This window comes from Flavobacterium soyangense, from assembly GCF_015277675.1.
GTDB lineage: Bacteria > Bacteroidota > Bacteroidia > Flavobacteriales > Flavobacteriaceae > Flavobacterium > Flavobacterium soyangense.
The window spans coordinates 1-57,671 of record NZ_JADHEC010000018.1 but is presented as its reverse complement, the minus strand read 5'-3'; the positions used below and the strand labels follow the sequence as shown (position 1 = coordinate 57,671).

The following is a 57,671-nucleotide window of genomic DNA, read 5'->3' as shown; positions in this document are numbered from 1 at the left end:
GGTGCGAAGTGTTTTCAAAAAGGTTTCATTGGGAATTTCGACCATATTTATTTCAAAAGGAGATTTTTTAATAAATAAAATGGTTTCATTTTTAACAGATATAATTCTGGAATCAAGTGAAACTAAGTAATGATCGTCTCTGCCAGAAACTTTTAGTCTAATTTCTGTTTCGTCTGTAACCACAAGTGGTCGTGCGTTCAGATTGTGTGGTGCAATTGGAGTGATAACGACACTTCTCGCATTTGGAGTTAATATTGGACCTCCGCAGCTCATAGAGTATCCGGTTGAACCTGTAGGAGTTGCAATAATTAAACCATCAGCCCAATAGGAATTCAAATATTCGTTGTTCAAATAAGTCTCAATCGTTATCATCGAAGTGGTATCCTTACGGCTAACCGAAATTTCATTTAGCGCAAAATTAATATCCTGAATCGCTTCATTATCAGGAGAACACGTTAAGCTTAGCAAAGTTCTTTTAGAAATAGAGTATTTTTTATCGATAATAAATTGCATAAATTCTGGAATATTCTCTTTTTGAACCGTGGCTAAAAAGCCCAAACGTCCTGCATTTATTCCTAAAATAGGCACTCCCGAATCCCGAACTAAAGTTGTAGCTCTCAATATTGTGCCGTCCCCACCAATGCTAATTAGCATATCAAAACTGCTGTTTAACTCCTTGTAAGACTCAAAAGTGGGGTATTTTGTATCTATTATTTTTTTTTCGAACAATATTTTCAAAAAATTAGACTCAATAATTATCTCAACATTATTCTTGATAAGAAAAATGAAAATGTCTTTTATAATGGGCTCGGTACTGTTTTGATAGTATTGACCGTAAATGGCTACTTTCATTTCTGTTTTAGATATTAAGATATTTGTCCAAATAATCTGAGCGATCCTTTAAGGTGTTGATATAATTATCTTCAAAATGTTCAGATATAATTTCATAATTATATCTTCTGAAGGACTGAATTATTTCGTTTATGGCTCCTAGACTTATTTTAATGGTTACTTGTATGTTTTCAGTATCTATTTCTGATACAAATAAACCTAATATTTTCCCATTATTACTTTCTACGATTTGAGTAATTTCACTCATTGAATAATCTAATACTCTTTTTTTGATTACGATAATCCTTCCTGTATCATGTAAAAAGGGTGTTTCGTTAAAAAATTTCATAATGTCAGCGATTTCATAATAGCCAACATATTTATTTTTTTCGTCCAAAACTGGAATTAAATTAGTGTTGTTTTTTGCAAAAACCTCCAAAACGTCAAGCCAAACCATAGTTGTCCTGGCAAAAAATCTTTCAAGAGAATATCTATAATCGATTACTTTTTTTGAGCCATCAAAAGTTTCAATGTCATCAGAAGCTATACTGCCAATATAAATTTCTTCTTCAACCACCGGAAAATGCGAAAAAGTCAACTCATCAAAAAATTCCTGAACCACCGCAATACTTTCTTGGCTGTCAATCGCTTTAAAATCATTAGTAATATAGTTTGTAATTTCTGTCATAAATAAATTTAAAATATTTGATGCAAAATAATCAAAATTATGCAATAATGGCTAGTTTTACTTTGTATTTTTGCACTTCAAATCCTGAAAATTATTCTCAAAAATTATTCCAATGACAAAGTTAAGTGTAAATATTAACAAAATAGCAACTTTGCGTAATGCTCGTGGAGGAAATGTCCCTGATTTATTAAAAGTTGCCACTGATATTCAGAAATTTGGTGGTCAAGGAATTACAATTCATCCGCGTCCAGACGAACGTCACATTCGATATCAAGATGCTCGTGACCTAAAATCAATAGTTTGCACTGAATATAATATTGAAGGAAATCCCGAAAAAACTTTTATCGATTTAGTATTAGAAATAAAACCAACACAAGTCACATTAGTTCCGGATGCTATCGATGCCATAACTTCTAATGCAGGTTGGGACACTATAAAACACAAGGATTTTCTAACCGAAATTGTTCAGGAATTTCAGCGAAACGGCATAAGAACTTCGATTTTTGTAGATCCGGCTCTCGAAATGATTGAAGGTGCAAAAATCATTGGAACCGAAAGAATCGAATTGTACACCGAAGCTTTTGCTCACGAATATAGCTTGGGAAACAAAAACGGAATTGACCCTTATGTAAAATCGGCCATATTGGCAAATGAACTTGGTTTGGGAATTAATGCCGGACACGATTTGAGTCTTGACAATATTCAGTTTTTCAGCCAAAATATTCCCGGATTGCTAGAAGTTTCCATTGGGCACGCACTCATTTCAGAAGCTATTTATCTCGGATTGGATAATGTGGTTAATATGTATTTACAGAAACTAAAATAAAATAATTTGGGCGTGACCACAAGGGTCAGGCTGTTCGTTGCAATCCACGCCCAAAAGCGTGGGATTTCCACTTCCATCCTTCACGCAAAAAATAACAATCATTTATGCTTCATTCAAAAACAGAAGGCGAGGGTAAACCGCTCCTAATTCTTCACGGATTTCTGGGAATGTCTGACAATTGGAAAACTATGGGGACGCAATTTGCTGCCGATGGATTTCAGGTTCATTTATTGGATCTGCGCAACCACGGCAAGAGTTTTCATTCCGAAGAGTTCAGTTACGAAATAATGGCTCAGGATGTTTATGACTATTGCAAAGCCAATAATCTGGAAAAAGTCAACATTCTAGGGCATTCAATGGGCGGAAAAACGGCTATGCTTTTTGCTTCAATCCATCCAGATATGGTCGAAAAATTGATAGTTGCTGATATTGGCCCAAAATTTTATCCGCAACATCATCAAAGTATTCTTGAAGGATTGAATGCAGTCGATTTTTCAAAAAAACCAAGCCGAAAAGAGGTCGAAGAAATCTTGGAGAAATATATAAATGATTTTGGAACCAGACAATTCTTGTTGAAAAACCTTTATTGGATAGAACCGGGACAATTAGCTTTTCGATTTAATTTGGCTGTTTTTAATAAAGAAATGGAAGAAATTGGGAGGCCTCTTCCCGAGAATTCTATTTTCACGAAACCAACACTTTTCATTCGTGGTGGAAACTCCCATTATATTCTGGATGAAGATTTTCAAAACATACAGCAGCATTTTCCCAATTCAAGAATCGAAACCATTCCTAATGTAGGGCATTGGCTCCACGCCGAAAATCCAAAGCTATTTTATGAGATTACGAGTTCATTTTTAAAATAAAAAGATAAAAAAGTCCTTTCCAATAAATTTGAAAAGGACTTTGATTTTATTTAATCAGAATTTAGTTTTTCATAACCTTCATACTCTCTGTTTTTCCAGAATCATAAGTTACTTTCAATACATAATTTCCAGTTTGAAGCGATTTTAAATCTAAATCAGCTTTATTTAAATTTGAAAATTTAGAAGAATATACTTGTCTTCCTAATAAGTCAAAAACTGTCGCTCCTTTAATCAAAGATATTTCAGAATCAAGATGTAAAATCCCATTTGTTGGATTTGGGTATGCAGAAATTTGGTTTTTTAAATCAAAGCTAGGGGTTTTTAATGGGATTCCAGTAAATTTGAAAATACCTCCTGTTGTTGCATCAGTATTCTTTCCGGCTGAAAATCCAAAAGAATCATTCAAAAATGCTAGTTCTCCATGTGAAACTCCATCAATGGTAATCCATGTAAATCCATTGTCTAGGCTATATGATGAGCCTAAAGGATTTGCTGATGCTGCTGAAAAAACTGTTGATGTGCCTGGGATATAAGAAATATTTGTATTAAAAAGATTGCCTGTTTTTGTCACTGGACTCCAAGTTGCTCCGCCATCAGTTGTATTGAAAAGTTCAACAGGATCATAAGTCATCAAAAGGCCTTTGTTTGCATCAGAAAAAGTGAACCTGTCGAGTGCGAAATCTATACTGGGTGTAGGGACAGTGTTAACAGTCCAAGTCAATCCTTTATCATCAGATTTAAAAAGCCTGCCTGTATCAGTTCCAAACCAAATTGTGTTTCCTGAAACTGTATAAATATTTTCATAACCATATTCGCCTCCAGCATCTGGGTCTGGAATATTGGCACCATCAACTCTAGTCCAATTTGTACCGCCATCAGTTGTTGTGTAAATTTCAAATTCACCACCTTCTGGATCACCACCTGCAATTCCATTATTAGCATCCCAAAAATGAACGAAGTTAGCATAGGAATCTATTAAGTTGCTAAATTGAGTAGTTGTTTGTTTTGTCCATGTTGCTCCGCTGTCTGTAGTTTTCCAAATACCTCCTTCAGAAGTATCAGCTATAATAGGATATACGGATATCCATGCAGTTGTTGCTGAAACTGCTGTAATTGAAGAAATGCCTAAATCATCAGGTTTAAGAACATTCAAATCTATTGGGCCAGCTGTCCAGGTTTTACCTCCATCAGTGCTGAGCGTAAATCCTTTTATTGTAGAATCGAAATTAATATTATCAAACTCCTGCGCCCAAATCACATTTGCGTCTACTATAGATATACTGTATAAAGTTCTGTTGGGATTTGTAAAACCAGTGGCTTTTTCAGTCCATAACTGGGCATTTACAACAAATGAACTTACTAATAAAATTGAGAGTAAAATTTTTTTCATAACTTGCAGGTTTAAGATTTATCTCACGAAGGTAAAGAAAAAATGCAAGTAATTAGAATAATTATTTTACTTTTGAAATAAAAACGTATGAAACTATTAATCAGAATTCTAATTACATCAGGTTTGGTTTTGCTTATTGCGCACTTTATGACAAGTGTCGATGTTGCTGATTTTACGACTGCTTTAATTGTTGCAGTTGTTTTAGGGTTGCTTAATTTATTCGTTAAGCCAATTTTAGTTATATTGACATTGCCTGCAACTATTTTAACTTTAGGGTTATTTTTATTTGTTATCAATGCAGTGATTATTTTATTATGTTCAAGACTTGTTGATGGATTTAGGATAAATTCGTTTTGGACGGCCTTGATTTTTAGCATAATTCTTTCTGTTTGCCAGTCAATTGCATATAAAATTATTGGAGACGATAAATAAGAAAGCATTGAGGTTAGAGTCAAATAATTGACTAAAATACAATAACTTAAAAACTTGTTTGGGTTGCAAAAATTTTATAATTTTGCAACCCAATTTTATTATGTAAATTAAAGAAGAAGATGGATATCAAAAGAGTAGCATTAGACGCAGTAAACGAAACAATTGTAATGACAGTTGTTCCTATGGATTACAAAGGTCAAGTAGCAAAAAGAATAAACGAAAAAATGCCTTTGGCAACCGTTAAGGGTTTTAGAAAAGGCGCAGTGCCAAAAGACCTTGTTGAAAAACAATACGGGCGCGCCATAAAACAAGAAGAAGTTAAAAAAGTTGTTGATTTGGCATTAGAGCGTTTTGTACAATCCGAAAGATTAAATCTTCTTGGGACTCCACTTGCTAAAGTAAACGAAAACTTTTCTTGGGACAACGAAGAATTGGTTTTTGAATATGAAATAGGTTTAGTTCCAAGTTTCGAATTAGATTTAGATGCAAAAAATAACATTATAAAATATGTGGTTACTGCTGATGATAAAATGATTGAAGATCAAATTGCCAGAATCCAGAAACAATTTGGAACTGCAATTCCTCAAGAAACTGTTGAAGCTGGATTTGATGTTTCCGGAACATTTTTTAATATTGAAAAAGGAATTAGCAATCCAACAACTTTCTCTTTAGATATTTTCAAAGACAAAACCACTTCTGATAAATTCATTGGAAAAAAAGTAGGAGACGTTGTAACGGTTAATACAAAAGGATTGTTTGACGACGATCACAAATTGATGGACACGATGAAAGTGGCTCACGATGATGTTCATGGACTTGAAGTTGATGTTGATTTTACTATCGAGAGTATCAATTCAACAGAATTAGCCGAGTTAAACCAAGAATTATTTGACAAGCTTTTTGGTCCTGGAAAAGTATCTTCTCTTGAAGATTTGAAAGCCAATATCAAAGAAGGTGCTGAAAGCCAATTTGCTCATCAAGCAGACGAAAAATTATTAAATGATGTAACTGAATTTTTAATCGAAAACACAAAATTCGATTTACCAGCTGAATTTCTAAAAAAATGGCTGCAAACTGTTGGCGAAAAACAACTTACTCCGGCAGAAGCTGAAGTAGAATATAATAGATCAGAAAAAGGATTGCGTTTTCAATTAATTGAAGGAAAAGCAATGGCACAAAATGATATCAAAATCACTTTCGAAGATTTGAAATCATTTACCACAAAATCAATCCGTCAGCAAATGGCGCAATTCGGACAAACAAATCCTACTGACGAAGAAGTTCAGGGAATTGTGGCAAGAGTTTTGGCAAACCAAGAAGAAGTAAAAAGACTTTCTGACCAAGTTGTAGCAGAGAAATTATTGGAATTGTTTAAAGAAAAAGCGAATCCTACAACTAAAGAAGTAAACTATGACGAATTTATTGCCGCATTTTACGGAGAATAAATTTTAGAAAAAATCAGTATCTTTGAGCGTCAAAAAAAATATTTTTTTGACGCTCTTTTTTCAAAGTTCTTATGATTTAAAATTAAGACATATTGGCATCATTTGTAAAGAGGTATGACCTTTGATAAAATAAATATTCAGTATATTACGTAAAACTTAGAACAAATAAATATGAACTACGGTAAAGAATTTAAAAAATTTGCTACAAAACACCAAGGTGTAAATGCAATGTACTACGACAAAATCGTAGCGGCAATGAATCCAACAAATATGACTCCTTATATTATTGAAGAACGCCAGTTGAATATTTCTCAATTAGACGTTTTTTCGAGATTAATGATGGACAGGATTATTTTCTTGGGAACGGGAATCGATGATCAAATTGCCAATATTGTTCAAGCTCAATTGCTTTTTCTTGAAAGCGCAGATGCTTCAAAAGACATTCAAATTTACTTGAATTCTCCAGGCGGAAGCGTTTACGCAGGATTGGGAATTTATGACACAATGCAATATATCAAGCCAGATGTGGCAACAATTTGCACCGGAATGGCCGCTTCAATGGGAGCTGTTTTGTTATGTGCCGGAGCAGCAGGAAAACGTTCGGCATTGCCACATTCAAGAGTGATGATTCACCAACCATCAGGCGGAGCACAAGGTGTTGCAACCGATATGGAAATCAACTTACGTGAAATGTTGAAATTAAAAGACGAATTATATCAAATCATTTCTCAGCATACAGGACAAACATTCGATAAGGTTCATAAAGACAGTGAACGTGATTATTGGATGATTGCTGATGAAGCGAAAGAATACGGAATGATTGATGAAGTGTTGAGAAGAGGATAAATAGTTATTGGTTGATAGTTGATAGTTGTTGGGTCAAACCGTCAACTATCAACTATCAACTACCAACCAAGAAAAGATGGCAAAACCAAAATTAGAATGTTCATTCTGTGGAAGGAAAAAACCGGAGACCAATTTATTGATAGCCGGAATTGATGCACACATTTGTGATAAATGTATCGAACAAGCCCACGGAATTGTATTAGAAGAAATAAAATCAAGTGGTAAGACAAGCTTGCCGGCAGACTTGATTTTAAAGAAACCAAAAGAAATCAGGGCTTTTCTAGATCAATATGTTATTGGTCAAGACCAAACCAAAAAAGTGATGTCCGTTGCGGTTTACAATCATTATAAACGTTTAATGCAACAAGAATTGCATGATGATGTTGAGATTGAAAAAAGCAATATCATTATGGTTGGACAAACAGGAACGGGAAAAACTTTGGTTGCAAAAACCATCGCCAGAATGTTGGATGTTCCTTTGGCAATTGTTGATGCGACAGTTTTGACAGAAGCAGGTTATGTGGGTGAAGATGTCGAAAGTATTTTGACACGTTTATTGCAAGCTGCGGATTATGATGTTGCCAAAGCCGAGAGAGGCATCGTTTTTATTGACGAGATTGATAAAATTGCACGCAAAAGCGATAATCCATCCATCACTCGTGATGTTTCTGGTGAAGGAGTTCAACAAGCTTTGTTGAAATTATTGGAAGGAACTGTGGTAAATGTTCCACCAAAAGGGGGAAGAAAACACCCAGACCAGAAATTTGTTGAGGTAAACACTCAAAATATTTTGTTTATTGCAGGAGGCGCTTTCGATGGAGTTGAAAAAATTATTTCAAAAAGATTGAATCGTCAAGCAGTTGGTTATAGCACATCAAAAAATGTGGATAATATAGACAAGGACAATTTGTTGCAATACATTATCCCAAAAGACATCAAGGATTTTGGATTAATCCCGGAAATTATCGGGCGTCTGCCGGTGTTGACGCATATGGATCCTTTGGACAAAGAAACTTTGAGAGCGATTTTGACCGAGCCTAAAAATGCCTTAATCAAGCAATATCAAAAGTTATTTTTGATGGATGAAGTTGAATTCAGCATCACTGACGAGGCTTTGGATTTTATTGTCGAAAAAGCATTGGAGTACAAACTCGGAGCTCGTGGATTACGTTCTTTATGCGAAGCTATCCTAACCGATGCAATGTATGAATTGCCAAGTTCTGATGATAAAATATTAGAAATCGACGTGGATTATGCAAAAGAAACACTTAATAGAAACTTATTGAAGCGCTTGGAAATCGCATCATAAGACAAGCAAATGAAAAAATTATAAAAATTCCGTAAGATTTTGAATCTTACGGAATTTTTTTTTATTTTAATAGACTCATTAAAAGCACCTTTTTTCCTTGGTTCTTTTTATAAAACTAAAGTGTGCTTTTTATTACTTTGATAGTTTTCGAACCATTGTCTGATTTCACTTCGACAAAATAAATTCCATCTTTAAAATTTGACATATCAATATTGAACGAAGAAGCATCTATGTTTTTAAAATACACTTCTTGTCCAATTGTGTTGAATATTTTTATGCTTGTCAATTTAAAGCCATATGATAAATTCAAATTATCATGAACTGGATTAGGATAGTAATGGAAAGTGCTGGAATCAAAATTATCAATACCTAATGTAGTAGTTATTGTTATAGCTAAGCTAGTCGCACTAGAACAACCTGCTAAAGTTTGAGTCGCATAATATATTGTTGAGTTTACTACTTGAGTTGTTGTTGCTAATGGGTTTATGCCTAATCCAGCATCAGCGGCCGAAGCATACCAAATAACATTTGTTCCAGTAACTACAATATCGGCAACAGTTTTACCAATTTCAAGTGTTTGCGCCGCTAAACCAGATGGTGCAGGAGTTACATTGATTACCGCTTTTACAGGTAAACGTGATGTGCCTTCACAGGAATTTAAAGATTGGCTCGCATAATATGTTGTATTGTTTACCAAATCAGTATCGGTGGCTAGAGCAATTCCTAAAGTTGCAGTGGCATACCATTTTATGGCAGATCCGGTTGCAACAAGATTAGAAACTTTTGCAAAATTACAAAATGTCTGCGTAGCTGCACCTGTAGGAGCTGGCGAAAATGTAGGTATAACATTATTGTCCCAACTTCCATAAACATTGTCTCCTGAATCGGTACAAATGCTCGTTAGTGGAGTATTATAGGAAGCATAAAGGGCTACAGAATTGGTTAGACTATTCCTCAAATCTATACTAACAATAGAATTGTAATTACAATTGATATAATTAAGTTTAGAATTAGTTGTAAAATCTAATTGTGATAATTTATTATCGGTACAACTCAAACTAGTTAATAAAGTCAAACCCGTAACATTTAATGCTGTTAACCGATTGAAATTACAGGACAATGTGGCTAATTTCGTTAAAGCAGTTGCGTCAAAAGTGGCAAGTTGATTATTTGAAAAATCCAAAGAGGTCAAATTAGTTAAACCTGTCGTTTTTAATGTAGCTGTGGTTAACGCATTATTGGTACAGTTTAAACTGGATAATTTTGCCAATCCAGATACGTCCAAGGATGTGAGAAGCGGATTATAAGTACAACTTAACGAAGTTAATTGGGTACAGCCGCTTATGTCAAACGTGGTCAATAGGTCATTGTTGTTTAAAGTTACCGAGGTTAGCCCTATACAATTAGACAAATTTAAGGAAGTTAGCGTGTTTTTTATAACGTTACTGTCATAATTAGTCAATGCTTTACAGTTAGATAAATTTAGATTTTTTATCGGATCACTGTTGTTGTAGTTATAATAGTCATAGTAATAAAGTGTTGTCAACACAAGACAACCAGATGCGTTGATGTCAATCAGGCTGTCGTTATTATAACAATATAAATAAACTAATTTAGTTAAGCCCGAAACATCAAGAGAAGTCAACAGGTTATTGTTACAACTCAAACTGGTTAACAAGGTCAAACTTGCTACATTTAAAGTGGTCAATTTATTGAAATTACAAGAGAATATAGTTAGTTTTGTTAACGCAGTCGGATCAAAAGCGGCCATTTGATTATTTGAGAAATCTAACGTTGATAATAAGGTTAATCCAATCGTTTTTAATGTTGTGAGTGCATTGTTGTTGCAGACTAAATTGGTTAACTTCGCCAATCCCGATAAATCCAAAGAGGTAAGAAGCGGATTATTGGTTGCGCTTAATGAAGTTAACTGGGTACAACCGCTGATGTCCAATGTTGTCAATAAATCATTGTTATTTAAGGTCACGTAAGTTAGTCCTGTACAATTTGACAAATTCAAAGACGCAAGTGTTGTTTTCATACCACTGCTATCAAAACTAGTTAGTGCTTTACAGCCCGATAAATTTAAATTTTTTATAGGGTCGCTACTAGTGTAGTTATAGTAAAGAGTTGTTAGCGCAAGACAGCCGGAAGCGTTTATGTCAGTTAAACTAAAGTTGTTGTAACAATACAGATAAACTAATTTACTTAAGCCTGAAACATCAAGAGAAGTCAGCAGGTTATCATAACAATTCAAGGTGGTTAATAAAATTAATCCAGTTACATTTAAAGAGGTCAATTGATTGGCATTACAAGACAACGTGGTTAGTTTTGTTAAAGCTGTTGCATCAAAAGAGATCAGTTGATTATTTGAAAAATCCAAAGTGGCTAAACTTGTTAAACCAGTAGTTTTTAATGTAGCTGTGGTTAGCGCATTATTGCTACAGACCAAACTGGTTAATTTTGCCAATCCCGAGACATCTAGGGAAGTAAGAAGCAGATTATTGGACACGCCTAACGAAGTTAATTGGGTACAACCGCTTATGTCTAATGTGGTTAATAGATCATTGTTGTTTAAAGCTACAGATGTTAACCCTGTACAATTAGACAAATTCATTGAAGTAAGTGTAGTTTTTATACTATTGCTGTCAAAATAAGTTAGGGCTTTGCAGCCTGATAAATTTAAATTCTTTATAGGGTCGTTACTACTGTAGCTGTAGTTTATATTAGTTAATGCAATACAACCGATAGCGTTTATATCGGTTAAACTTAAGTTGCTGTAACAATACAGATTAACTAATTTGGTTAAACCGGAAACATCAAGAGTAGTTAGGAGGTTATCATAGCAATTTAAGGTGCTTAACAAAGTTAATCCTGTAACATTTAAAGAGGTCAATTGATTGGCATTACAGGACAATGTGGTTAGTTTTGTTAGAGCAGTCGCGTCAAAAGTGACCAGTAGATTATTTGAGAAATCCAAAGTGGCTAAACTTGTTAAGCCAGTAGTTTTTAATGTAGCTGTGGTTAGTGCATTATTGCTACAGGTTAAATTGGTTAATTTTGCCAATCCCGATGCATCCAAGGAGTTAAAAAGCGGATTATTGGTTACGCTTAATGAAGTTAATTGCGTGCAACCGCTGATGTCTAATGTGGTCAATAAATCATTGTTATTTAAAGCTACCGATGTTAATCCTGTACAATTTGATAAATTCAAAGTAGTAAGTGTAGTTTTTATACCGCTACTGTCATAATAAGTCAAGGCTTTACAATCTGATAAATTTAAAACTTTTATGGGAGCACCCCCACCATAACTGTAGTTTATATTTGATAATATAAGGCAACCAGAAGCGTCAATATTTGTCAAACTAAAATTGTTATAACAATACAAATTAACTAATTTGGTCAACCCCGAAACATCAAGAGAAGTCAATAGATTATCATAACAGTTTAATGTGCTTAATAAAGTTAATCCCGTTGTGTCTAAAGATATGAGTTTATTTAAATTGCAGGATAATGAGGTTAATTTAGTTAATGCTGTTGCATCAAAAGAGGCCATTTCATTTTTAGAAAAATCCAGGGTGGATAAATTCACTAACCCGGTTAATGTCAATGTGGTTAGAGTGTTATTCGTGCAGCCTAGAGTAGTTAGTTTTGTTAATCCTGAAACATCAAGTGTTGTTAATTGATTTGAATCAACATATAATGTTGTAAGGTTGGTAAAACTTTTAATTCCTGTTAAATCCGCTATCGATTTAGATTGTAAATTAAAATAGGTAGGAACTAATGCCTCGCTAACCTGTATTTGACCATCACTATTAGTGTCTACTCCTAGAGTAATTAATGCTGCTTTAAAATTAACGTCCGGAATGGTCACTACTTGCGCTTTTATAAAACTAGAAAATAAAATAAATAAAGCACTATAAAATAATAATTTAAAGTTCTTCATGATTTCTGATATTTAAATCTCCTACTCGTAAGGCTTTTCGGTCCCGCCCCGTTTATTAAAGTGGGTTCTGGTTTCCACTTCTTGAATACTTAAAATATTTTTAAAATAGATGTATTTTCTTCTTTTCATTAACTTATAGGTGATTTTTAAACTGTTCTTATTGTTGTTAAAACAGTTAAAATTAAGTAAAAAAACAATAATAAATGTACTTAAAATATATGTAAAAAGCTAATAATGAGCATGTTAATATAATGTTAAAATAAATATTTAATATTAGGTTAAATAGTAAGTAAACTCGTGGATTGCATTCTTTATGTGAAGTCATCCTAACTGAGGCAATGAATGAATTGCCAAGTTCTGATGATAAAATATTAAAAATCGATGTTGATTATGCAAAAGAAACAATGAATAGAAACTTATTGAAGCGCTTGAAAATCGCATCGTAAATTGATTTTTACATAAATTAAAGAATCCCGTTTGCTATAGGCAAAACGGGATTCTTTTATACTTAGAATATAATGTTAATGAACTCTTTTTTTGAATAATTTCCATAAAACCGGAAGTGTTGTCACAAGAACAATTCCTATTACAATATACTCTATATGACTTTTTAAATCAATGCCAAATTGAGTTTTAAATAAATCCGACAAATAGTGTCCTGCAAAAATCATACTGAAAGACCAAAGTACGGAACCAAGTATATTATTAAACATAAACTTCTTTTTATCCATTCCGGCAATCCCGGCAACTATGGGTGCAAAAGTTCTGAAAATGGGTAAAAATCGCGCAAAAACAATTGCCTTCCCTCCATATTTTTCGAAAAAATCTCTGGATTGCAAAAGGTATTTTTCCTTAAACCAAAAAGTATCTTCCTTATTATAAAGATAAGTGCCGCCTTTAACGCCAAACCAATATCCAACCATATTCCCAAAAACACCTGATAAAGAAACCAATGAGGACAACAAAACTACATTTACAAAATCGTTGCCTACAGATATTTGTCGAGTCAATAACTCACTGTAAATTCCGGCTAAAAATAAGAGGCTGTCTCCAGGTAAAAAAAATCCTGCAAACAATCCAGTTTCAGCAAAAATTATAAAAAGAATAACGAGCAACCCCATTTTTATTCCGCCAAATTCCATTAAAATATAAAATTCAGGATTAATTAGCTTTGTCCAATCGAAATTACTCATAAAAATATTTTAAAAATTTTTGGTTGTGAAAGTAATTATAATTTAGCAAAACAGCACTATCAAGGCGCTGGATTTCCGTTTTTTTAATAAAAATTTAATACAACCTTGCTTTTTTCAGAGGCTTTTATTTAGTTGTCTTTTCCCTGTCGTATTTGCAACAAGAAGGAAGACTGCTATAAATCCCATCAGTAGTTTTTACCTCATCAGTATCGTGACCGACTTTGGCTATAGCTTTTTTTACATCATCAATTGATGTCTTTTCAGTGTTAATAATCAAATCTAATTTATGGGTTTCTATGCTCCAATTTGCCGTTTTTACCCCATCAACCGAAAAGGCCGCTTTTTGAATTCGCCTTTGGCATTGTTCACAATTTCCATTAACCGTAATGGAATATTTTGCATTTTTGTTTTTCTTTTCTTGTGCTTGAACCGAAAATCCAACGAAAGTTACCAGTAATATTAAAATTATATTTTTCATTTTTTTTATTTTTATTTGTGATTTGCTTAGTGCAAATCTGATTGTTATTTTTTTATTTAATTTTAAATCGAAGTCCAGCATAATACATTTGTCCAAAAACTGGAGCATACACAATGGAGGCGTCAAAAGTAGAGCCAAAAGGATTTTCGCTACCAAGTATTGCTTTTTTTTGCGTGTAATTTCCAATGTTTTCACCACCTAAATAGATTTCAAAAGTATCGGAAAAAATTCGAGTAATTTGTGTGTTCATTAAAGAATAAGAAGGCGAATAATTGGGGAGTCTGTCCCGCTCAGGATTTGAGGATGTGTTGGGTAATTTTTGTTTACCCGACCAATTATATGTGAAATCAAATTTCCATTGCTTTCCTTTTTCGTCTTTATGGGTCTCATAAGATAAATTTCCAAAAAAACGATTTTTGGACTGCATGGGTCTTTCACTTTTTCCGCTTAAATAATCCGTTTGAATGTCGTAATACTTGTAAGCCGTGCGCAAATCGAGATGTTTTGCCAATTCAATATTGAAGTCCAGTTGCGCGCTATTGGCGTACGATTTCCCCTTCAGGTTATAAAACAAAACCTGCTGATTTCCAGGAACAATTGGAGTTGTATACAAATCGACTACTACCTGACTCTTGAAATCAGTTTTGTAAAAATCAAACCCAATGTCGGATTTTTTACCTAAAAACAAAAAACCTTGCGAGAAACTTAATCCGTAATTCCATGCAATCTCAGGATTTAAGCCATATATTTTTCCGTTAGCACCTAAAATATCGAATGTCCTTGAACTTGCAAAAAGAGGCTGGTTCTCGGCAAAAATATTTGCGCTTCGTTTTCCTCTTCCCGCCGAAGCGCGTAAAACACCTTTATCCCAAAGATTGTAACGAATATGGAGTCTTGGCGTAAAAAAGGTTCCCAACCTGTTATGGTTATCAACTCTACCCCCCGCAATAAAACTAAAATTATTTGCATTATCGAACGTATATTCAAAAAAAGCACCCACAGAATTATCAATTCTACTATAATCATTCACATTAACAAATTCCTGATATTTGTCATACGTAAAATTCAAACCTGTCGCAAATTTATGCATCGTGTTGTCAATAATCGAATTGAAAATCAAATTTGAATAATAGCTGCTTTGTTTGATGTCATAACGGCTTAATCCAAAATAGGAATTCTGATTATGACTATTATAAGCGTTTTGAAAACCAAAACTTTGATAAGGCATATCCGGAAAAACATACCCTAATTTCGTAGAAACATTGAACCGTTCCGTATTGATTTCGGAACCCCAAAAATTAGTGGTTCCTCGGTCTTTATTTGGGTTAAAGTTAGTTTCTCCCGTCTGTTTTTTATCATTTAAATATTGTAAATTGATAAAACTTACCCAGCCTTTTTTGGCATCTGTATATTGCCAACGATTTAAAACATTGACTTGTTTTGTCAATGGATTATCAAGGAACCCATCATTATTCGTGTCCTCTTTTGAAACTCTTGTATTGCCGTGGATGAATAAACTGGTCAGCCATTTGTCTGAAATTCTTTTGTTGAAATGGGTATTCAATTCAAAACGGCTGTCACTTGAGCCATACACATTCAAGAAAAAAGGAATGTTTTTAACCGGCTTAATTAATTCGGTGTTAATTTGTCCCGAAATACTTTCGTATCCATTGACAACGCTTCCGGCTCCTTTGGTAATTTGGATGCTTTCTATCCAAGTTCCTGGGGTAAATGATAGCCCATAGGCTTGGGATGCGCCGCGGACAGAAGGAATATTCTCTTCGGTAATCAGCAAATACGGGCTGGTCAAACCCAATATTTTAATTTGTTTTGTCCCCGTTAACGCATCCGAAAAATTGACGTCGATAGTGGGATTTGTCTCAAAGCTTTCGGCAAGATTACAACAAGCTGCCTTGAGCAATTCCTTACTGGTCAATAGTGTTGTGTTTGCCGTAACCTTATAGGATTTTTGTAGTCCTTTACTTTTTGAAGTGATTTTTACCACGCGCAAAGTGTCCTGAGAATAGGAATTAAATACGCCCAGCAAGATCAATAGGGATATTGAAATTTTTTTTTTCATAAGATGAATTTTAATGTTTTTAAAAAATTATCAAACCAAAATGGTTGAATTTAATACTAACATTAAAATCAGGCGTAGAAAATATATTGATGGTATAATTTGAAAAGCGGCGGTGCATTTGCATCACAATAATAGGAAGTGATGCGGTTAAATTCTATATTTGAAATTTCAGAATAAACGATAGGACTCCACTCTTCAAACAGGAAATTGAAATCAGGCTGAAAGAAGGATGAATTTAGAGTTACATTTTCTGATTTTTTCTGAAAATGAACCATTTTATCCTTGCAACAGCTATCTTTTTTTTCAACAAGTACAGCTGCATTCGATCCGCAGCAATTATCTTTAACTGCTTCTGGTGATTCAATATTTTTCCAATAAACGGGTCTGACGGAAGCAACTTTCCCTCTACAGTAATGCACATCTAAAGCAAATCCCACATTGGAAACCAAAAGGAAAAATGCAAGAGAAAGACTGATATGCTTTTTAAATCTCATACTGCAAAATTATGTTTTTATACAACTCATTCAACTAAACTTATGTTAAAAGTAAAAAAAAATCAAGCCGTTACAAGTCAAATTCCTGCCCCATCAAAGGAACCGAGCAGTCAAAGTGGTATCTTTCAGTAATTTTTATGCGAAGTTCATCCAATGCCTCATTTTCTCCATGAACCAAGAATACTTTTTTGGGTTTATTTTCCAATGCGGAAAGCCAATTAAGCAAATCTTTTTGGTCACCATGAGCGGATAATGCTTCTATTTCGAGGATATTTGCCAATACCTGATAATATTTTCCGTATATTTTTATTTCTTTGGCACCTTCCAATAATTTTCTGCCACGTGTTCCTTCGGCTTGATAACCAATGATGATTACTGTCGTTTCCGGTAACCCGATATAACGTTCTAAATAACTCAAAACCCTTCCGCCAGTAATCATTCCACTCGCAGCAATAACTACTTTGGGATGTTTGTCATAAATGGTGTCGATGGTTTCCTGATAATCAGAAATCATCGAAAACATTTTACACATCCCTAAATAATGATGTTCGGGTAGTTTATGCCATTTTCTGTTGTTGACAAAAATATCCAAGGTGTTAATTCCCATTGGCGTATCAATTATATATGGAATATTGGGAATTCTTCCCTCTTCTTTGAGTTGCCACAACAAATACATTACAGTTTGTGCGCGTTCTACAGCAAAACTCGGAATGATGATTGTTCCTCCTTTTTGAACCGTATTGTTGATATACATTTCCAGTTCTGCCTTTGCATTAGTGTTGGGATGAAGGCGATTTCCGTAGGTGCTTTCCAAGAAAATGTAATCAGCTTTCTTAGGTTTCGTTGGAGGATACATTAATATATCATTGTCACGACCTATATCGCCTGAAAAAACTAAGGTTTTGTTTTCCAAAGTCAATTCAATGCTGCAAGCGCCAATAATATGTCCGGCGTTTGAAAAAACAGCGGCAATTTCGGCATCCAAAAGAATTTCCTCTTTTGGTTTAACCACTCTAAAAAACGGAAAAACGGCTTCGGCTTGTTTTACAGTATAAAGCGGTTCCGCAATTTCGTGTTTGGAATAATGTTCCTGATTGGCCTTAATTGCTTCTTCTTCCTGAATTTTGGCACTGTCCAGAAGTATCAATTTTGCAACGTCCTTCGTTGGGCTCGTGCAATAAATTTTTCCTTCAAAACCCTGGTTTACCAATCTTGGTAACCAACCGCAATGATCTAAATGGCCGTGTGTAAGCAATACAAAGTCTATTGCCGAAGGCAAAATAGGTAAGGGTTGCCAGTTGAGTTCTCTCAAAGGTTTGAGGCCTTGAAATTGTCCGCAATCTATCAAAATCTTTAAGCCATTGCTCTCAATTAATGTTTTTGAACCTGTTACGGTTCCTGCTCCACCAATGAATTTGATTTTCATAATCTTCTTATTTTAAATTAAAAAAAATCGTAGTTCTATATATATTCACACAATTCTGAAGCTTCTTTCAATACGTTTTTTATGCGATTTGAACTCAATCCAATTCTTTCCAGGCAATCTGAATTGTTTATAATTTCTTTTACCAAAATCACGTCTAATATTAACAATCTGTCTTTTTCGGCGAGAGATAAAGAGGTCATACAGGTTACCGGATAAAGAAAATTATCGTCGTTTTTGGTTTTTAAATTGTTGTTCTCAGGATAATTCCAACTTAGTAAACTCAATCCAGAACATTTTGCAAAGGCAATTGCTTCTGACGTAAACCGATTATTTGTAACAATCCAGCATTTTGATATAGAATCTTTTTCAGAGAAAATGACATGTCGTCTGTCTTTAATATCATTAAATCGTGAGAGAATGTACATTGGCACTTTTACGTCAGAATTGGCATCTTTGCCAAGGTGAAATTTGCATTCAATCATCGAAATAATGTTTTCTTTTTTTATCACTACATCAATTTCATGAGACACGCACTTGCCTTGTAAAATCAAATTCGTTTGGGTTTTATAATTCTCTGCGGCAAAAAGACGAGCAATGTATTTTTCGAAGAAGAAGCCAGCCGGACCCAATAATCGTATGGCTTCTTTTAAATTATATCTGGCGGCATGCGAATGAGACGCTTTTTTTAACAGACTAAAAGCCATCTTGTAGATTTGCTTGGTTGAAATTCCTTCGTAGATTTCCTTTTTAATAGTTTTTAAAATAGTTTCAACAACTAATTGACTTGCTCCTGATTTCAAGAGCGATTGTTTGAGTTTTAGTGGATTAAAATCAACAATATCGCCAGAATGTTTTACAATCTTCATCTGTTAGGAATTTAACAATTGATAAAACGATTTAGACTACTAAAGGTACGAAAAAAAAGGAAAAAACAATTTTGTTTTAGATACAAAAATGCAAAAGAATCTAAATTCAATTATTGAATTATTTAAAACAAACTGGGATAATTTCTCCTTTGGCTAAACAATATTTTTCAACTAATTCCGGACTGATTTTATTGGTGTAATCTTCTTCGACTACTGTAAAACCAATGCTTCTTAATTTATCAAAATAATCGCGACCGTAAATGCGAACATGATCGTATTGGCCAAAGATTTCGGCACGTTCTTTTTGATCAGTGATAGAATCGTCGGCGAAAGTTGTTTCTCTGGCTAATTCTTGTGGTATTTGCAGAATTGCCATTCCGCCTTTTTTCAAAACTCGGAATAATTCCTGCATCGCTTTGGTATCGTCAGGAATGTGTTCTAATACGTGATTGCAAAAAATAATATCATAAGAATTGTCCTCAAAAGGCAAATTACAAATATCAGCTTTTACATCGGCAAGAGGCGAAAATAAATCGGTTGTACTGTAATCAATATTTTTTTGGTTGCGGAACAATTTATAAAACGCTTGCTCCGGCGCAAAATGAAGGACTTTTTTTCTTTTATTAGAAGTGAAAAAATCAGTTTCATTTTTTAAATACAACCACAACAAACGATGTCTTTCGAGCGAAAGCGTACTTGGCGAAAGTGCATTGTTTCTCTGTTTTCCGTACCCATAAGGCAAAAACATTCTGAAACTTTTGCCATCGATTGGGTCAGTGAATTGAGTTCCTTTCAAAGCTAAAGCAAGAACAGGACGTGCAGCATAACTCAGTCTAATTAAAATTGGACGAGGAATGGTATTGAGTATTAATTTAAAAAGTTTTTTCATTAAGAGTAAATATTCTTTCAAATTTTTCGCTTTCTATTATGTGATATTCTGAAAGGAGGTGTTTGTACTGTATTCTGAGTTTTCTTTCAATATTTGCAAAAAAAGGTAATGCAGTTGCAGAAATATTAGCTTTATTATAGACAAAATAAATTTGGAACAATGTATTCGGAAAACACAAGCTTTCTTGGAAGTTTTGAGTAAAAATATAATTGTAAAAAGTTATTATAGACTCTGTTGCTTTTAATCTAAACTGTGTTTCAGGAATTTTATGTCCTCTTTTGAACTCAACAAAAATAATTTTATCATCTTTAAAATAAATGGTATCCGATGTTTTTATTTTATCCTTATAAATTACTGGTTTATCTAAGGTGTCGAAATCGAAACTTTTTTTTTCTGAGTTCAATAGCGAAATACCATTACTGCTATCTAACGAAAGTTCGGTCAAAGATTTCTTAACAACATTGTCTTTAAAAAACTGCTCGATTTCATTAATTCTCATCATTTAGGTCTTGAATTGTATAAAAAGCTTCAGAAATAGTACTTAAAATTGGAGTGATGTCTTTTGTTACATCTATAATTTTAGAGGACAATCCATCTTCATTTTTCTCGGCAAAATAAAAATTTGTTAAATCTTGATATTGGTATTTTTTGGAATATGCTTCTAAAGCCTCAATAAAATAAGGACTATGTGAAGTTAGAACTATTGGAATTGCAAATTCTTTTGAAAGTCTAACTAAAATTTCAGCATATTTAACTTGCCAAGTTGGGTGTAAATGTACTTCGGGTTCATCAATGATTAATAAAGAATTGGAGTTTAAAATGCCTTTTTGTAAGAGCAATTGCAAAATGCCAAAACTTTTTATTCCAGTTGCCACATTATTTAAGTCAAATTCAACTTTATTTTTTTTAAAAACTAATTCGCTTTTTGAATTAAAATCAAACTCACCGCCTATTACTTCTGTAATTATTGAGTTTAATTTTTCTATAATTTCACTATTGTCCGAAAATATGTCCTGTTCTTTTTTTGGTTGAAAAATCTTACTATTCAGATGTTGATTTTTGTCTCGGAGTATTTTATCAAAAGAAAAGAAATCTCTATCATGTAATTTTATTGGTGATTCAACAAAAAAGACATCATCATAATAAAAATTTGAAACAGAATCAAAACCATCAAAGATGATTTGGCTGTCAAACGATATTGTTTTTTCTTTTACTCCTTCAATTTTAATAAACGAACTCCCTTCCTTGAACTTATTTTTTATTTGACTTCCAAATTCATTTTCAAAAAAAGATTCTAATTCATATTGTAATACCTCTTTCGAGTCAATTGTTATAGAAAGACGATTTTCAATGTCAGTCAAAAATGTTTTAAGTTGATTTTTGACCGATTCGATTGAAAAATCAGCATATAATTTATTTAATTCATCGAGTTCAGATATTTGGATGTCTGTTTTTTTTGAATTTTCGAAATTCAATTTTATATTACGCATTCCAAAAAAAGAATCTCGATTTTCTAAAAATAAAGAAATAAATTTCTCCTGAATCTTTTCGTCTTCGCCGTTAGAAAGTTTAGTTCGTAATAAAAGATTTCTAATATCACGAATTCTGTTTCTCACAAATTCAATTTTCGAAGCATTAAATCTATCTTCATCTATGTTTACACCTCTAATTAAAGCATACAAAACCTTCCCAACAGTACTTTTCCCAGAGTCATTTTGACCAGCAATAAGTGTAATTCCATCAACATTAATATAGGCTTCTTCAATAATTCCAATATTTTGAAGTTTTAGTCTCATTGTGGTATTTTTTTATAAAAGTAGTTATTTTTTTAGACTTAGTGACAAGTTTATTCTTTGTGAAATTCGTATCTAAATCACTAATGGCAATTTTCTAAACTCGTCTTCCTCATTACTTACAATTCCCAATGCCTGATAAACATAATCGAAAGTCGAAAGCAATTCTGGTTTTCCGTCAATGAGTGCCACGTCGTGTTCAAAATGAGCACTTGGTTTTCCATCAGCTGTCAGGATTGTCCAACCGTCTTTAAGTTGTTTTATGTTTTTAGTCCCCAAATTAATCATCGGTTCAATGGCAACTACCATTCCTTCTACAAAAAGTTTTCCACGACCGCGTTTTCCGTAGTTGGGCATTTCTGGGTCTTCGTGCATTTTTTGACCAACTCCGTGACCCACTAATTCCCGAACTACGCCATATCCGTGGCTTTCTGTATATTTTTGAATAGCATTTCCAACATCTTCCACACGATTTCCGGCTTTAAATTCCCGGATTCCAACGTATAAAGATTCTTTGGTTACCTGCAATAATTTTTTGGTTTCCGGTGCAACTTCGCCAATTTCGAAAGAATAGGCGTGATCGCCGTGATATCCGTTTTTATAGGCGCCACAATCTACCGAAATTACATCACCACTTTTTAAAGGGATGTTGTTAGGGATTCCGTGCACAACCTGAGCATTTGGGCTCATACAAAGCGAGTTTGGAAAACCATATAATCCAAGGAAACTTGGAACAGCTCCATGATCCCGAATGAATTCTTCAGCTAATTTGTCTAAATATAAAGTGGTGACTCCTTCTTTTATTTCGGAAGCAATCATCCCTAATGTTTTCGAAACGATTAAGGCACTTTCGCGCATCAATTCAATTTCTTCACGGGTTTTTTGGATAATCATAAAACTTTTTTCTGACTGCAAAAATACAATTAAAAACTGATTATTTAAAAATTTGATTATGTATGAGTTTTATCATATTTTTTTTAAACAATTGCATGTAATTTTATAGAAAATTATTGGTTATGAGTATATATATAACTGCTGAAGAAGCCGTAAAAGCGGTAAAATCTGGTGATAGGGTGTATCTTCAGGCTGCAGCTGCTGCCCCTACAATACTAGTAAATGCATTAACGGAAAGAGCTTCTGAATTAAGAAACGTAGAAATGTGTCACTTGCACATTGAAGGAGAAGCGCGTTATGCGAATCCGGAATTAGCTGAAAGCTTTCACGTGAATTCTTTTTTTATTGGTCCAAACATTAGGCATACTTTGGCAGCGGGAAATGGTTCTTATACGCCTGTTTTTTTGAGTGAATTGCCCTATTTGTTTAGAAAAAAAGTACTGCCTTTAAATGTGGCATTTATTCATGTTTCACCACCGGATAGTCACGGATATTGTTCGCTTGGAGTTTCAGTAGAAGCAACATTGGCAGCAATTGAAAGTGCAAAAACAGTAATCGCACAGGTTAATCCGCAAATGCCAAGAACTTTTGGAGATGGATTTCTTCACATTTCCGAAATTGATTATTTAGTCGAAGTTGATGTGCCAATATACACTCATGAAATGGGGAATTCTTCACCATTGGAAGATAAAATAGGGAATTACATTGCGTCATTAATAGAAGATGAAAGCACTTTACAAATGGGAATTGGCTCTATTCCAAATGCTGCTTTATCAAAATTGTCCAACCATAAAAATCTGGGTTTACACACCGAAATGTTTTCGGATGGTGTGATTGATTTAATTGAAAGTAATGTTATTAATGGTAATTTTAAAGGGGTTTCAAGAGGTAGAGCATTGGCTACTTTTTTAATTGGTTCCCAACGATTATATGATTTTGTAAATGACAATCCGTTTGTTGAAATGAGAGAATCATCATATGTAAATGATACCGCCAGAATTCGGAAAAATCCAAAAATGGTTGCCATTAATTCAGCAATAGAAGTTGATGTGACAGGTCAGGTTTGTGCGGATTCAATTGGGGCAAGAATGTATTCAGGTGTTGGAGGTCAAATGGATTTTATCCGTGGTGCCTCATTAAGTGATGGAGGAAAAGCTATTATTGCGCTACCTTCGGTGACTAAAAATGGCGAGAGCAGAATTGTTCCTTATTTGAAACAAGGAGCAGGGGTTGTCACCACGCGTTCTCATATTCAATACATTATTACTGAAAACGGAATAGCCGATTTGTACGGAAAAACATTGCGACAACGGGCAACAGAATTGGTTAAAATTGCACATCCAAATCATCAGGAATGGATTGAAAGAGAATATTATAATTTGATAAACCCCAGATAAAAAGAGAGTCCAGCAAATTTGCAGGACTCTCTTTATATAAACTCAGTTTTAACTATTACAAAAGTGAATGTCTGGTCATAACTTTGGGTTTTTCAATTCCCATTAACTCTAAAATGGTTGGAGCTAAATCTCCCAAAACGCCATCATGAATTTCTTTTAATTCTCCATCAACTAAAATGATTGGAACTGGATTTGTGGTATGCGCTGTGTTTGGACTTCCATCAGGATTAATCATCGTTTCGCAGTTTCCGTGATCGGCAATAATTAATGTTGTATAATCATTGGACAAAGCCGCAGTAATCACTTTTTCGACACATTTATCAACGGCTTCACAAGCTTTTATTGCTGCACTCATAACGCCGGTATGTCCTACCATATCACCATTTGCAAAATTTAGACATACAAAATCAACCTCACCTTTTTCAAGTTCAGGAACCAATGCGTCCGCCAGTTCATATGCACTCATCTCCGGTTTTAAATCGTAGGTGGCTACTTTTGGAGAGTTTTTCAGGATGCGGCTTTCGCCAATAAAAGGTGTTTCTCTTCCACCCGAAAAGAAGAATGTCACGTGAGGATATTTCTCTGTTTCGGCAATTCTAATTTGTTTTTTGTTGTGTTTTTCTAAAACTTCGCCAAGGGTTTCCGTAACGTTGTCTTTGTTGTAAACAACTTTAACGTTCTTATAAGTTTCGTCATAATTGGTAAGCGTAACATAATACAAATTCAATTTGTGCATGTTTTGCTCGTGGAAATCTTGTTGTGATAAGACTTCTGTAAGTTCGCGACCTCTATCCGTTCTGAAATTAAAGAAAATAACGACATCATTTTCTTTAATTGTAGCCAATGGTTTGTCGTTTTCATCAACCATTATAATTGGGTTTATAAATTCGTCGGTCACGTTATTTTCGTAACTTTCTTCAATGCTTTTCGCTGCATTTTTAGAATGTGTTCCTGTTCCGTTTACCAATAAATCATAAGCTATTTTCACTCTTTCCCAGCGTTTATCACGATCCATTGCATAATATCTGCCAACAACTGAAGCAATTTTAACCGAAGTTTTTGCGATATAATTTTCTAAGTTTTGGATGTAAGTAGCTCCTGATTTTGGATCCACATCACGTCCGTCCGTGAAAGCATGTACGAAGACTTTTTGCAATCCAAAATCCTGGGTTGCGTCTATCAAACCGCGCAAATGCGAAGTGTGAGAATGCACACCGCCATCGGAAACCAATCCTAAGAAATGAATATTTACGTTTTTATCTCTGGCATATTGGAACGCTTCAACTAGAACGGGTTCCGTATTTAATGTTTTGTTTTCTACGGCAAGATTTATTTTGGCCAAATCTTGGTAAATAATTCTTCCGGCACCAAGATTCATATGTCCTACTTCTGAATTTCCCATTTGGCCTTCAGGTAAGCCCACATTTAGACCATCGGTTCGTAGTTGAGCAACGGGATATTTTGTATATAAACTTTTGATAAAAGGAATATTGGCATTGTCAATTGCGGAGACTTTAGGGTCGGGTGAATTTCCCCAACCGTCTAGGATCATAAGGATTACTTTTTTGTTCATTGTGATTTTTTTTGCAAAGATAAAGTTTTCCAAAAAGATATAAGTACGTCAAAACTACTATTATATATAAAAAAGAGAAGTACAACAAATACCTTAAAATGTGTTGTAAAATGTGTTTTTTTGTACAATAAATGCAATAAAAAATCCCCTAAAACCATTTATAAAACCATGGTTTTTGAGGAATATTTTGTAAAGTATAAGAGATTTAAATGATTAGAAGCTTATTTTGGATTTTCTACTTTTTTAAAATACATTTTTGACTTGATTGTAGTCTATGAAATATTTTATACTGATGGATATTACGTGATTCAAATCTTTGTTATTAAGTAGGCTGATGTAATTATTTGCAAAATCCTTGTTGATTAAATTGTCATATTTAGCGGCATTGCTCCGATACAATAGGGTCAATTGACTTCCGGGTGCAAACCACCAATTGTATGACACATCTAAATTCCAAGTAATCAGGTTTTGGTTTTGGTTTTCGGTATAATCATTATAAGGAATAAGCCTTCCATTATCTCCTAGTTTAAGAAAGTTTTTGTTTTCGGTATATGACCAATAATAACGTGCAGAAATGTCAAAATTCATTTTACTATTCAAGGAATATTTTCCATTTAGTGTATTGATGTATGTGACTACATTTCTATTGGCATAAATAATAATGTTTGGTGTTACACTATTGTTGTCCTCATTTATACTATCAGTAAAGCCTTTATTATTGTTTTGTTTAAAAAAATTAAAAGCATAATTCAATGCAAAATGATCGTCGAAGCGATACCTTGGACTGAAATCTATTCCAATTGATTTTCTTCCAGATTCATTTAAAATGGCAAAATAGGGATTGATGTCGAAAGCAAATTTATTATTGTAATTAGATGAAATAGTGAGCCAGCCTCCAAATCTCTTAGGATCAATGCTATAACGACCATTTGCTCTAGGTTCGTAATAATTATAATTCTCCAAGGAACGATATTGTAGTCCAAAACCAACGTAGTGATTCTTTTTTGTAGTTGAATTTACATTTAAATTAATCTGGTTACCCTGCACTTTGCCTGTTTCTTTTTGAAACTGAGTAAAGGCATTGATGTTGGTATTAAAAGAGTTAAAAAATTTTGTTGGATTGAGAATGCGATAGCTAGAATTACCGTAAAAATTATAATAATTAGTTTCAAAATTTATCCCTAAATCGTTGCTGTCAAAATCCTTTGTGACCATATTGGCGCCTACACTATAACGGTATTTTCCAGTTGTTTCAGAAAAGTCCAAGGTTGTATTTATTCCGCCTTTTTTGTTTTTAATATCATTTACATAACTGTATTCAAAATTTCCTGCTAAATTGTAAGTGTTTTTTGTAGTATTTAAATCCCAAACTAAGGCTGATACATTTCCGTCTCTAAAGGAACCATTTCGTGTGACATTAGTATTTATAAATGAAACTGATGAGTTTTTGTGAAAACGTTGGTCAAAAACAATGATGTTATAATTGGTTAATGGTTCAACTAAAACTGCAGTTGTTTCTTGAGTATCGGTATTTTTAATAGTGGCATACGTTTTTTTCGTTACGGCATTAAGATATCCAATACCTAAACCTCCTTTTGTTCTACCCGAAATTTTGGTTGCATTGTATAATTCTACGCTGTTAGGGTTTTCGATTATTTCTTCATTTGACTTCAGTTCCGGAGAATAGGATGGTGGTCCGCCAATTCTTCTGGAATAAAAAAGATTTCCTTTGCTGAACAAATCGGTTCCTTCTGTAAAAAAAGCTCTATTTTCATTGAATTGTTGTTCAAAGGGACTTAAATTTAAAATTCGATCATCGTATTTGGTTTGTCCAAAATCAGGAATCAGCATTGCATCTAGTGTAAAAGCATCATTTATTCCGTATTTGATGTCCAGACCACGTTTTAATTCACTATTGGTTTTTTGATCTGCATTGGCATATGTATAAAACGAAGCATAAGGTAAAAGGAAAAGTCTAGCTGGGGTTTTGATGTTCTCAATACCTTCTAAAGTTCCATTTTGCTGGGTAAATGTTCCAATTTTCGAATCAATAAAATTCCAGGAATATTTTTCTCTATCTCTGCGTATTTCTCTAAAAAAATTAACTCCCCAAGTTTGAGCTTTTTCACTCGAGAAGCGCAGAGCTGCATAAGGAATTCGCATTTCTACTGCCCAGCCAAAATCTGTTATGACAGCTTTACTGTCCCAAACAGCATCCCACGAATAATCTTCGCCATTGGTATCTGTTTCTAAACAATCTGCTTGACCGTCTGCAGCATTGACAAAAAATTGAAAATTTTGTTGACCATCATTATACCCATTGATAAAAACACCAAAAAAATCGGCTGCACCAAAATTGTCTCTTTTGTTGATTTCTTTTAAGATTTTGTTCGGTTCATTGTCGTAGAGTAAGGCACCTATATAAATGGCTTCGTTGTCATATAGTACACGAACCTCAGTTCTTTTGTTTTTGGCAACAGCTTTGCCATTATCGGGTTGAAACATTATAAAATCTGTTGCAATAGGAACTGATTGCCAAATGTCTTCCTCAAGTTTACCGTCTAAAGTAATCATTTCGGATGTGAATTTTGTTTGTAATGATTTCTTCTGGCCGAACCCAAAAACAAAAAATAAAAGAAAATAGAAGTAGTAACACTTTTTCATTAAAAAATAATTCGTATATTCAAAGTTTTAAAAATCTATTTTCTTTAGTGAAAACAAGATTTAAAAAGTTTTTCAGATGAATAGACTATATAATTGGTATAATGTTACAGTTTAATTATAGAAAAGTTAAAACTTATTTTTTTAAGGAATTATAGTCAATATAATAGCGAATACTAACCGATAAAATATTTGTCAAATTGCTGTCAAAAACATTAGAGATGTTTGTATGTACATTTTTTTCGACAATATTTGAACTTACTAATGCATAATTTCTATATAAAACAGAGATTTCACTTCCTGGGGCAAACCACCAAGAATAAGAAAAATCTAAATTCCAAGAGTTGAAATTTCTATTTTTATTTTCCGAATAACTTGAATTAGGAGTTAAATGACCGTTATCTTGCAGGGTGAAAAATTCATGATTTTCAGCATAGGACCAATAATAACGGGCTATAAGATTAAAGGTCATCTTATTGGTTATGGAATATTTACCGGTAAAATAATGTTCTGCTATTTCTCGATTGCGTTCGGCAAAAATAATGTCGGTATTATCAAAACCAACCCATCCTCTGTCATTTACCTTGCGAGTGTAAAGCAAATTATAGGATAATGAAAATTTATCACTGAATCTGTATTTTATTCCACCATTTAAAATATAAGCATTTCTTCCTTCTTCGTCAAATTTTTCAGCTGCAGCCTCTACTTCATAATGGAAAGGCTTGTTTTCGTTCGAATAAAACTGGATATAACCGACGACACTTTTGGGTTTAAAAACATATCTTCCATATTCTCGGGGTTCATAAAAATCAAATCGTTCTAATGGATTAAGTGTAAAACGAAATTCAAGATAATGGTTTTTTAATGTAGTTGCAGAAGCATTAATTTGATACCAAGCTTCTTGGAATTTTCCAGTGGTATTTTGTATATCAGTATTTATATTTTGAGAAGCTTTAAAAGAATTAAAAGTTTTTGTTGGATTTATAATTCTATAACTCATTTCAGCATAAGCTGCGTGATAGTTAGTTACAAAAATAATTCCTAAATCATTTATATCGTAATTTTTGGAAATATATTTCCCAGAAAACAAATATCTGTATTTTCCGCTCGTTTTAGCAAAGTTTAACGCTGTTTTGTATCCATCATAATTTTCTAAACCAGTAATGGAACTGTATTTAAAATCCCCATATAAATTATAAGTGTTTGCTTTTGTATTCAAATCGAATAATATAGCGGAAACATTGGCATCACGAAAATTTCCATTTCTAGTGGTATTTGTGTTAACAAAAGAAACTGATGAGTTTTGATTGAAACGCTGGTCAAATACCAAAACATTATAATTAGTTAATGGCTCTATGACTTCTTTTCGGGTTGTTCCTGTAATTGTATTTGAAATTGTGGCAAAAGTTTTCTCGGTAACGGCATTTAAAAACCCAATTCCGAGTCCTTTTTCGGTTCGACCGGAAACTTTTACTGCATTTATTAAATTAACAGAGCTTGGATATTCAGTAACTTTTTCATTGACCACAGTTGTAGGTTCAGTAGTTGGTGTGCCACCAATTCTTCTGGAATAAAATAAGCCTCCTTTTGAGAACAAATCAGTCGCTTCCGTAAAAAAAGGTCTGTTTTCGTTTAATTGCTGTTCGAAGGGTTCGAGATTAAGAATCGCATTATCAAATTTTGTTTGTCCAAAATCAGGAACTAATATCGCATCAAGTGTAAATGCATCACTTATTCCATATTTAATGTCTAAACCCGCTTTTAGGGTTCTATCAGATCCATAATCATTTTGTTGATAATATGCTGATGTATAAGGGATTAAGAAAAGCCTGGTAGGCGTTTTTATATTTTCAATTCCTTCTAAAACTCCTTCTTGCGTTATTATGGAACCTATTTTTGTGTCAACAAAATTCCAGGTATATTTTTGGGCATCACGCTTTATTTCGCGCATAAAATTTAAACCCAAAGTTTGTTTCGGGGCTTTAGAAAATCGAAGTGCTGCATAAGGAATTTTCATTTCCACAACCCAACCAAAATCGGTTAATGAGACTTTACTATCCCAAATGGCATCCCATTTATAATCTTCAAGGTCTTCCGTTGCCAAACAATCCATCTGTACCCCAGCGGCACTTACATAAAATCTAAAATCTTGTTGCCCGTCATTGTATCCATTGATAGAAACCGAAAAATGGTCAGAAACTCCAAAAACATCACGATTAGTTAATTCTTGTGAAATTTTATTGGGCTCATCATCATATAATAAAGCAGAGACATAGATGGCCGTATTGTCGTAAAGAATTTTTACTTCTGTTTTCTTGTTTTTACTGATAGGTTTTCCATTATCAGGCTCATACATAATGAAATCAGTAGCAATTGGAGCGGTTTTCCAGGCTTCTTCATTAATTTTTCCGTCTATAACAATGTTTTCTAAAGTAGATTTTGCCTGAAGTATCTTTTTTTGGCTGTAAATGTTTTTGCTTAAAGAAAACAAAATGAGTATTAAAATAATTGAAAGTTTCGGCATATGGTGCTTTTAATTTAACAAATATAATACAAATACCACAAAAAACAAACAAAATGAAATTTTTTACATCTTATAGCATTCCTAAAATAAACCTTAAATCATATTTTTTTCTTAAATTATTTATAGAAATTTATTTCTGTTGTATATTTTATAATCGAAAAATCAAAATTTCCATTTTTGTAAATCAAAATTTCCATTTTTTTGACAAATATAACAAAAGGCTTCACATATCGCGAAGCCTTTTTAATCACACTTTAAACCACGTTTAAATTATTCACACCTTCTCTCTTATATCTAAAATTCCAAGGAAGCCTCTGGTAGCAGCTGTAGTAATTACATCAATACCTATTATTCCACCTACTGACTTGACATTGTTGTAAATAGCTTGATTATCAACTACGCCAGTACCATCGGTATGCCTAGATGAAAATGCTTGCGCTACACCTTTTACTACAAAATTATAAGTTGAAGTAAGTATATTACGATGTGCATAAAGTATAATGTCGTAGTTTTTAGTATCGTCAAGCCCTGTAATGTTAAAACTGCCTTTATTACCAAGAGTTTCAGAGACAAGCCAGTTGAACCTAACAGCGTTATATTCATACGGAAATTGCGTACCAGGTAAGGTAATGTTACTATCGACCCCGTCAAATGCGTCAGTAATAATTAATCCGTAAGTTGACGCTACATTTTTCGTGTCCTTCAAATTTGAAAGTGATTGACCAACAGGAATTGAGCTTGCTGATATTAAATTCACGGGTGAGTTGAAAGTATTCCAAGTTGCTGCAGCACCTAAGTAAGTAGTTGCTTTTGAATAAACCGCAATGGAAGCAAAGTCTATTAAAAATTGTCTTCCGGCCTGATAAGTAATTGTATCGCTTACTCCATCTGTTGTTACATTATTATTTTCAATTTTAACATAAACTGTTTTCAACCCTTGAGTAGACGACAACGTGAATGGTACTGTACTGCTTGTGTAAGCTACCCAGGAAGCTCCAACAAACGTAGAACTCTCAGAGATCATATAATGAGTAGGGTTTCCTAAAAAAGTCATAACTACATTCACGGCTGTTGCATCTGTAAGCAAAGCACCTGAATTAATAGCTATAGATGATAGCTGCAAGAAAAAACTAGAAACTCTAACTATTCCAGCATAAGCCCCTATAAACTTATCGTTGTCTGTCCAATTTTTAAATCCTCTAAAATCATAAGTTTCACCTAAAACAGAACCTCCAGATGCAATAGCGGAATCTGAATAAATGTTAAAATTTCCTTTAGATATTGAGCCAAACTTCTGTGCGGTTGTATCTAACAAATTCAAGACTACGTTATTCAATGCGTTAGATTCCCACACAGCTAAAGTTGTAGCCTCTTGCCCTGCAAATTTACTTGAAACATTAGCGCAGGATACTACATTGTTTCTAAAAACAAATCCTTGATGCTGACAAACATTGTAAGCTCCAACTGTTGCTTTATTCCCAGTTGTAATTAGATTATTATTATATACATTAATAGGTATGTTATTGTAAAAATTTCCATTAGAATTTATACCAACATTTTGTTCAGGCACGTCTTTACTATTCAGCAAGTACAAAGCTGCTGAACCTTCCGGAATGTTTACAATGACATTATTATAAATGTCTACTGGGCCTAAAGCTCCAAACTGAATTCCAGCTCCTCCAACTTTATTGATGTAATTGTTAAAAACTTTACCTTCAATTCCTAAAGACATTCCTGTGTTTTGGTCTGGCTCACTAGCTTTTCCGCAATCTAATAAAACATTGTCGTGTATCTCAGTAGTTCCTGTAGCATTGTTTAATTGTAAGCCGTCCCAACCCGTTCTTTCAAAACGGTTTCGATAAACTTTCGTATCGTTCAAATTATGCGGTCTATACGTCACATCAACTCCAGCTGAGTTTTTCTTTGTGTGTTCAGAATTATCAAAATAGCCCCAATACATACCCTCGCCTGCGGTATCGTGAACATAGCTATTGTGAAGCCTAGTGTCTTGCATAGTGAAATTTCCTCGTAAAGTAGCTGTATTATTCACGTCAGGATCTGTTTTGCAAAAAATACCAGCAAAGCTTGGTTTGCTAACTTCAAGATTATGTAACTCAATATAATTACTTAAACTTGTAATCTGAATTGCTGTGTTGCCTTGCTCATAATCATCATGCTTTGTAACGTGAATTCCTAAATCTATGTTCTGATACCCTTTACCATCAATTACAATATGCTCACACCCTTGTAAAATTATACCCCAATAAGACGAGTATTTTATCAGCATTTGCGTAGGAGAGTCAATTGTAATTATAATGGGATTTGTGATTGTGCCTTTTAAATTCAAGCCTTGTATCCTATACCTATGATTAGGGTCGTGAGTTGAAGGAAATTTTAATACAACTGTAGAACCTGCTGGAACATTTGTTCCTGAAATTGTATTTATAGTAGTTCCTAACGGATCTTCTATAGCAAGAGTTTCAATACTTTTTAGCGTAAACTCAATAGCTAATGTTCTAAGGGCTAATGCTGGAGTAACAGTTATTATTCGAAACTGCTTATTCACTGTCGTTCTTGAGTTACTTGTTTCAGTCGCCGTCAATACTATGTTAAAGGCCCCTCTATAAGTAAAATTAACGCTTACCGGAGCGACAACATTGTTTATTGTCTGATACAATGCGCCTGTATTAGCGTCATACAACTCTAACTTAACAGTGTGCGCATTAGCGATAACTTGTGGATAAATTCTAGTCGGGGTTATAGTAACAGAATCTCCAACTCTACATACCTTATTCGAAACCGATATGGTATAATAAGGCTCGGTTGGCGATAAAAGTCCGTACACAGTTTCAGTAGATTCAACCAGACTTTTTACCGTGTTACTGATTTTTAATGATTGAATATTACCTCCAGGGGCTAAAATTGTAACGGTTTCATTCAATGTTGCGCTGGTTCTATTAGCATTCACTCCGTCTTTTATCGACCATAAATTCACGTCATTATCTATCGATTTATTTGTCAATGAAACTGTGTCGCCTACAACAGGGAAATAATTTGATACATCAAAACCCGGCACTGGTAGTGCTTGTTTTACTAAAAAAGCTTGAGAATATAGTGTCATTTAATTAAATTTTTTCTATGTTAAGAGCATAAGATCTGTTAGCTATGTAAGTTCCATTTGAATTGTTATTCGAAAATAAAGCAACCGAAACATCATGCCCAATTGCTACTATATCAGGGCTTCCAGCTGAAGAAAATGTCCACTTGTATAGTCCGTAATCATCATACTTATCTACAGACAATAGCGTAAGAGCTGCTGAGTTTACAATGTAGTTCAAATCAGTTTCCTGAAAATTGGAGTTCGTAGGAGTATATATTCCTGCATATTCTATCGCAACTTGATTGGTTCCTACAACTCCATTAAAATAATATGCTCCCGGATTTCCGTTTCCAGTTTTAACAAATCTTTTTATATCAAACTTTGGAAGTATCAATGAATTTATCCCAGCATTAGTTATAACAGGAAGCGGCAAACTTTCATCATCATTAGTATATAACGGAATAGTAGTTGACACAACTATAGAATTTATATCTTGAAGATATGGGGCTGCTCTTAGTTTAGTCAATGAATTACTTCTGGATAATTTAACAATTGAACTTGTACTAGTTACGTTCAAGATATTATTTGATATAGCATCTGCATTCAGGCTATAGTCTTTGTAAATATTATAGTTTGAATTTAAAACATCTAACACGGGCATTTCGAACAAACCAGCGTCAGCCACATTATTAGTAAAGCCAGGCATGCTAATTTCAAATACATTGTTAAAAGAATTCAACGTTCCTATTCTTTGATTCGCTCTTATAAATTTAGCATACATATTATTGCCGTTTACCGGAGACAACTTCACGTTGCAATTAATTACCTCTACAACTTCAATGTTGTCTATTTCGACGTTCTGTTTTGTCCAAGGATAATAAACTTGATAGAGATTATTTTTTATGAGGCAATTTTTAATGGATAGAATTTCAGACTTTTTTGTGTTAAAAAGCGATATAATTTCTCCAGGGCAATTTATTAATTTCGTTCTATTAATAAACACTCGTTTTATATTAAGTCCAGAAATAATCGTATCGGCCAATGCACCGTCGAGTACACAATCTTCGATCTTGATAATATCAACTTCTTTTAGTTCTATAATAGCGGGTTGACCGATCCTGTCACGAATAATTGTACAATTAGAAATTGTTGTCTTAAGAAGAGAAAACACTTTGACAAACTGAATGTCTAATGCTCTCAATCCAAACTTACTAAAAGCACAATCTGTTACATTTATCGAGTTGCAATCTATAGCTACTATGCCGTATCTTCCGTGCTCTAGTGCTGGATTTTTAGGATAAACGCCGTCAAAAGTACAATTGTCTATTGCTATATTATTGCAACTTTGGATATATAATGCCGATAGAACTTCTGGCTTAGAATACTCGTGATAATTACAAACGTTTATAAAATTAATACCAGAAAAGATAATATTATCAACTTTCAACATCCTAAACGCTCCTCCAGTTTGACAATCTATGGTAAACTTTTTCTGGCCTTTGATGTGTAAATAATAATTTGATCCAGCATTCCAACTTTCTATATAGCGTATCATTCCTGTAAGACTAGCTGTATTCACATTCACAACTTCATCTGTAGCTGTAATGGTAACGTCATTCGTCAGTCCTGTAGGGTATTCAGCAAGAATGTCATCTATACAATTTGCTATAGAATTATAAGTTTTAGCACTGTCACTTCTTACAAGTCCGTTGACTACATTAATAGAGGCAGTCATTGTATTACTTTGACCAGTAATGTTTCGAACTTTTATAAATAAAATTAATTGAATGTTATCAACGTAAGGAAAATTATAACTGTAATCGCCGCCAGTGTATGGTAGCCAAGTAGTTCCTACCATAGACTCAAGCCTAGAAACACTAATTTCGCTAACAACTCCAACAGTGCCTATATTTAAACGTAATGCGCTATTACTTGTAGATACAGCTCCTTCGTTAATAGTGAATGTATTTATTGTTGGAGCAAAACTAGGCTTAATGTTGAAAGTCACGTTGGAGTCAAAAGCATTAATATCAATGTTTTTGCAAGTAGTGCCTTGTGTAATATTATCTACCAAACTACCATCGACAACTGTGGTTGAAATTAGATCATAACCAGGAGCAATTATAGTAACATCATACTTTCCAATAGGTAACTCGTTGCTTAATGTTCCGAAAGAAGTACCTCCAGAAAATACAATGGTATTTGTACCCGCATTTCTTACTTCTATTTCTCCGTGTACAGGTAGATTATTTGACTTCACAAACACGTTTAAAAATCCTGAGTTTTTTAGTAGCAATAAATCTAATGCGTGTGCTAGTTTACCAATTCCTTCTTCTAAGTTATCTCCAGGAACTACATTCCATTCATAATTACTTTTAGAATAAGTATCTGAGATAAGAATAGTTTTCGCATTGGGCTGCAAAATATTTTCAATCCCATCAATAGCCGTGATAGGTATCTTTTCATCTTTGTGGTAAAACGAATCTATCCACGCCCAAAATTGCTCTTGAGTTGGTTTTAAACCAGTTTTAAACCAGTTTTTTAATGTGTTTTTATCTGCCATAGTTATACTCCTTTATATTGAATGAAATGAACTACTCGATATGGATTTAGTAGTGAGAATGATTCATCATTACCCAATTCATTTGTATCGGCATCTTGCAAACTGCCAAGTGGAAAATCAGTGTTCTCTGGTTTATAACCACGCCCGGGGACTGCTTTTTTATACGTGAATTTATGCTTTGGCAAATTGCCAATAGATAAGGTTTTGCTTTTTGCACCACCAACTTTTCCAACCACATCAAAATCGGCATCTGTTGCAGAAAAACCTACTGGAGTTCTACCCGCTAGACCTATGTATTCGACCCATAAAGGAGGAATTTCATTAGCTGGTCGTCCCCAAAGTGCAATCAAATCTATTGGAATATTGCCAACCAATGGGCGAGCTTCTAATGCCGTAATTCTAGCCACTAAGGTATCTATGTTTTTAGTCGGGAAACCCGCTTTAAAATCAACCCAATCCATCGCCCCAACACCTGTTCCAAATGTCACGTATCGGGTTTTGATAACAGGTTTCGATATATTGTCCTCAAAAAGCAAATTTTCAACAACCTCCACAATTTTAACTTTAGTCTGAGCAGTTCCGCCTCTAAATTCTAATACTTCACCGTTAATACATACAACACCAGGACTAACTATTGAGCCAGTGGTAACACAGCCCGAAATAATAGTCTTATCGCCCGCAATTGCTCCTAGAGCATTAAAAATAGAGAACGCAGTTTGCAACTCGTCCAGAATGCGAGTACTCATCGGGAAACCGCCTGTATTGCCAAAATTCATTGTATTCATGTCATTGCGAGGAACGAAGCAATCCCATTCCGTATTTAATTAATAATTATTAAACTTTTAAACTCTTAAACCGCTACAATTTTATATGATTTTCCCGCCAATGCATAGAACTCTATAGTAGCCTCTATTGCGGGTTGTTTTTTCATAGCTATTATCTGCTGAGGTACATTTACAATAAAATCTACCGTCGTTCCGGCATAATTAAAGGCTGATTCTATAAACATCGTTCCCAAAGAAACGGGTGTGTTTTCGCCAAACGTATAAATATAATCTTGCACCTTATTACTCGTGTTGCTTATCGTTATTCGCCTTTCGTCAGGGTCATATCTGTCATTCAAAGCACCTCTTAAATAACAGCGCTGCGAGTTGTATTTTAAAATCTCTAAATTATCATCCCGGAGTAGAGACCAACGATGGTACAAACTTGTAATAGGCGCAACCAACGATTTGAGATAACCAAACAATACTGGCTTTCGCAAAAAAGTAGGCAAAAGCAAAAGAATGAGCTTATCAAAGTCGATTTTATACCACATAACTCACGCTGCTAAAATTCCCACTCTCAAACTCTCCAGTGCTTTCGTTTATACTTCCCACATCAAAATAACCAGCTACGGGAACGGTTTTCACATCAATCAATTCGGGTGCATTATACAATCCTGTGCTAATGTCAATAGCCTGAAAAGTGGCATTATAAATATGCGTAATCACAACGCCCTCAACCTGCTGTAGCTTATCGACTAAATGCGCTAGAACCAACTCACCATTAAAGGGCAATTGTTTCATATAGGCTTTTATAGCATCTTCAACAGGATATTTAGCGGTTCGTATGTCCATCCCGAATTCTTTTAACACCAAAGGGTTTCTATAAATTTGCATTCCTAGAATCAAACGATCTGGAAGATGGTTCACCACCAAATATTTCACACCACAATCGGCAACATCATCCATATAAGCCACAAAAGCCGTTTTTACTTCAGGTGCAATCGGAGCAAGAACTCCCGCAGTTTCTGTAGCTATTTTAATAAACAATTGCCCGCCTGATTTTGTAACGGCTGCGTATTTTATAACTTTAGAGGCTTCGATTTGTTCCGGAGTATAACCAGTATTATCAAATTTGTCCGTATCCTCCAGCAACCCAAATTCGTTTCTTGCGGTCAATAAATCAAACCCATATTGAAAAGCCAATGCCTTTGTTCTATACCAACTCGGGCGATGTGGCATTTTTGCCTCGATAATGTCGTTCACTTCTTTTTTATGAGTGTCGAAAAGATTTTCCAATACCCAAATAGAAAATGCCACCACAAACACCATAAGCCGCCAAATCGCTGTTTTGCTCGTTGTATTCAAACCCGCTAGATTTTCATCTGCGGTAATTCTAGTGAGCATTTCCTGTTGTATAACGTTTATTGTTCTTGCCATTATCGTACTATAAATGTTGAGCCTATTGCCGTTGATCCTATGCCTAAATCGGGTATTAAGTCGTCGATTGTTCCATTAAATCCTGTTGCTGGAATAATTCCCCGACCGTCTAATGCTTTTTTTACCAGTAGCGTTATGGTCGCATCGGCTAATTGTATCAGTTGACCAGCTTGCAGTTTTTCACTTATCGAAATAGAATTAATTCTTGATAATTCCATTGCCACAGCTGCACTTCCGTAAACGTGAGCCGATACATCTAGTAGCGTTTGATTTTCATATACTTTATAATCAATCATATCTTCCGTCTATAGAAACACCAGTCTCTGTTATTGCTAATTTTTTTATATTATATCCGTCCGCTGCCATTTGTACATGAATGGTTCGGTCTAAAAATCGGTCTATGTTTCCTTTACTCGCTCTAGTAATAGCTATACCTATTTCTAAATGTTCTTTCCAGTCACCTGGTGTGCTCATAAATAATTGCTCCACATTTTGGTCTGAGCTATCGCCAGTCACAAAATCGCCGTTGGCTATTTTTAAATCAAAATCTGTAGTAAGCAATATATCTGTCATCGTTTAAACCTATTTTAAAAACTGATTAATCCGTGTTTCAATAGCTGTGAATTGAGCCGAATTATTTAATGTGTTTGTAGCTCCGGTTTGAGCCGCTGCTGTTCCGGTCGTGCTAACCAAGAAACTCATTGCTTTTATGGCTTGAATCAAATCGCCCATCAACTTCTTTAAAGTTTCATTTTCTTTTCTCAGCAAAAACCCATCGGCATCCATCAACAATTCGCAATTCCCAATCTTCAATTTACAACCTGTAATGGCACTCGTATTGACAACTGCCGCATTGTTTTTGTTCAAAAAAACAACCAGGACCACACTACCCACTTTTGGAATTAATACCAACCCGCCAGCTTCACTTTCTGCCTGCAATCGAACATTAAATATTTCTGAAGTACCATCAATGGGTTTTACATCTACTGTTTTTTCACTTTCATCAACCTCAAGAACTTCACAAACTTTGGCATAAACTTCATCGCTTGTTTTCGACAAATGTTTTACAATCGATCCTATTTCTTTTCCATCGTCCATAAATCTAAATTCAATTTCTAAAATCTGCAATCTGCAATCTGCAATCTAAAATCAAACCGGTTGCCCTATTTCAATTTTTTGTCTATAACCATTCATTCCAAAGTTTATTTCTACTTTTTTTATTAGAAAATCGCCTTTGTTATTGTCCGAAGCTTCGATGTGAGCGATGTCGCATTTGTTTACAAATGGCTCTCCAAAGGTTTCAAAACTGCCTTTAAATCCAGTAGTTTTAAATCGTTTCAATTCGCTTTCTGCAAATATTCTCAACTCATCCATCCCTATGTTGTCGTGATACACCGTGTAGAGTTCGCCGTCTTTATCACCCACTTCAACTTCGGTTCTTTTGTTTTTGTCATCAATCGATATGGCTTTTACTTTTATTTTAACATCCTCAGCAATGCGATACACAAAGTCTTCACTTATTAGATTTTTGCCATAAATAAAACTTTCTTTCCGCCTGTTATCAAAAGGATAACCAAGTCCGACATACAGTTTTGAAACCCCGTTTATAATTCTAAAGTAAGCCCGCAAACCGTACTTACTTTTCATTTCGTTCAACTCCTCGGCGACGGTATCCTTTAACATTCGGTAAGAGCCTAAAGGAATATCGCCGTCTACTAATTCAAATGGTATTCCAGTTCCGTCTAGCAAGTCTGCGATTAATTGTTGCAACGTAACTTTCTTGTAACCTTTCTTTTTTGTTTCAACAGTTTTTAGTAAGAACATCCCGTCTTCGCATAGTATCTTAATAGGCTTCTTTGCATCTATGGTCCTAATGTATCCCACAAATCGAGTTTTCAAAACGCCGTTGTAACCCAGTTTAACCGTTATTTTATCGCCTCTTTTTATGGGCAGTTTAAAATTTTCAAAACCTTCCCAACTTATTTTATTAGGTAGCAATAATTCGCAGGTGTCTGTCAATGTTGCCATATCTTCAACAATGGTACAATTGTTTAGTGCGTCAAACTTCCACGTTTGCGCACACTCAATAATTATTTCACTTGTTAATACCAGCATCGTCTTGTATTTTTATTTCATACGGTGTATCGCTTAAAATTTGAATATTGAACGATTGCCTATTACTATGCGTTTCCTGAACCATTCCATAAGTTTTGACAACTACATTAGTGATGCCGAATAGGGTTAAAAAATCACTGTGTACTTCTAAAGTATCTTTGATTTTTAATGTCGCAATCACATCCTCTAATTGGGATAATGGATAAGCCTGACTATCATTAAAATCACTTTGTGTTTTTTGATCAATAGCATAACTGCTCACTGCCGCATCGACAGAAATTGTAAAATCGCCATCACTTATATATTCCTTTACCGTTCCGTCACGACCTTGCATTGGAGTGGTTACAATATTCTTTTCTTGATTGACTGTAATAATGCACTCCAACAGCTCCACTCTAACATTATTATACTGAAAAGCCAAACTCGTTAATGTTGGCACTCCGATATAGTTTGAACCCTGCAACTTTATATCTTCAGATGTAACCTTTAGCGGTGTAAATTTTCCATAAGAAAACGCAGCTGCAACTACACCCTGACTCGCTAATGTTATCGCTGCCTGTTCTGGACTTGGAAAATTAATTTGCATTAGTTGGCTAGGTTTACATCATTTACTGCCGTCAATAAAACTTCGGTAATAGATTGTTTGATACTTTCTTTGCTCTCTCTAATAGTTCCGCCAACGTGTATGTGCATATTCTCAATCAATTTGCCAATCGTTAGGCTTCTTGAACCCGAACTACCACCAGAACCGCTACTGTCTTTTTTATCTTTTGCGCCAACTCCCACAATGGGCTTTGTTGCTGGCATTACCGCACCTTTGGTAACATCAAATGCGTTTTTGTCTTTTTTGGCTTCGGGTTTTCCAACCACTTCAACCTTTTGTGTTTTGCCATTCTTAGCTTGATCAGCTTCAAAACTTGCCGCTCCTTTTTTCTCTCCCTGTTTGTATGCCGCTTTCACATCGGTCATCCCTTCGCTAGAAAACAGGGTTTTAAAGAATTTTTTTATAGGTGCAAAAACCCCTGTTAGTTTGTCCATAATTTTTTCAAATAATCCTACAATCCAATCCCAAATGCCACCAAAGGCATTTTTTATTGGTTGAATAAGCCATTCATCTATAAATTTTGCAAACCCCGTGAAAACACCACTAAACCAATCCCACAATCCGCTAAAGAAAGAGCCTATTGAGACTAATGCCCCGCTAACTTGCTCTACTATCCAATTGAAAACCCCAACCACAAAATCGGCAACGGTTGTAAAAACTGCCACAGCTTGCTCGTAAAGCCAAACAAATACGGCGGCAATACCGTTGAAAACCCATTTTATAAAATCCCAAATTTTAGTAAATACAAATTTGTAAAAAGTATAGTAGGCCATTATGATTGGTTTTACGACCATATCCCAAACTCGTTTTACAACGACCCCAATATTATGAAACACGGCTTTGGCCGCTTCCCAAACGCCGAATAGAATTTCTCTAAACCGTTTCGAGTGATCCCACAAATATTTAAAAACTGTCACCAGAGCAAGAACCCCGATAACTACCAGTCCAACAGGGCTCATTAACATTGCCAAATTCAAACCCATAACCGAAGCTGTAGTTCTATTTGTAGCAGTTCGAACACTGTCCATTGACTTTGCATATATTTTATTTACAAAAGCAGATATCGATGTTACAAAAGTGCTGTCAAGAATCATTGCTTTGCTTAATTGCAAACTGAGTTTCAACTTTTTTAAACTACCTTCATATTTACTCAAGCTATCTTTAACCGCTCCATAAACGGAGCTAATGGCGTTACCAGAAATGGCAAGTTTACCAGCCATATTTATAAATTCAAACATTCCTTGAGTCGCAGGTAATATTGGCTGTGCAAATTCAAAAAAGCTAATTTTAACGTCGTTTAAACCTGCTTTAAAACGGTTCATCCGTTCCTGATAACTGCCCATAACCACATTGGCCTGATCAATTGCAGTATTAGTTCCTGTAATCTTTTTTGCTAAAGCATCCTGACCATCCGCACTTTGTATCAATGCGATGGATGCAGCCATATTTTCTTTACCAAAAACCTTTGTCATCAATGCTGTATCGCCCATAACGGGTTTTAGCATTCGCAAACGATCGGTCAATGGAATACTCGCATCGGCAAGCGTAGTAGTACTAACGCCCATTTGGCTTAAACCAACTGCGGCATCTTTACTAGCAAATCGACCTTCGGAAAGTGTGGTTAAAACATTTCGCAATGCCACACCGCCTTCAGCTCCTTTTTTTCCTGCCTTATCCAGCATTTGAATAGCGGCGTTGGTTTCAACAAAACTTAATCCTGTGGTTTTTGCTACCATTCCGACCTGTTCTAACGCTTGTTTGATTTGTGGTAGTTCGGCAGAACCTTCTTTGGCACCTGCCGCCATAACATTCATCATATCGGCCATTGCTTTACTAGCCGCAATAGGATCGGCTGTAGAAACTCCGTATTGGTTCATCGCCGTAGTCAGAACCTCGGTTGCTGCCACTGTGTCGCCACCCATTGTTTTAGACAAAATATTTACATTATTGCCCATCAATTTCATTGCCTCACTACTTTTGGCAATCTCTGGTGATAATTGCGAAAGGATGAGTTTATACGAGTTTACGTTTTGACTGGCATCCGTTCCAAAGGTTTTCGCGCTTTGTCTAGCGGCTATTTCTATATCTTTCAAGCCTTGACCTGTTAATCCGGTAATAGCACTTAAATCCGCCATTTGAGAATTCAAAGCAATACCCGGAGCAATAACACCGTCTAATGTTTCTTTCAAAGTGTTTAATCCATCAACTGCTAATCCTACTGCCAATAATGACTTATAACAATCCCCAAAAGACTTTGTTATTTTCTTTGTACCCTCATTAACTGTATTTAGACCCTCATTCAGTTTTTGAAAAACTGCAGTGCCGTTTGTGTTAAATTGTATATTAAGAGAAATATTTTCAGCCATTATTTATATATTTGTGCAGTAAAACTTTTAACTATGAATTTTCTAAAGAAATTATTGTATTGGATAATTGGTTTTTCAATCTTTATTGGATTGTCTGCCATATTTCCAATTGCAGCACCACTAGTTATTGGAGTTCTTGTATTTCTTGCTCTGATGAACTTTGGCAAACGCATCAATAAGGATAACGGTTGTTAATTATTCACTTCCCCAAACAAATTTTTAAACATTTCGGCTTGGTTTTTCAACCGCCATTCCTCAAGCCATATCGCTTTTGCGTAATACTCTCCCCACTGGGTAACTTGTAATTTTTTGGGATTAATTCTAAAGTTGGCCATTATTATAGCATCACCCTGCATTGTTCCCACATCGTCCCCGCCGTTTTGCAGACGGGCTACAAGTTTTTTACGCTAACCGAAAAGGAATTCATGTGCTGTGCCAATCCTTCTAATGCTTTAAGTTTAGCAAAATCACGGTTGTTTATTTCTTCATCGGCTTTGACAATGCAGTTTTCATAAAGGGCAATTGTGCCTTTTATTTCGCTGTTTTTACCAATAGCTCCAGTGGCTTCAAGAACCTCAAAAGTGGGTTCTTTAAAAATGGCGTTGAAAGTATTTTCGCCTTGAGTGATTGCCACGATTACAAGAAATCCGTGCTTTCTTTTTAATCCTTCTACTTGTGGTTCTGTGAGTCCACAAACTAATTTTTCTGGTGTTGTTTCCATTTTGTTTTTGTTGTTTGTTTTTTTTAAACCCTCTCAAGTTATAAATCTTGAGAGGGTTAGGTTTTTTTATACTACGTGACTAATCACTAATTCCAGTTCAATCTCTTTACTCAAATCACCTTCTTTCCAGTCGAAAGTAGTTTTCTTGAACTCACAATTTTTCAAAGTATGTGTTACAATGGCTCCCGCTTCTGGCTGGTAAAGTACCACGATAGGAAATGGAGCTATATTATGCAACTTGCCACCTGGCGCAGCCGCCTGCATTGCAAATACAGTAGCCGAAAGCAACGTGATGGAACCAGTGGTTTTTACACGACCATAGCCACGAGATACTGGGTTACGACCAGCTCCGTAAATGTTTTCTTTTTCTTGCTCCTCCTCATATTTCACGGCTCTAATGCCTACTATTGGAGTGGCTGATATATTTACAATAATATCTGCCCAGCCGTATTCACGACCATTGATTAATGGGGTTAAATTTACTATTGGCATAACTTAAACTTGTTTTGCGAAACCAATGTTTACAACTATCTCACGCAATACACCTACAGGAACTACTTTTAGTGTTACTGTGATTTTTGAGCTAGCCAAAACATCTTGATCGGGGTTAATAAATACTTTAAATCCTGAAACCTCTCCATCACGTTCCATTTGCTCTAAAGCAATTGATGCAATCGCTTCTAAAGAGGCAATACTGTCTTCACTAATTAAACCCGTTGCAGGATCAATATAGATTGGACCCGAAATTTTAGGCAACAACTTAACGTAAACACCACGCTGTGCTTTATCGATGGCACGGTTGTTTTCGATAGTCATAAAATCGCTATCTACAGCCGTTGCAGTATAACTATCATTGAAGAAAGTGCCTGTATAACCAATGTGTTTCATTGGAAACAAATAACCTTTATCGTTAATAGCTTGAATTTGCGCAGGGGTAAAGTCGCTAACTAAGGTTCCGTCAATAAACTTGACAACGTCCAACTCTCGAGCTACAACTAAATCATCTGTCAATGACTTTGCGTAAGTTCCTGTAACTAGGTTTTGCTTCTCAACCCAACCAATGCTTTCGTGAACTTTGGCTTTAGAAATGGCACCCATTGTGGCACCAACTATTCCGACTTTTTTTCCAAAAATGCCAGAAACATAGTTGCCACGACCTGAACCGTCCTGACCAATACAAACACTCAATCTTTCGCAGCTTAAAACCCGAAGATTAGGCAAGGCTAAAAGATTAGCATTAGTGATATTGTGAAACGATATAACACCACTGCAAGGCATATTCGCGATTGCTAATTCGTTTAATCGGCTGTTTAGTGCTTCGGAAGCCGTTACTATAGTAGCAAAAACGGTCAATAAATCCACAACGCCTATTTGTCTTATTTTACCTTCCGCAAATTGTTGAAGCTGTTTTACATCGTTAAACTGTCCATCGTTCAGCAATTTAGAAACAATGTACAATTTAGATCCAGGATTAACCCTGAAATATTCCGACACGTGGTAATGAATCACCGGATGAGAGACGGCAGTGATGCCCATAGTAGCCAATTGCTCAACTTCTATAATTTCTACTTTAGCAAGCTCTGGTAATCCGTAAAATACCAAACCGCTTATGTGATCTTCGCCAGGCAATTGTCTGCCTAAACCACCACCCTGTCTATTAAATGAAACTGTATTCATATTACGCTGTAGTATTAACACCTTCTTGTGCGCTTGCTTTAGCAGCTGCCAACAAAGGATAGATTGTGTCTTTTTTCTCGTTTTCCGCTTCTAGTCCTAAGGCTTTGAATAATTTCAAAGCTTCTGGATATTTGGTGGTTTCAGGATCAAAATCGGCTAATGATTGAGCCAATTCTGCTTTTGCTTTTTCAGCAGCCTCAAATTCAGCCATTTCTTTATCAGAATCGGACAAATCTTCTTCGCCAATAACTTCCAATAAATTTTCGTTATAAACCGTTTCTACCGTTTTAAGCTCCAAATTTTTAGCGTAGTTATTAGCATCATTTTCATTATAAAAGGCTTGCCCATCTGAGGTTACAAATACCTTTTCTAAACTTGGGTTTTGTTCAAAAATTTCTTTACTCATAATTTTAAATTTTAGATTTTACATAGACCCAAATAGCTAATAACAATAAGAGTCCGGTATATATCCTGAATCCCCATATTTGTATTTGTTGCCAAAAAGTCAATTTGTTTACTTCAATAGTAATAGTCTTGGTAATAGTTTGAAATGTTGCCTTTTCAGTATCTTTATAATGGGCTAACAATTCCTGAGCTCTTGCCTCACAATCGACTCGAAGTGCATTATCTACAATCTGAACCTTCGGACTTTTTAAATTGCGTCCTGGTTCAGATTGGACAATGTTTTTAATGACTACTTTTCCGTTTTCGCACTCTAACAATGCTTTTAGTGAAGAGCTATCTTTTTCAATCTTGAAAATAGTATCGTGTACCGTTTCCTTTACCGTGATGGTTTGTGTTTTGTTTTCAGTCGTGGCGGGCTTCGAACTTCCGCAGGAAACCAGTACCACGAGCGAAAAAAACAACAACACAATGTGTTTTAAATTTTTCATTTTATGGGTGTTGAATAAATTATACTTTCTTTTTTTCTACGGTTTGTTAGTCCCGTGTTGATTTTTCCATTGGCTTTATTCCATTTTAGGAACTCATTTTCAATGGTTTTGTCGTTGGGATTTACATTTACTTTTTTTAGTAATGTGCTGTCGCCTAATCCTTCTGGAATATCATCGGCATCAATATCGGTACCTACGTTGTACGCCAAACTCACCAGCGTGTTAAACTGATTTTGATTCACTTTAGATTTAATAAGACTTGCAACATCTTTTGCAAACAAGTCTGCAGTGCTTCGAAACATCTGATCGGCAAACGCTTTATTTATTGGCGCATCTTTCATCGTTACTTTTCTACCGTTAGGATATACCGTGTTACCATAACCAATAGTTGGCACTCCTGCGCTGCACAAATAAGGTTTTAGTTTCAAACCCTCAAATTCTTGAATTAATTGATAACCCGCTTGATTTAGTTTCATTCCGATTTTCCGTTTAGTTGTTTGTACTTCCTGATTTCAACGGTTAATGATTCAATTTCTGCCATCAATGACTTAATCTTTACATCTTGCGCAGTAATAGTATCAATTGCCTCATTTAACCTTCTGGTGGCATCGTCCAACAAATTCCTGTAAAAATCAGCCGACTTAATTTCGTTGTCTATTTCAGTGCTTTTACGACTGAAAAACCAAGTGATTAAAGCGGCAAAAAATGCGGTAAGTGTGGGATATAAAAATTGCTCCATTTGGTTTTTATAAAAAAAGGCTACTACGTTTTGCAGTAGCCTTTTTGGTTATAATCTTTTTTCACTCCCCTCTCCTTTGGAGAGGGGCTGGGGGTGAGGACTAGTAAATTGCTCCAATGAATCTGCTTTCAAACGGCAACGCCATAAAGTAATGACGGTAGTTTAAAAGGTTCGCTTGGTTTCCTGTATCGGAAGATGCTGGAGTAAAATACTGCTTAGTCAATCCTGTTTTTTTAGCAATACCACCCGTCCAAAAAGCAACAGACCCCTCACGATCTCCAGCTTCTTTAACAGCTCCAAATGCTTTTTTAACACCGGCACTAGTGTATAATGGATTTCCGTTGTATTGGAACAATTCAAATCCTGCAATCATTGGAGCTGGCATTCCAGTTCTATAATTTACAAGTTGATCCCCAAAGTTTTTACGGTCAATCAATAAGTCATTCCAATGCTTAGTTGAAAGCACAATCCTTCTACCTGATGGATCAACTTCGTCAGCGTCAAATTGGTCTTTAAGCGCTACCAAATCATCATACTGTAAAGTCGCTATTCCTCCAACTGCCGTACCTGTGGCTGCAATTACTGGCGTAGCTGCGGTTGTAGAAGTTGGCGCAATAGAGTGGATTGCTTTTTTAAACTTTTTAGTCAAGATGGCTCTTGTATGACTAAGGGTTGTTGCATCGATTTTATCGTACGCAGAACCGATAATCTGATCGTCTGATACTGACGTGGCTTTGGTTTGGTACTTGTCAATTGACAAGACTACACCATCGTCAGAATAGGCTTGAATTGGAATAGGATAAACATTGTTGTTTACCAATACATCAGGATTAAAATTCGCTCTTGGAATATTAATCACGGTTAGCTCTGATGCAGAACCCTCTTCAAGAACCGTAAAGTCCGCGTCTAGTTCTGGAATACCGTCTAACCAAGTGGCAACCGCTTGGTTGGTTATGTTTTGAATAACCCTTTTAACCCAAATTTCTGGAAAATTCATATTTTCTTATTTAATTGATTCTACAAGTTTTTTGTACTCCTCTGGGTTGTCATTTTTGAATGACAATTGCAATTCAGTGCTCAACGCTTGGAAATCTTCAATAGTCGCAACTGTAGCAGCTCCGTTTCCTGTCGCAGTTTTAACACCTGCGCCAAAGTTTTGTTTACCCGGAATAGAGTCTAAAGTCGTTTCCAATACTTCTGGCGAAGCAATACCCAACTTTACAAAAGCTTCTTTTTTGTCTGCAGGGATTTTGCCCTGGATAATGGCCAAATCAACTTTATTGGTAGTCGACAATAACAAAGCAGCTTCTTGTGCTTCTTTAGCGGTTTGTGCTGCCAATTTCAAACCTTCGTTTTCAGACGTTAGTTTGGTTACTTGGGAGGAAAGCCCCAATACTTTAGCCTCAACAGCGGCTACATCTAGGCCGTCCGTTGGTTGGTCATCAAAGCCCAACGCCATAAGCGTGGCTACGCTTAATAGGATTTTTTTCATATTCGAATTTTTTGGATTTAAGTTTGGAGTGTTGGCACCTTGAACTGAAAGGCATAAGTTTTGTATTTCGGACTCTTCCATCAAATTTCCATCGATGCCATAAATAGCAATCGAATTTCTATTGGATGGTACCGGAACTATCGAAGCTTCGACCAATTCCCATTCTTTTAGAATAAGTTTGTCGCCTACACGTTCCATCGAATCCCAATTAGGCAAAATCCCCATCGATGCGCCTTTGATAAAATCACGATCTACTTGACCCGAGATTTCAAGACCAATCGGTCTGGCAACATCAAAGTTTGGTTCGGCTTTTATCAGGCCGTTTTCAACTTGAAGATTCAACCAATTCCCAATTACATTTTCATTCTTGTTAATGTGGTCGGACAGCATTACCGGATTGCTCTTAAAACGGTCTAGCTTTCCGCCAGATGTCAAAATAAAAAACCCGTAACTGTTTTGAACAGCATCGTCATTCAGGATAAAAATTTTTGGTTTTGGCATTGCTTATTTTTTCAGTTTAATAATGCGATTTGCTCGCTTTTGAGATGACAAAGATTAGCCAAACCCAACGGCTAAAAAAATAGTTGCACGGCAGTTGAACACTTGTTTACCAAGACTTAACACAGTTGTAAAGCAAGTAAACAGAAATTTTTTTAAAGGGGGTCAATACGTCAATTTTGCTAGTAAATAGTATAAGATGGGAGTTAAAAAACAGGTTGAACATGACTTGGCAAAACGGTATTACATAAATGACGGACTTACCCAAAAGGAAATTGCCGACCGTTTGAAATTGACTGAAAAGACAGTTGGTACTTGGGTAAAAAATGGGCATTGGGATAAGGAAAAAACATCTTTATTGGTAACCAAGGACAATCAAATCACGGCATTATATGGTCAATTACAAGCCGCTAATGACGAGATAAAAACACGTCCAGTCGTTCGTGACATTCCCAATTTTATGCTAAAGCCTATAAAATTAAAAGACAGCTTTGGTGACGAAAAACTAGAATACCCAAAATACACCCCAGAGGATTATCCTATCATCGTGGGGAACTTTCCAAATTCAAAAGACACGGACATCATTTCGAAGCTCACAACCGCCATCAAGCGATTGGAGACCGAGACCAATATTGGCGAAACCATATCAGTTGCCAAAAACATCATCCTATTTGTTAGAAGTATTGATCCGCAATTTGCCAATCAATTAACCATCTATTGCGATGCTTTCATTAAACAAAAAATGACGGATGGCACTAAGTAGAAAAGACAGGGAACAACTTTTGGGTTGGGATGATTTTGTCACGAATCAGTACAGGGCAACGCCTGTTGATTTGAACGAAAACGCAACCGAAAAGCTAAAAAGAATAGCCGATTTAGAAGCGAATCCAGAAAAATGGTATAAATACTATTTTCCAAACTTTTACACTTCCGAGCCAGCTCCATTTCACACCAAAGCTACCAAGCGGGTTCTTGCGAATCCAGAATGGTATGAAGTGCGTTCCTGGGCGAGGGATTTGTCCAAGTCCGGTAGAACGATGATGGATGTCTTATTGCTCGCAATGACAGGCAAAAAGAAAACCATTATACTGGTTTCTGCCACGTATGATGATGCGGAAAGGCTGTTGAAACCATACAAAACCATTCTTGAAATTAATGATCGTTTAAAGAATGATTATGGAGACCAAAAAGCGTTAAGTGGATGGGAAGAGGGCGATTTTACCACCAAGAAAGGCGTTTCATTTAGAGCCGTCGGAGCGGGTCAGTCACCTCGTGGAACCCGTAACGATGCAGCACGTCCTGACTTGATTTTGATTGATGATATTGACACGGATGTAGATTGTAACAATCCTGATACCATAGAAAAAAAATACCAATGGATTGAAACGGCATTAATTCCAACCCGTTCTATATCGGTGCCGTTATTGATTATTGCCTGTGGCAACATCATTGCCAAATATTGCTGTATTACCGAAATGGCCAAGAAAGCCAACGTTCACGACATCGTAAACATTCGAGACAAAAACGGAGTTTCTACTTGGCCAGAGCGAAATACTGAAGAGCTTATTGATTTAGCCTTTAGAACAATGACTACCAGTGCCATTCAAAAGGAGTACTTCAATAATCCTATCCGTGTTGGTAAACTATTCAAAAAAGTGCATTGGGCTAAATGTCCACCACTTCGAGCTTGTGAACACGTGTTGGTGTATTCCGATCCAGCCACCAGTAATAAAGACAATAAAAGCAGTTCCAGAAAATTTACAGGAGTGATTGGCTACCGTCAAGGAAACTTTTATTTATACAAGGTTTGGTTGGATAATATGACCCAGAGAACCTTTGTAAACAACCTCTATCACGCCCACGATTGGGTGAAGGAAAGAAAAGTAGACACTTTTAAAAACTGGATAGAAAACAACTCGCTCCAAGATCCTTTTTGGGAGCAAGTTTTAAAACCGCTGGTTAAAGCAGTGGCGAAAATACTTCGCAGAATACCGCTATTTATGTCATTAGACAAAAGGTCAAAAGGCGAAAAATACACCCGTATTGAGGGAACTTTAGAGCCTTTGCACAAAGAAGGATGTTTGTATTTCAACATTGACGAAAAAGACAATCCATATATGCAAACTATGGAAGAGGAATTTTTAGGAGTAGCTCCAAACTCAAAAATGATGGACGGTCCTGATGGATTAGAAGGCGGTATTTGGATCATTCAAAATATTGCAAGTAAAGAAAATTCAGAGTACCACGTAGGTCACATTAACAATCGTAAATATTAAAATTATGAGAATAGTAACGTATCAAGTAGGTGTTGATTGTTTGGGCTTTCCCATTTATGTGGAGCATTATGTTTGGCAACACAAGGGACTTCAAGATAAAAAAGAACGAGTTCACGCCTCGAACAAAATCATAAAACAGCATTAATATGTTTATCACCAAAGAAGATTTAGGCAGTGTCATTTATGACTATCAACTAGACCAAATTACCGAGGGTAACGATGATCTAGTTGCTCAGGCTTGCAACGCTGCCATCGAAGAGGCAAGAAGCTATTTGACTCCAAATACCGATAATAAAAAGTGGTTAGACGGTAGATTATTGTATGATGTAGAAAACATCTTCAACAAAACAGGAAACGACCGTCATTCTCTGGTGGTGCAACACTGCTGTACACTGGCAAAATGGTATGTAGCCGAATTGTGCAATGCCGACTTTATCTATGAAAAAGCAAAAGACCGTTACGACCGTGCTACGAGTTGGTTTACCAAAGTAGCCACAGGCACAATAAACGTTTCCTCATTGCCACAATTAGTGCGTGACGAAACCACAGCAGGAGACAAAAACCCTTTTGAATTTGGTTCAAGAGCAAAATTTAATCACGATTATTAAGATGGGAAGTATTTCAAATTTTTTAAAAAATCCTTTTGGCCAAAAGACCGAAACGGTAGACCTTGGGCTCAAATCGACTAAAGCAGGAAACAGCTATATTCAGAATATAGTTCCTAAAACCATTAGCCAAACAAGGCAAGATATAAAGACCTGGACTAATGCTCAAAATATGGCAATGGTAGAAGAGAACCCAAAATTCTTTCCTATTCAAAACTTGTATGACAATATCCTGAAAGATTTACACTTGCAATCACAGGTTAATAATAGAATGCTTAAATCATTGAGCCGACCTTTCAGTATCAAAAATGCCGATGGAAAAACCAACGATGTTTTGACCACTTTACTTCAGGACAAAGGTTTTGTTTTTCAGGTAAACAAAGCCATTTTAGAAACGGTTTATCGTCGCCATTCATTAGGGGAATTCTCGTATAAATTGGTAAACAATGAGCCTGTTCTAACCTTTGATAGTATTCCACGTCAGAATGTTGATCCTGTAACGGGTTATCTTTATTATGACTATACCGATGACAAAAAAATTAAGTACCGGGAGCAAAAAGAATACGGTTCCTGGTTGATTGAATTTGGCGAAAAGAACACCACTTTAGGCTTATTGGATGGTTGTGTACCGATGGTATTGTTCAAACGTTTTGGAGGCAGTTGCTGGAGTGAGTTGTGTGAGATTTATGGTATTCCGCCTCGTGTGATGAAAACCAACACCCAAGACAAAGTAATGGTCAATCGTGCCAAACAAATGATGGCCGATATGGGTTCGGCTGCCTATTTCATCATTGATGATTCTGAAAGCTTCGAGTTTGCCAAAGGAGTAAGTACTAACGGCGATGTCTATTCTAATTTATTGAGCTATTGCAACAATGAGTTATCAATGGGAGTATCTGGAACCGTAGTAGGTCAGGACACCAAAAACGGCTCGAACGGAAAAGAAAAAACCTCGATTGGCATTCTTGACGATTTAGTAGATAGTGATCTTTCATTGATAGAACAATGTTGGCGTGACACCGTAATTCCTGCTTTACAAGTCTTGGGAATCCTCCCTGCAGGTGTGTTGTACAAATACGATGCAACCGAAGATATAGAAGTGCTTTGGAAAATGGTTGTGGAAGCTGCAGCCTTTTTAGAAATTGACCCTAAATGGGTTGAAACTAAATTTGGCATCAAAGTTATTGGAACAAAAACAACGGCACAACCTGCCAATTTATCACTTAATCTAGGAGAGGGTTTTTTCGTGTAGGGACAGGTCGCGACCTGTCCCTACAAACGGAACCTTACTTTAACGCATTGCATTTACGAATTTCCAATTTGTACAATTGCGGTTGTGAAGACTGCAACGCAAAAGCCGGGCAATTGAATTTAGCAATTAAAGACCAATTTAAAGGACTTTTAAACACTGGTGAAAATGCCTTTAAACGCCTGCACGAAAAAGGGAGTTACAACCCAAAAGACTTGCAAACGGAGAAAGCGTATCAGGATCTAATTAACCAAACCTATGATGTTTTCAATTTTGCGATTACCGATAACGGTATGCCTGAAACAATGCGCACAGCATTGCAAAGTGATGCTTTCCTTTTTGGCGGACTCAAAACCCACGCACAATTATTCGAAGCTTCAAAACTATTGTTAGACGATAAAGGAAATTTGAAACCCTTTGCTCAATTATCGAATGAATTTGACAAACTAAATTCAACCTACAACCGCAACTATTTGAATGCTGAATATGAGTTTGCCGTGGGTTCCTCACAAATGGCAGCCAAGTGGAATGAGTTTAGCGATAACGACCGTTATGAGTTGCAGTATAGAACCGCAGGAGACAACAGAGTACGTGACGAACACGCTGCACTAAATAATATCACGTTACCAAAGTCTGACCCGTTCTGGAGTTCTTATACGCCACCAAACGGATGGAATTGTAGATGTACAACCGTTGAAGTTTTGAAAGATAAATACGAAGGTGATGGTTATTTGAAAGACAGCGAAAAAGCCATTAAGAAAGGTGAAGCTGCGACCTCTCAAATAGGCAAGGACGGTAAGAACCGTTTAGAAATATTTAGATTTAATCCTGGTGCGGATAAAGTGCTTTTTCCTCCAGCGTATCCTTATGGGAAAGTGGCGGGTGCGAAAGCGGCAGAGGAAGCTTTAAAGAAGAAAATAGAGAATCCAAAACCTTTAGAAACAACAGCAGATGTAAGTAATTATTTTTCAGAGTTTGCAAAAAACAATCCCGAATATTTCGAGCGCGGATTTAAAGAAATAAAACTGACCAGTCAAAAGGGTGTCAACGGGTTTACAGATATGAATGGAACTATTGCGCTAAAAAAGGATGTTTTAAACTCAATTAAAGACGGATTAAATACCATCAAACGAGGCGAAAAAACAACTTTTAAGCAAGAAGAAGCATTCTCTACATTACATCACGAAATGTGGCACAATGCAAACAAACCAGGCAACGTAGGCTTAAGCAAAGATGGCACTAAAGTAATGGAACTTGCTAATGAATTTGTAGCTAGAAATACACTAGGCGATTTTATGAAAAAGCTCGGGGGCAATTTAGAGCATTCTGAATTAACGACCAATCGAACCAATACGAGTTATAATACAATGGTTCGTAATTACGACCAATTAATTGCATTTGCTAAAGCAGACAAAACGAAGGTTTTAGAAGATGTAAAAAAAGGATTGATTGATAAAAAGTATGTTGAACAAATGGATGTACTTGCTAATGCAATAAAAAAACATAGTTATTATGATATTGAAGAAAAAACAGCGAGGGGGTTTATTGCAGCAACTTTAAAAGACAAAATAAAAGAAACGGACTATAACAACTTATTGGAATACAATAAAAAATTATTCAAGGCCAAAGGTGGATAATTCCTCTTGAAATTCATTTTCTATAAATTTTTTAAGCTCCTTATCTTTTGTAACATCGGCAAACTCTAATAAAAAAAGAACAATACCACGTTCGTCGCTGTTTGAGGTATATTTCAAATAATCCTCTTTAGTAGGAAACAAAAAATCAGGCTCCCAAAATTGTTTAATAATTTCGGGATCATCAGTAAGGTCAAAGATTGATGCTTTGCGTAAGTCCAGTGATTTCCATTTCATAGCAACAAAATTAGTAAATGTTATTTGAATAACAACGTTTTAAGCAATAAAATAATTATGGTTGACTTTATAAAAAATATTCTTTCGGACATTCGAGTAGACTTAACCGATGAGTTTGACAGGAACTTTGAGCGCAAAGCCTTCTTTGACAAGCCTTGGGAAAACACCAAAATTCCCAACCGAAGAGGCAGCTTAATGATGAGAACCGGTAAGCTCCGCCGATCTGTTAGGTCAAAGCAAACGAATAATGAAATAACCTGGTCCAGTAGTTTGCCTTATGCCAGTTTGCAAAACGAAGGTGGCGAAATCATTGTAACCGAAAAAATGAAACGTTTCTTTTGGGCGATGTTCTACAAGGCAAACGGTGCCGTTACATCTGGTAAGGGTGAAAGAAATAAAAAGCTAACTGCGGAAGCTGTAACTTGGAAAGCTTTAGCCCTGCAAAAAGTAGGTGCCAAAATGAAGGTAAAACAACGCCAGTTCATAGGTGATCATCCACAAGTGAGACAACGAATTGAGCACGTTGTTAATTTGAATATGAAGGAACTAGAAAAAACAATTTTTAATAAACTCAAACGATGAAGGTAGTTTTAAAAAGCATTCAGGACAAATTAGCCACAATTCCAGCCTTGAAATATGTGGACGAAGATTGGGGACAATTAGACGATTATTCGCCGCATCCACCCACTCAATTCCCATTGGCATTGATTGACATTGGAAGTTTGCAATATAGTGACATTGGTCGTGATAGAACCGCCACACCCCAAAACCGACAAATGGCTACTGGTACAATAGTAATCAGTATTGCCAACTTGAAACTAACCAATACTAGTGCCAGAGCGCCACAAACACAAAAGAATCAGGCTTGGGCTATTTGGGATATTGTAGAGAGTGTACACGCAGAATTACACGGTATAGTTGTTGGAGGTTCCGCTGGCGCTATGATGCGTACAGCGATGCGAAAAGTGAAGCGTGACGATGGTATTCAGGAGTATGAAGTGACTTATACTATTGGCGTGAGCAACGTTTAAAACAATCTCGTTTGAGTGGATATTAAGTCCTCAATTTTTTTGAGTTCAGAAGTTACCGGAGTACAAAGCACTTCGTAAAGCGTTGTGCGTGAAATGGGGTAAACAGGACAAATGTATTTTCGCCAAACCACGGTTGTGGGAATATCTTCGGTCTTGTGCTTTTGGTATAGTTCTTTAATAAGCCTATATCGTAACAGCTTATTCCTTTGAATTCCAAGACTACGATTGATAGATACTGACATATAGGCAAATGTAAATAACTTTATTGTAATAAAAAACCCGATTTTTTAGGTCGGGTTTTGGAATTATCTACTGGATAAAAATCTATATTTTGTTTCGCCTTTATAGAAATGAAAATTATAATTCTTGTCTTTATCTATAAATGCTGTGTAGTTAAAAGTATTGGTGAAATCAGCATAAGTAGCATTGGGATAAAATGCCTTTTTAATAATTGGGAACATTATTTCTGCAGCTGCAAAAAACTCATAAATCTTGACACCGTATTGATTGGCTTTGCCTTTTCTAGCTTTAGCCTCAGCAATCCTTAGATTATCAATGGATGTAATTTGACTGTAAATATTATTAAGTCGTTTCATTTCTTTGCTTTGATTGGCTCGCTTTCGATTGCTCTACTAACGAACCTATTAAAATTGTGTTTTTTTGCCGGGGTGGCACGGTTTGCATCGAAATAATATTTTTACATGGTGGGAGCTGCAGTTCGTATTCGTGTTCCAGTTATCGACATTGTTCAACGACCAGCCCGAAGAGGGAGACCGAACAAGAAACCACAGCTTTCAATGCACAACCTTTATGATTTACA

General features: G+C 35.5%; 57 protein-coding genes (1 of these 57 running past the window's edge). 17 read left to right on the top strand and 40 right to left on the bottom strand.

Going from position 1 to position 57,671, the window contains the following annotated elements:
• Both IR213_RS09470 and IR213_RS09465 read right to left on the bottom strand, forming a co-directional pair.
• Positions 1–852, bottom strand: partial view of an NAD kinase gene (locus IR213_RS09470; protein ID WP_194312070.1) — the 5' portion only. Its footprint begins 33 nt before the window's first position; 852 of the gene's 885 nt are visible here — the first part of the coding sequence; it begins with the start codon at positions 850–852; the stop codon falls past the left edge of the window.
• A 7-nt stretch (positions 853–859) separates the two neighbouring features.
• Positions 860–1,519, bottom strand: coding sequence for a CBS domain-containing protein (locus IR213_RS09465; RefSeq protein WP_194312069.1), 660 nt, complete (start codon positions 1,517–1,519; stop codon positions 860–862).
• A 112-nt stretch (positions 1,520–1,631) separates the two neighbouring features.
• Here IR213_RS09465 and IR213_RS09460 point away from each other — a divergent pair, with 112 nt between their 5' ends.
• Together IR213_RS09460 and IR213_RS09455 are read left to right on the top strand one after the other, a co-directional pair.
• Entirely contained in the window at positions 1,632–2,345 is a 714-nt protein-coding gene (locus tag IR213_RS09460; RefSeq protein ID WP_194312068.1) for a pyridoxine 5'-phosphate synthase, read from the top strand.
• A 104-nt stretch (positions 2,346–2,449) separates the two neighbouring features.
• Positions 2,450–3,211: an alpha/beta fold hydrolase gene (locus tag IR213_RS09455; RefSeq protein ID WP_194312067.1), complete on the top strand. Its 762-nt coding sequence runs from the start codon at positions 2,450–2,452 to the stop codon at positions 3,209–3,211.
• 61 nt (positions 3,212–3,272) lie between these two features.
• Here the strand turns inward: IR213_RS09455 and IR213_RS09450 are convergent, their stop codons facing one another.
• Complete coding sequence (locus IR213_RS09450) at positions 3,273–4,601, bottom strand: T9SS type A sorting domain-containing protein (RefSeq protein ID WP_194312066.1); 1,329 nt, start codon at positions 4,599–4,601, stop codon at positions 3,273–3,275.
• Positions 4,602–4,688: 87 nt separating this feature from the next.
• On the opposite strand from IR213_RS09450, the gene IR213_RS09445 reads away from it, so the two are divergent.
• The 4 genes from IR213_RS09445 to clpX all read left to right on the top strand — a co-directional run bounded on the left by IR213_RS09445 (position 4,689) and on the right by clpX (position 8,633).
• Entirely contained in the window at positions 4,689–5,033 is a 345-nt protein-coding gene (locus tag IR213_RS09445; protein ID WP_194312064.1) for a phage holin family protein, read from the top strand.
• Between the two features lie 119 nt (positions 5,034–5,152).
• Positions 5,153–6,478, top strand: a complete 1,326-nt coding sequence (locus IR213_RS09440; protein WP_194312063.1) for a trigger factor — start codon at positions 5,153–5,155, stop codon at positions 6,476–6,478.
• A gap of 171 nt (positions 6,479–6,649) precedes the next feature.
• Positions 6,650–7,324 (top strand): ATP-dependent Clp endopeptidase proteolytic subunit ClpP, encoded by a 675-nt coding sequence (gene clpP / locus IR213_RS09435; RefSeq protein ID WP_194312062.1) that lies wholly within the window; start codon positions 6,650–6,652, stop codon positions 7,322–7,324.
• A gap of 76 nt (positions 7,325–7,400) precedes the next feature.
• Complete coding sequence (gene clpX / locus IR213_RS09430; protein ID WP_194312061.1) at positions 7,401–8,633, top strand: ATP-dependent Clp protease ATP-binding subunit ClpX; 1,233 nt, start codon at positions 7,401–7,403, stop codon at positions 8,631–8,633.
• A 115-nt stretch (positions 8,634–8,748) separates the two neighbouring features.
• On the opposite strand, the gene IR213_RS09425 is transcribed toward clpX, so the two are convergent.
• Positions 8,749–12,579 carry a T9SS type A sorting domain-containing protein gene (locus IR213_RS09425; protein WP_194312060.1) on the bottom strand — a complete coding sequence of 1,277 codons (3,831 nt, stop codon included), beginning with the start codon at positions 12,577–12,579 and terminating at the stop codon, positions 8,749–8,751.
• 302 nt (positions 12,580–12,881) lie between these two features.
• Between IR213_RS09425 and IR213_RS09420 the strand changes: the two genes are divergently transcribed.
• Complete coding sequence (locus IR213_RS09420) at positions 12,882–13,025, top strand: hypothetical protein (protein WP_394354912.1); 144 nt, start codon at positions 12,882–12,884, stop codon at positions 13,023–13,025.
• 75 nt (positions 13,026–13,100) lie between these two features.
• Here IR213_RS09420 and IR213_RS09415 read toward each other — a convergent pair whose 3' ends face one another.
• From IR213_RS09415 to map, 10 genes are all read right to left on the bottom strand, one after another.
• On the bottom strand, positions 13,101–13,772 hold the full coding sequence (locus tag IR213_RS09415) for a DedA family protein (RefSeq protein WP_194312059.1): 672 nt from the start codon (positions 13,770–13,772) through the stop codon (positions 13,101–13,103).
• A gap of 124 nt (positions 13,773–13,896) precedes the next feature.
• A complete protein-coding gene (locus IR213_RS09410; RefSeq protein ID WP_194312058.1) occupies positions 13,897–14,250 on the bottom strand; it encodes a heavy-metal-associated domain-containing protein in 354 nt (117 codons plus the stop codon).
• 52 nt (positions 14,251–14,302) lie between these two features.
• The gene (locus IR213_RS09405) at positions 14,303–16,330 is read right to left on the bottom strand and encodes a TonB-dependent receptor plug domain-containing protein (protein ID WP_194312057.1); all 2,028 of its coding nucleotides are present in this window, start codon (positions 16,328–16,330) and stop codon (positions 14,303–14,305) included.
• A gap of 68 nt (positions 16,331–16,398) precedes the next feature.
• Entirely contained in the window at positions 16,399–16,824 is a 426-nt protein-coding gene (locus tag IR213_RS09400; RefSeq protein ID WP_194312056.1) for an HYC_CC_PP family protein, read from the bottom strand.
• Between the two features lie 70 nt (positions 16,825–16,894).
• Entirely contained in the window at positions 16,895–18,250 is a 1,356-nt protein-coding gene (locus IR213_RS09395) for an MBL fold metallo-hydrolase RNA specificity domain-containing protein (protein ID WP_194312055.1), read from the bottom strand.
• 35 nt (positions 18,251–18,285) lie between these two features.
• Complete coding sequence (locus IR213_RS09390) at positions 18,286–19,116, bottom strand: restriction endonuclease (RefSeq protein ID WP_194312054.1); 831 nt, start codon at positions 19,114–19,116, stop codon at positions 18,286–18,288.
• A 118-nt stretch (positions 19,117–19,234) separates the two neighbouring features.
• A complete protein-coding gene (locus tag IR213_RS09385) occupies positions 19,235–20,005 on the bottom strand; it encodes a class I SAM-dependent methyltransferase (RefSeq protein ID WP_194312053.1) in 771 nt (256 codons plus the stop codon).
• Positions 19,989–20,507, bottom strand: a complete 519-nt coding sequence (locus IR213_RS09380) for a hypothetical protein (RefSeq protein WP_194312052.1) — start codon at positions 20,505–20,507, stop codon at positions 19,989–19,991. The genes IR213_RS09385 and IR213_RS09380 overlap by 17 nt, the downstream gene beginning before the upstream one ends.
• Positions 20,494–21,801, bottom strand: coding sequence for an AAA family ATPase (locus IR213_RS09375; RefSeq protein WP_194312051.1), 1,308 nt, complete (start codon positions 21,799–21,801; stop codon positions 20,494–20,496). The genes IR213_RS09380 and IR213_RS09375 overlap by 14 nt, the downstream gene beginning before the upstream one ends.
• Before the next feature lie 72 nt (positions 21,802–21,873).
• On the bottom strand, positions 21,874–22,692 hold the full coding sequence (gene map, locus IR213_RS09370) for a type I methionyl aminopeptidase (protein ID WP_194312050.1): 819 nt from the start codon (positions 22,690–22,692) through the stop codon (positions 21,874–21,876).
• A gap of 122 nt (positions 22,693–22,814) precedes the next feature.
• Between map and IR213_RS09365 the strand changes: the two genes are divergently transcribed.
• Positions 22,815–24,089, top strand: a complete 1,275-nt coding sequence (locus IR213_RS09365; RefSeq protein ID WP_194312049.1) for an acetyl-CoA hydrolase/transferase family protein — start codon at positions 22,815–22,817, stop codon at positions 24,087–24,089.
• Between the two features lie 55 nt (positions 24,090–24,144).
• Here IR213_RS09365 and gpmI read toward each other — a convergent pair whose 3' ends face one another.
• From gpmI to IR213_RS09295, 14 genes are all read right to left on the bottom strand, one after another.
• Positions 24,145–25,662, bottom strand: a complete 1,518-nt coding sequence (gpmI, locus tag IR213_RS09360; RefSeq protein WP_194312048.1) for a 2,3-bisphosphoglycerate-independent phosphoglycerate mutase — start codon at positions 25,660–25,662, stop codon at positions 24,145–24,147.
• A 243-nt stretch (positions 25,663–25,905) separates the two neighbouring features.
• A complete protein-coding gene (locus tag IR213_RS09355; RefSeq protein WP_194312047.1) occupies positions 25,906–28,326 on the bottom strand; it encodes a DUF5916 domain-containing protein in 2,421 nt (806 codons plus the stop codon).
• A 133-nt stretch (positions 28,327–28,459) separates the two neighbouring features.
• A complete protein-coding gene (locus IR213_RS09350) occupies positions 28,460–30,847 on the bottom strand; it encodes a DUF5916 domain-containing protein (RefSeq protein WP_194312046.1) in 2,388 nt (795 codons plus the stop codon).
• Between the two features lie 274 nt (positions 30,848–31,121).
• The gene (locus tag IR213_RS09345; protein WP_194312045.1) at positions 31,122–33,968 is read right to left on the bottom strand and encodes a hypothetical protein; all 2,847 of its coding nucleotides are present in this window, start codon (positions 33,966–33,968) and stop codon (positions 31,122–31,124) included.
• Between the two features lie 4 nt (positions 33,969–33,972).
• The gene (locus tag IR213_RS09340) at positions 33,973–36,510 is read right to left on the bottom strand and encodes a hypothetical protein (RefSeq protein WP_194312044.1); all 2,538 of its coding nucleotides are present in this window, start codon (positions 36,508–36,510) and stop codon (positions 33,973–33,975) included.
• Positions 36,511–36,512: 2 nt separating this feature from the next.
• Complete coding sequence (locus tag IR213_RS09335) at positions 36,513–37,295, bottom strand: hypothetical protein (protein ID WP_194312043.1); 783 nt, start codon at positions 37,293–37,295, stop codon at positions 36,513–36,515.
• A gap of 65 nt (positions 37,296–37,360) precedes the next feature.
• The gene (locus tag IR213_RS09330) at positions 37,361–37,828 is read right to left on the bottom strand and encodes a hypothetical protein (protein WP_194312042.1); all 468 of its coding nucleotides are present in this window, start codon (positions 37,826–37,828) and stop codon (positions 37,361–37,363) included.
• Entirely contained in the window at positions 37,818–38,714 is an 897-nt protein-coding gene (locus tag IR213_RS09325) for a nucleotidyltransferase (RefSeq protein ID WP_194312041.1), read from the bottom strand. Before IR213_RS09325 ends, IR213_RS09330 begins: the two co-directional genes overlap by 11 nt.
• Positions 38,714–39,010: a hypothetical protein gene (locus IR213_RS09320; protein ID WP_194312040.1), complete on the bottom strand. Its 297-nt coding sequence runs from the start codon at positions 39,008–39,010 to the stop codon at positions 38,714–38,716. The genes IR213_RS09325 and IR213_RS09320 overlap by 1 nt, the downstream gene beginning before the upstream one ends.
• Entirely contained in the window at positions 39,003–39,287 is a 285-nt protein-coding gene (locus tag IR213_RS09315) for a hypothetical protein (RefSeq protein WP_194312039.1), read from the bottom strand. The genes IR213_RS09320 and IR213_RS09315 overlap by 8 nt, the downstream gene beginning before the upstream one ends.
• Positions 39,288–39,296: 9 nt before the next feature.
• Positions 39,297–39,812 (bottom strand): hypothetical protein, encoded by a 516-nt coding sequence (locus tag IR213_RS09310; RefSeq protein WP_194312038.1) that lies wholly within the window; start codon positions 39,810–39,812, stop codon positions 39,297–39,299.
• A 51-nt stretch (positions 39,813–39,863) separates the two neighbouring features.
• Positions 39,864–40,829: a hypothetical protein gene (locus tag IR213_RS09305; protein ID WP_194312037.1), complete on the bottom strand. Its 966-nt coding sequence runs from the start codon at positions 40,827–40,829 to the stop codon at positions 39,864–39,866.
• A complete protein-coding gene (locus IR213_RS09300) occupies positions 40,810–41,415 on the bottom strand; it encodes a DUF6046 domain-containing protein (RefSeq protein WP_194312036.1) in 606 nt (201 codons plus the stop codon). Before IR213_RS09300 ends, IR213_RS09305 begins: the two co-directional genes overlap by 20 nt.
• The gene (locus tag IR213_RS09295; protein ID WP_194312035.1) at positions 41,415–43,799 is read right to left on the bottom strand and encodes a phage tail tape measure protein; all 2,385 of its coding nucleotides are present in this window, start codon (positions 43,797–43,799) and stop codon (positions 41,415–41,417) included. The genes IR213_RS09300 and IR213_RS09295 overlap by 1 nt, the downstream gene beginning before the upstream one ends.
• A 33-nt stretch (positions 43,800–43,832) precedes the next feature.
• Between IR213_RS09295 and IR213_RS09290 the strand changes: the two genes are divergently transcribed.
• Positions 43,833–43,994, top strand: a complete 162-nt coding sequence (locus IR213_RS09290) for a hypothetical protein (protein ID WP_194312034.1) — start codon at positions 43,833–43,835, stop codon at positions 43,992–43,994.
• A 196-nt stretch (positions 43,995–44,190) separates the two neighbouring features.
• On the opposite strand, the gene IR213_RS09285 is transcribed toward IR213_RS09290, so the two are convergent.
• From IR213_RS09285 to IR213_RS09245, 9 genes are all read right to left on the bottom strand, one after another.
• On the bottom strand, positions 44,191–44,520 hold the full coding sequence (locus IR213_RS09285) for a hypothetical protein (protein ID WP_194312033.1): 330 nt from the start codon (positions 44,518–44,520) through the stop codon (positions 44,191–44,193).
• A gap of 66 nt (positions 44,521–44,586) precedes the next feature.
• The gene (locus IR213_RS09280) at positions 44,587–45,012 is read right to left on the bottom strand and encodes a hypothetical protein (protein ID WP_194312032.1); all 426 of its coding nucleotides are present in this window, start codon (positions 45,010–45,012) and stop codon (positions 44,587–44,589) included.
• A gap of 3 nt (positions 45,013–45,015) precedes the next feature.
• Positions 45,016–46,197, bottom strand: coding sequence for a DUF2586 family protein (locus tag IR213_RS09275; protein ID WP_194312031.1), 1,182 nt, complete (start codon positions 46,195–46,197; stop codon positions 45,016–45,018).
• Between the two features lies 1 nt (position 46,198).
• Entirely contained in the window at positions 46,199–46,603 is a 405-nt protein-coding gene (locus IR213_RS09270; protein WP_194312030.1) for a hypothetical protein, read from the bottom strand.
• Positions 46,604–46,607: 4 nt separating this feature from the next.
• Positions 46,608–47,090 carry a hypothetical protein gene (locus IR213_RS09265; protein WP_194312029.1) on the bottom strand — a complete coding sequence of 161 codons (483 nt, stop codon included), beginning with the start codon at positions 47,088–47,090 and terminating at the stop codon, positions 46,608–46,610.
• Positions 47,087–47,566 carry a lysozyme gene (locus tag IR213_RS09260; RefSeq protein ID WP_194312028.1) on the bottom strand — a complete coding sequence of 160 codons (480 nt, stop codon included), beginning with the start codon at positions 47,564–47,566 and terminating at the stop codon, positions 47,087–47,089. Before IR213_RS09260 ends, IR213_RS09265 begins: the two co-directional genes overlap by 4 nt.
• Positions 47,563–47,829: a hypothetical protein gene (locus tag IR213_RS09255; RefSeq protein ID WP_194312027.1), complete on the bottom strand. Its 267-nt coding sequence runs from the start codon at positions 47,827–47,829 to the stop codon at positions 47,563–47,565. Before IR213_RS09255 ends, IR213_RS09260 begins: the two co-directional genes overlap by 4 nt.
• A gap of 100 nt (positions 47,830–47,929) precedes the next feature.
• On the bottom strand, positions 47,930–48,826 hold the full coding sequence (locus IR213_RS09250) for a phage major capsid protein (RefSeq protein WP_194312026.1): 897 nt from the start codon (positions 48,824–48,826) through the stop codon (positions 47,930–47,932).
• Between the two features lie 6 nt (positions 48,827–48,832).
• Positions 48,833–49,822, bottom strand: a complete 990-nt coding sequence (locus IR213_RS09245) for an HK97 family phage prohead protease (protein WP_194312025.1) — start codon at positions 49,820–49,822, stop codon at positions 48,833–48,835.
• Positions 49,823–50,018: 196 nt separating this feature from the next.
• Here IR213_RS09245 and IR213_RS09240 point away from each other — a divergent pair, with 196 nt between their 5' ends.
• The 6 genes from IR213_RS09240 (at position 50,019) to IR213_RS09215 (ending at position 55,586) form a co-directional block, all read left to right on the top strand.
• On the top strand, positions 50,019–50,582 hold the full coding sequence (locus IR213_RS09240; RefSeq protein WP_194312024.1) for a response regulator transcription factor: 564 nt from the start codon (positions 50,019–50,021) through the stop codon (positions 50,580–50,582).
• The gene (locus IR213_RS09235; protein WP_194312023.1) at positions 50,569–52,095 is read left to right on the top strand and encodes a hypothetical protein; all 1,527 of its coding nucleotides are present in this window, start codon (positions 50,569–50,571) and stop codon (positions 52,093–52,095) included. Before IR213_RS09240 ends, IR213_RS09235 begins: the two co-directional genes overlap by 14 nt.
• Positions 52,096–52,099: 4 nt before the next feature.
• Positions 52,100–52,240: a hypothetical protein gene (locus tag IR213_RS09230; protein WP_194312022.1), complete on the top strand. Its 141-nt coding sequence runs from the start codon at positions 52,100–52,102 to the stop codon at positions 52,238–52,240.
• 1 nt (position 52,241) lies between these two features.
• Complete coding sequence (locus tag IR213_RS09225; RefSeq protein WP_194312021.1) at positions 52,242–52,703, top strand: phage protein Gp36 family protein; 462 nt, start codon at positions 52,242–52,244, stop codon at positions 52,701–52,703.
• A complete protein-coding gene (locus tag IR213_RS09220; RefSeq protein ID WP_194312020.1) occupies positions 52,669–53,952 on the top strand; it encodes a phage portal protein family protein in 1,284 nt (427 codons plus the stop codon). Before IR213_RS09225 ends, IR213_RS09220 begins: the two co-directional genes overlap by 35 nt.
• A gap of 113 nt (positions 53,953–54,065) precedes the next feature.
• Positions 54,066–55,586: a phage head morphogenesis protein gene (locus IR213_RS09215; protein WP_194312019.1), complete on the top strand. Its 1,521-nt coding sequence runs from the start codon at positions 54,066–54,068 to the stop codon at positions 55,584–55,586.
• On the opposite strand, the gene IR213_RS09210 is transcribed toward IR213_RS09215, so the two are convergent.
• The gene (locus tag IR213_RS09210) at positions 55,563–55,820 is read right to left on the bottom strand and encodes a hypothetical protein (protein ID WP_194312018.1); all 258 of its coding nucleotides are present in this window, start codon (positions 55,818–55,820) and stop codon (positions 55,563–55,565) included. The genes IR213_RS09215 and IR213_RS09210 overlap by 24 nt on opposite strands.
• A 57-nt stretch (positions 55,821–55,877) precedes the next feature.
• On the opposite strand from IR213_RS09210, the gene IR213_RS09205 reads away from it, so the two are divergent.
• Together IR213_RS09205 and IR213_RS09200 are read left to right on the top strand one after the other, a co-directional pair.
• Complete coding sequence (locus IR213_RS09205) at positions 55,878–56,402, top strand: hypothetical protein (RefSeq protein ID WP_228479149.1); 525 nt, start codon at positions 55,878–55,880, stop codon at positions 56,400–56,402.
• The gene (locus IR213_RS09200) at positions 56,399–56,851 is read left to right on the top strand and encodes a hypothetical protein (protein WP_194312017.1); all 453 of its coding nucleotides are present in this window, start codon (positions 56,399–56,401) and stop codon (positions 56,849–56,851) included. The genes IR213_RS09205 and IR213_RS09200 overlap by 4 nt, the downstream gene beginning before the upstream one ends.
• On the opposite strand, the gene IR213_RS09195 is transcribed toward IR213_RS09200, so the two are convergent.
• Both IR213_RS09195 and IR213_RS09190 read right to left on the bottom strand, forming a co-directional pair.
• Entirely contained in the window at positions 56,848–57,093 is a 246-nt protein-coding gene (locus IR213_RS09195; protein ID WP_194312016.1) for a hypothetical protein, read from the bottom strand. The genes IR213_RS09200 and IR213_RS09195 overlap by 4 nt on opposite strands.
• A gap of 63 nt (positions 57,094–57,156) precedes the next feature.
• A complete protein-coding gene (locus tag IR213_RS09190; RefSeq protein ID WP_194312015.1) occupies positions 57,157–57,447 on the bottom strand; it encodes a hypothetical protein in 291 nt (96 codons plus the stop codon).
• Positions 57,448–57,671 lie beyond the last annotated feature (224 nt).

Coding starts and splice junctions, on each gene's coding strand:
- IR213_RS09465 (WP_194312069.1), bottom strand. CDS start 1,519: ATGACAGAAATTACAAACTATATTACTAATGATTTTAAAGCGATTGAC.
- IR213_RS09460 (WP_194312068.1), top strand. CDS start 1,632: ATGACAAAGTTAAGTGTAAATATTAACAAAATAGCAACTTTGCGTAAT.
- IR213_RS09455 (WP_194312067.1), top strand. CDS start 2,450: ATGCTTCATTCAAAAACAGAAGGCGAGGGTAAACCGCTCCTAATTCTT.
- IR213_RS09450 (WP_194312066.1), bottom strand. CDS start 4,601: ATGAAAAAAATTTTACTCTCAATTTTATTAGTAAGTTCATTTGTTGTA.
- IR213_RS09445 (WP_194312064.1), top strand. CDS start 4,689: ATGAAACTATTAATCAGAATTCTAATTACATCAGGTTTGGTTTTGCTT.
- IR213_RS09440 (WP_194312063.1), top strand. CDS start 5,153: ATGGATATCAAAAGAGTAGCATTAGACGCAGTAAACGAAACAATTGTA.
- clpP (WP_194312062.1), top strand. CDS start 6,650: ATGAACTACGGTAAAGAATTTAAAAAATTTGCTACAAAACACCAAGGT.
- clpX (WP_194312061.1), top strand. CDS start 7,401: ATGGCAAAACCAAAATTAGAATGTTCATTCTGTGGAAGGAAAAAACCG.
- IR213_RS09425 (WP_194312060.1), bottom strand. CDS start 12,579: ATGAAGAACTTTAAATTATTATTTTATAGTGCTTTATTTATTTTATTT.
- IR213_RS09415 (WP_194312059.1), bottom strand. CDS start 13,772: ATGAGTAATTTCGATTGGACAAAGCTAATTAATCCTGAATTTTATATT.
- IR213_RS09410 (WP_194312058.1), bottom strand. CDS start 14,250: ATGAAAAATATAATTTTAATATTACTGGTAACTTTCGTTGGATTTTCG.
- IR213_RS09405 (WP_194312057.1), bottom strand. CDS start 16,330: ATGAAAAAAAAAATTTCAATATCCCTATTGATCTTGCTGGGCGTATTT.
- IR213_RS09400 (WP_194312056.1), bottom strand. CDS start 16,824: ATGAGATTTAAAAAGCATATCAGTCTTTCTCTTGCATTTTTCCTTTTG.
- IR213_RS09395 (WP_194312055.1), bottom strand. CDS start 18,250: ATGAAAATCAAATTCATTGGTGGAGCAGGAACCGTAACAGGTTCAAAA.
- IR213_RS09390 (WP_194312054.1), bottom strand. CDS start 19,116: ATGAAGATTGTAAAACATTCTGGCGATATTGTTGATTTTAATCCACTA.
- IR213_RS09385 (WP_194312053.1), bottom strand. CDS start 20,005: ATGAAAAAACTTTTTAAATTAATACTCAATACCATTCCTCGTCCAATT.
- IR213_RS09380 (WP_194312052.1), bottom strand. CDS start 20,507: ATGATGAGAATTAATGAAATCGAGCAGTTTTTTAAAGACAATGTTGTT.
- IR213_RS09375 (WP_194312051.1), bottom strand. CDS start 21,801: ATGAGACTAAAACTTCAAAATATTGGAATTATTGAAGAAGCCTATATT.
- map (WP_194312050.1), bottom strand. CDS start 22,692: ATGATTATCCAAAAAACCCGTGAAGAAATTGAATTGATGCGCGAAAGT.
- IR213_RS09365 (WP_194312049.1), top strand. CDS start 22,815: ATGAGTATATATATAACTGCTGAAGAAGCCGTAAAAGCGGTAAAATCT.
- gpmI (WP_194312048.1), bottom strand. CDS start 25,662: ATGAACAAAAAAGTAATCCTTATGATCCTAGACGGTTGGGGAAATTCA.
- IR213_RS09355 (WP_194312047.1), bottom strand. CDS start 28,326: ATGAAAAAGTGTTACTACTTCTATTTTCTTTTATTTTTTGTTTTTGGG.
- IR213_RS09350 (WP_194312046.1), bottom strand. CDS start 30,847: ATGCCGAAACTTTCAATTATTTTAATACTCATTTTGTTTTCTTTAAGC.
- IR213_RS09345 (WP_194312045.1), bottom strand. CDS start 33,968: ATGACACTATATTCTCAAGCTTTTTTAGTAAAACAAGCACTACCAGTG.
- IR213_RS09340 (WP_194312044.1), bottom strand. CDS start 36,510: ATGGCAGATAAAAACACATTAAAAAACTGGTTTAAAACTGGTTTAAAA.
- IR213_RS09335 (WP_194312043.1), bottom strand. CDS start 37,295: ATGAATACAATGAATTTTGGCAATACAGGCGGTTTCCCGATGAGTACT.
- IR213_RS09330 (WP_194312042.1), bottom strand. CDS start 37,828: ATGTGGTATAAAATCGACTTTGATAAGCTCATTCTTTTGCTTTTGCCT.
- IR213_RS09325 (WP_194312041.1), bottom strand. CDS start 38,714: ATGGCAAGAACAATAAACGTTATACAACAGGAAATGCTCACTAGAATT.
- IR213_RS09320 (WP_194312040.1), bottom strand. CDS start 39,010: ATGATTGATTATAAAGTATATGAAAATCAAACGCTACTAGATGTATCG.
- IR213_RS09315 (WP_194312039.1), bottom strand. CDS start 39,287: ATGACAGATATATTGCTTACTACAGATTTTGATTTAAAAATAGCCAAC.
- IR213_RS09310 (WP_194312038.1), bottom strand. CDS start 39,812: ATGGACGATGGAAAAGAAATAGGATCGATTGTAAAACATTTGTCGAAA.
- IR213_RS09305 (WP_194312037.1), bottom strand. CDS start 40,829: ATGCTGGTATTAACAAGTGAAATAATTATTGAGTGTGCGCAAACGTGG.
- IR213_RS09300 (WP_194312036.1), bottom strand. CDS start 41,415: ATGCAAATTAATTTTCCAAGTCCAGAACAGGCAGCGATAACATTAGCG.
- IR213_RS09295 (WP_194312035.1), bottom strand. CDS start 43,799: ATGGCTGAAAATATTTCTCTTAATATACAATTTAACACAAACGGCACT.
- IR213_RS09290 (WP_194312034.1), top strand. CDS start 43,833: ATGAATTTTCTAAAGAAATTATTGTATTGGATAATTGGTTTTTCAATC.
- IR213_RS09285 (WP_194312033.1), bottom strand. CDS start 44,520: ATGGAAACAACACCAGAAAAATTAGTTTGTGGACTCACAGAACCACAA.
- IR213_RS09280 (WP_194312032.1), bottom strand. CDS start 45,012: ATGCCAATAGTAAATTTAACCCCATTAATCAATGGTCGTGAATACGGC.
- IR213_RS09275 (WP_194312031.1), bottom strand. CDS start 46,197: ATGAATACAGTTTCATTTAATAGACAGGGTGGTGGTTTAGGCAGACAA.
- IR213_RS09270 (WP_194312030.1), bottom strand. CDS start 46,603: ATGAGTAAAGAAATTTTTGAACAAAACCCAAGTTTAGAAAAGGTATTT.
- IR213_RS09265 (WP_194312029.1), bottom strand. CDS start 47,090: ATGAAAAATTTAAAACACATTGTGTTGTTGTTTTTTTCGCTCGTGGTA.
- IR213_RS09260 (WP_194312028.1), bottom strand. CDS start 47,566: ATGAAACTAAATCAAGCGGGTTATCAATTAATTCAAGAATTTGAGGGT.
- IR213_RS09255 (WP_194312027.1), bottom strand. CDS start 47,829: ATGGAGCAATTTTTATATCCCACACTTACCGCATTTTTTGCCGCTTTA.
- IR213_RS09250 (WP_194312026.1), bottom strand. CDS start 48,826: ATGAATTTTCCAGAAATTTGGGTTAAAAGGGTTATTCAAAACATAACC.
- IR213_RS09245 (WP_194312025.1), bottom strand. CDS start 49,822: ATGCCAAAACCAAAAATTTTTATCCTGAATGACGATGCTGTTCAAAAC.
- IR213_RS09240 (WP_194312024.1), top strand. CDS start 50,019: ATGGGAGTTAAAAAACAGGTTGAACATGACTTGGCAAAACGGTATTAC.
- IR213_RS09235 (WP_194312023.1), top strand. CDS start 50,569: ATGGCACTAAGTAGAAAAGACAGGGAACAACTTTTGGGTTGGGATGAT.
- IR213_RS09230 (WP_194312022.1), top strand. CDS start 52,100: ATGAGAATAGTAACGTATCAAGTAGGTGTTGATTGTTTGGGCTTTCCC.
- IR213_RS09225 (WP_194312021.1), top strand. CDS start 52,242: ATGTTTATCACCAAAGAAGATTTAGGCAGTGTCATTTATGACTATCAA.
- IR213_RS09210 (WP_194312018.1), bottom strand. CDS start 55,820: ATGAAATGGAAATCACTGGACTTACGCAAAGCATCAATCTTTGACCTT.
- IR213_RS09205 (WP_228479149.1), top strand. CDS start 55,878: ATGGTTGACTTTATAAAAAATATTCTTTCGGACATTCGAGTAGACTTA.
- IR213_RS09200 (WP_194312017.1), top strand. CDS start 56,399: ATGAAGGTAGTTTTAAAAAGCATTCAGGACAAATTAGCCACAATTCCA.
- IR213_RS09195 (WP_194312016.1), bottom strand. CDS start 57,093: ATGTCAGTATCTATCAATCGTAGTCTTGGAATTCAAAGGAATAAGCTG.
- IR213_RS09190 (WP_194312015.1), bottom strand. CDS start 57,447: ATGAAACGACTTAATAATATTTACAGTCAAATTACATCCATTGATAAT.